Genomic DNA, 54,976 nt, shown 5'->3' with positions numbered 1-54,976 from the left:
GTCCGCGACGGCGCCGTGGTCGTCGCACCGGCCGCCCCCTCCCACGACTACCTCGACGCGTAGTCCTCCCGGGTTCTCCCGGGTTCTCGCGGGCGGGCGGCGCTCCCGCGCCCCGCTCGTCGCGGTGACTACGGAGCGCTCAGGTAGGTCCAGTGCTCGGCCGTGCTGAAACCGACGGACTCATAGACGCCCAGGCCCATCTCAGAGGCCCGCAGATAGGCGGTCCGCGCACCGGCGTGATGTCCCGCACGGACGACGTGTTCGGTCATCCGGGCCCCCAATCCGCGTTTCCGGTGGGCCGGTGCGGTGGAGACGTTGAATACCCCGACATGGCCGTCGGTGACGACTCCCATGGCGGTGCAGACCGCTTCGCCGTCCACTTCCCCGATGTACGCGGTCACGGCCGGCGCATTGATGACCGCCGGGGTGAAAAGCGCCGCGAAGACCTCCTTGGGGACCTGGAATCCCGTGCTCATCGCGGTGAGGTAGAGGTCGTGCTCCGCGCCGGACACCGCACGTATCCGCAATTCCGGCGAGCCGGGCGCGGCGTCGGCGTCGGTGCTGGGCGAACGGTCCAGGTCGCGCACCATGAACGGCTCCCACGACTCGTCGGTGAGCCCGTGCCGGGCCGCTTCCCGCCGGATCCGTTCGTCGGGCCGGCCGCGTACTTGTACGCACCACGGTGCGAACTCCGGGTACTGCGCGGCGGTTTCGGCGGCCCGGCCGGCCAGCAGCGCGATCTCGTCGGGATCGGGCGGAGCGGAAAAGGAGAAAACGCCGTTGGTGCTCGCCGCCTGGCTTCCGGTGAACACCACGTGCGTTTCCTGCCGGCCGGCGTAATGGCGCATCGTGGGCTCGGCGGACGTGATGATCCGGAAAGCGGCGCCCCAGGCGCGTACGGCGGAATCAATGCGGGACGGAGAGAAGGGCTGGTCGTGCATGCCCCGCATTCTAGGGCGGGGCGTTTTCGGCGACCGGGCGGTCACCCTGCGTCACTGCTCCCGGCGCAGACCCGAGACGAGGACGGCGACCAGGCGGCGGGCGTCGTAGGACGGGTCGTTCTCCGCGCCGATGCAGAGGTTGCCCACGCCCCGCATCAGCTCCAGGCCCGCGAGGTCGGCGCGGATCTCGCCGGAGCCGGCCGCGGCGTCGAGCAGCTGGTCGCACACGGGGACGAGCCGGTCGAGGAAGTAGGCGTGCAGCGTGTCGAAACCGGCGTTGTCGGGGTGCAGCACGGCGGCGAGTCCGTGCTTGGTGACCAGGAAGTCCACGAAGAGGTCGATCCACTCCTTCAGCGCGTCGTAAGGGGTCGCGCGGCTCGCCAGCAGCGCGGGACCGGCCTCGGCGCAGGCTTCGACCTGGTGCCGGTAGACGGCCACGATGAGGTCCGCGCGGGTCGGGAAGTGGCGGTAGATGGTGCCCATCCCGACGCCGGCCCGGGCCGCGATGTCGCGTACCGGCGCCTCGACGCCCGAGCTGACGAAGACCGCGGCGGCCGCGTCCAGCAAGGTCTGCTGATTGCGCCGGGCGTCCTTGCGCTTGGGTGCGGCGGCGCTTCCCGTGCCCTGGCCGCTGTCGTTCACCGTGGCGATCCCTCCGTGAGACTTGCGAAGCGGAACAACGCTCCGTATCGTTTGCGGAGCGAGGTTCCGTTTCATGCATTGTGGCAGAGCCCCGGCGGGGCGGCCAAGCCGTCCGCCGGGCAGGGACCGGCGGACCGAGCATGCGGAGCAACCGAACAAAAGGCACGTCCATGTCCGACCCGAACACCCTGACCGCCCGGCCGAGCGCGGCCACACCCTCCACGGTCATATCCGCGCGGCCGGTGGTGCTGCCCGCCCCGGGCCGCGGTACGGACCTCCAGGTCCGCGTGACCGCCCCCGCCACCGGTGGCGACCTGCCCGTCATCGTCTTCTCGCACGGCTTCGGCGGGTCGATGAACGACTACGCCCCGCTGGCCGACCACTGGGCCGCCGAGGGCTTCGTGGTCCTGCAGCCCACCCACCTCGACTCCAGGACGCTCGCGCTGCCGCCCGAGGACCCCCGTACGCCGCGGATCTGGCGATGGCGTATCGAGGACCTGGTGCGGGTGCTGGACGGGCTCGACGTGCTGGCAGCCGCCGTGCCGGGCCTCGGCGGACGTCTCGACCGCGGCCGGGTCGCGGTGGCCGGCCACTCCTGGGGAGCCCAGAGCGCGAGCGCGCTGCTGGGCGCGCGCGTCCTGGACGACGGCGGGGTGCCCGGCGAGGACCTGTCCGACCCCCGGGTCACGGCCGGCGTGCTGCTCGCCCTGACCGGCCTCGGCGACGACCTGACGCCGTTCGCCGCCGAGCACTTCCCCTTCATGCGGCCGTCCTTCGCCACCATGACCCGGCCCGCTCTCATCGTGGCCGGGGACCACGACCAGTCCCTGCTGTCCACCCGCGGACCGGACTGGTTCACCGACCCCTACACCTGCAGCCCGGGGAACAAGAGCCTGCTCACGCTCTTCGGGGCCGAGCACTCGCTCGGCGGCATCAACGGCTACGAGGCCGCCGCGACGCTGGACGAGAGCCCCGCACGCGTCGCCCTCATCCAGCACCTCACCACGGCCTACCTGCGCAGCGCCTTCGACCCCGGCGACACCACCTGGAAGTCGGCAGCCACCGCCCTCGCCCACACCCCCGCCCCCCTGGGCACCCTCCAGAACAAATAGCCGGGTCCTTCTGTGCTCACGGGGTGCCGACGGCGGTCTTCACCCGCTCAGCACGTTGGACGGGTCGTCCAGCCAGGGGACTTGACGGTCTGCCGTCACGGTGAGCCCGAACCGGTCGAAGTCAGGCCGTCCCTGCCCCAGCCACCAGCGGAATGCCGCCTCCACCTCGTCCCACAGTCGCCGGTTGCCGGACTGATGGACGGTCGCCTCCTTGCCGCTGTCGCGGAAGATGACGACTGCCCACGACATGTCCGTGAGGCTGTAGAACCACACCGGCCGCTTTCCGTCCCGCTTGCGGTCGGGTGTGTGCGTGCAGTCCGGCACCCGCAAACCGACCGCGAACGCTTCGACGTCGTAACTGCCCGTCAGGAATTCCGCCTCCGTGACCGTGGTGGTGGACCTGACCGCGTCGCCCATGCCCTGCGCAGGTACGTAGCTGCTGTGCTCCGGCCGGGCGAGACGTTGAGAGCGCATACGCATGAAGTTGACCGGGCGGGTGAAGTGCCCGGACGCACTCGTGCCGTCCGCGGCGACCACCAGTCGCGCCGTGGCCTCGGTGTAGCCGAAGTAGGTGCCCCATGGAACGACGACGATTCCGCCCGGGGCGGTCTGGCGCACCCAGTTGAACATGCCGGAGCGCAGGCCACACGTGGCGATCACACGGTCGTAGGGAGCGGCCGGCGGGTAGCCGAGCAGTCCGTCACCGGTGATGACACGCACGTCGCGGTAGCCGAAGTGCCGCAGAGCCTGTCGGGCCCCTTCGGACACGGCTGGATCCAATTCCACCGACACCACGTTCCCGGCTCCCACGCGGTGTGCCAGAAGGGCGGCGTTCCATCCCGTGCCCGTGCCGATCTCCAGCACGCTCTGACCGGGATGGACGTCCAGGTCCGCGAGCATCGAGAAGACCACGCTCGGCATGGAGGACGAAGAGGTGAAGACCCCTCCGGGTTCTGTTCCGGTGTGCCGCCCGTCGTCCCACTGTGTGACGATCGGCACATTGGAGTCGGCGTAGCCCCACCAGGCGGCCGGGTCATCGGTCCTGTTCACCGTGACCGCCCGGCCGGTGGTGGGGTCGTGCGGCCACATCAGACCGGGCAGGAAGGCCGCACGGGGCACGGCCTCGAACGCGGGTGCCCAGTCCGAGGTCATGAATCCGTTGTCCAGGAGGGAGCGGCCCAGTTCGGTACGACCAGGCCGCTCGTCCCGCTCAGTGGAACCGTTCATCACTTGCGGTGTTTCCCATCGCCTTCCGGGCTCCCGCCGTCGGGGCTGGGCTCCGGCGGTGTCCAGGGGGTGCCGGGAAGGTCGTCGTCATCTCCGTCGCCGGCCTGAGCGAAGCACGTTCCGAGCCTTTTCATGGATCGTCTCCTCCGATAATGACGGAATCGGTGGTGCCCTGCACCAAGGACGTTAGGGAGGTGTGGAGTTGTCCGTCCACGAGCTTGCACGGGATTGCACGGCAGTTATCCGAGGGAGTCCATCGCTGCTGTGATCAGGGCGCGGGCTCCCGCCCCGTACACGGCCAGATCCGCCAACTCGGCGAATGTGTCGGCGTACATGGCCACTTCGCCGGGCTGTGTGATCGTGAGGTAGCCGGAGACCAACTCGACATTGACCTGTGCCGTGTCGTAGATCCAGAACCCTTCGACCGGCCACCGTTCCCGGTCCGGCCTCATGGGCACAACTCCCAAACTCACGTTGGGAAGAGAAGCAATCGAGATCAAGTGGCCAAGTTGACCGGACATGACCTCCGCGTCGCCTGCGCCCGACCGGATCGCGGACTCCTCAATGAGGAAAGCAAACGTGCGGTCACCTTCGTACAGAACGCGCTGACGATCCATCCGGGCGGCCACCGCTTTTGCTACGTCATCGACCAAACCGCGCCGTCGCTGGACAGCTTGCAGGACGGCTGTCGTGTAAGGCCGCGTCTGGATCATGCCGGGCACGAGCCAGGAGGAGTAAGAGCGGAAGCGGCGGGTGCGCTGGTACAGCGGTAGACGAGCCTCCTGGGCCTGCTTGAGTCCGGAGCGCTCCATGCGCCGCCAGCCGACCCACATTCCTTCAGCCGTCCGGAGCATCGCAATCAGATCATCGGCCTGGTCATCGGCCCCGCATGCCCGACACCAAGCGCGAATGTCCTCGGTGGACGGAGGCGTACGGCCGTTCATTGTCCGAGAGGATTTGGAAGGGCTCCATCCGCAGCGTTCGGCGATGTCGCGCCCGGACAACCCGGCATCCCGGCAAAGCTCCGTGAGTCGATCAGCGAGAGCCTGCCGCGCCTGCTGGGCGCTGGAAGAAGCGGAGACAGCCATGGCGCGTGTTCGTCAGTCCGGCCGGTACTCCGCGTGTGGAATCGCACGTTCCCACGCGGCTTCGTAAGCCGTGGCGTACTGCTTGGCCAAGGCCGGATCCTGGCAGACCTCCATGCGGGGGCCGGTCCACTGACCCTCGCCGTCGAAGTGATGGAGGATCAAGGTCCGTTCGTCCACGACCCAGCCGTCCAACGCGGGAAGCAGCAGCTCCCGGGCGCGTGAGCGAGGGAGCCAGCGGACATCTTCTCCTGCTGCGATGTTCGTAAACGTCCCGTCGTACTCGTACCGCACGTAATCGCTCAGCGGCTCTGAAACGACACGAAGCCGCCGCATCATCACGCCACGGCTGGTCGTCTCGGACACGACATCGAGCCATGGCCGCCACCACGAGTCCCGGTCGTTCGCGTCGTACCGGTGCCCCTGCTGCCAGCGGATGAACTCAGGGTCGTCCCTCATGTAGCTGTCGCGCATCTCCAGGTGCATCGCTGAGTGCTGCGCCGTCGCGAGGGCCTCACGTACCGCTGTTGCCACCGTTGTCCTCACTGTCGGGACGGGGGATGAACCGGAGCATGTTAGCGGGCAGTCGGATCACGGTCTCGTGTTCCGGGACATCGGTCGAATGGCCCGGCACCGAGCCGACTTCCTGTGCCTCGCGAATGGTCGCCGCGTCTGCTTTCCACGACTGGATGATGAGGTCTCCTGTCCTGTCGTCCAGCCACATCGTGGGAGAGCCGTCGTCGGGTGTGTTGGGCCAAATCCCGATGAACTTCAGGGCCATTGGGCACTCCTGCGGCAAGTGGGTTGCACCGTCGTCCATGACCCTCGCCCTCGTGGCTGAGGGGAGTCAAGAGGGCACCCGGAGTGGACGACGTTCGCAGACGCGATCACCTCGCCGGGCTGCCTGCGTGCACGGCCGCTCTGCCATGGGCTGTCTCTGGCCTGCGGCTCAAGGGCGCCAGGGGATGCGGTGTTCGGCGAGGTGGGCCAGCACCGCGTGGTTGGCCTCCCAGCCGTCGGGGAATTTGACGGTGACGCCGAGCTGGACCGGCTCGGAGGAGGGGTGTTCGTCGAGGAGGCCGGCGACCCCGGCGCGGCAGATGACGATGCAGGCGTGGCGGTGGCGGGAGGCCAGCACGCACAGGCGGCCGGTCTCCAGGTGGAACGCGGTCGCGTCGGGCCGGCCGGAGAGCGGGTGGAGGACGACGGTGACGTCGAACTCGCGGCCCTGGAGCCGGTTCGCGGTGTCGACGGTGACCCCGGCCACCCCCAGCGCGGCCAACGCACCCCGGACCGCCGCCGCCTGGTCGCGGTGGGCGGTGCCGACGGCGATCCGGTCGGCGCTCAGCGGGGCCGGATCGGGATCGGGCGCGCTGTAGGTGAGGCCGCCGCGGTCCAGCAGCCGCCGCACCACCAGGGCGACCGCCCGTACCGCCTCCGGGTCGGTACGCGGGGTGTGCCGGGCCGGCAGCTCCAGCAGTCCCCACCCGGAGTCCGCCGCCTCGTCCAGTACGCGGTCGGCGGCGCCGCCGTCGGCGGGCACGCCGAAGACCAGCCGCCGGTCGCCGTGACGGGTGCCGCTGCGGAACGGCGTGTACGGGTAGAAGGCACGGGAGACCAGCGGCGCCGCGGAGGCGGGCAGTCGCCAGGAGACCGGCAGGCGGTGCTGCGGCAGCCCGGGGTTGTGGGCGAGCAGCGTGACCACCGCGCTCGCCGAGGGGTCGTAACTCAGCCCCGCCCACTGGTCGGCGGCCACCACACTGAACGGGTCCAACTGCCCGGGGTCGCCCACGAACAGCGCGCGTTCGAAGAGCCCGGCGACCTGCAGCAGCGCGTCCGAGCGCATCTGGTACGCCTCGTCCACGATCGCGTGCCGCCACGGCTCGGTGTCCTTGACGTACGCCCACTTCGCGGCGGTCGCGATCACCACCGCGCGGTCGCGCAGGTCGGCGACGGACGCGGACTTGGTGAGCGCGGGGTGCCGGTCGAGCGCCGGGTCGGGCGGCGAGTCGGCGCCGTGCAGCCGGCCCACCGGCAGGTCCGGTTCGGCGGTGGCGAGGCGGTCGGCGAGGTCGTCCACCTGGGCGTTGGTCTGCGCGACGATCATCAACGACTCGCCGGCGGCGGCGAGTTCACGGGCGGCGCGGACCACCAGGGTGGACTTGCCGGCGCCGGGCGGTGAGTCGACGACGACACCGCGGGCCGCGGAGTGCAGCGTGCTGTCGAGGATCGCGGCGGTGGCGGCCGCTGCCTCCGCGCCGGGGTCGAAGAGTCCAGCGGGGGCTGGTGGGCCGTCCGTTACGGGGGTCACAGGTAGTCCTCGTCGGTGACGGGATCGGGGGGATCGGCGGGCGCGGGCGCAGTGGGCGCGGTGGGCGCAGGGGGCGCGGTGGACGCGGTGGACGCGGTGGACGCAGGGGGCGCGGTGGACGCGGGAGGGGTGCCGGTGCCCCCGGGCGCCCGCGAGGCGGGGTGCGCGGGTGCGGTGCCGTCGGAGAGCGGTGCCTGGTCCGGGGCGGCTTCGGCGGAGGCCGCGGGAGCCTCCTCGGGGGCCGCCGGGGTCGCGGCGGTGCCCGGGGGGCCGCCGTGCGTCCAGGGGGTCGCCTCCGGGTCCGGCAGGGACGGGCCGCTGCGGGGCTCGTGCTCGAAGAAGGTGAAGGTGACCCGGTCGCCCGCCTCCGGGACAGACCCCTCCTTCGGGGTGCGCCCGGTGCCCATACCGCCGGTGAGCCGCACGGTGACCCGCACCTCCCCGAAGTCCCCCTCGGCGGCGACGAGTTCGGCGCTCTGCGCGGACTTCGCCCCGGGCACCGCCCGGTACGCCTTCGCACCCGGCTCCGCCTGCGGCACATCACCCGTGGCGACGGTCACCAGAGGCCGCGGCATCGGCCGCTTGCCGTCGGAGTACGTCATCTCCACGCCCACCACCTCACCGGTGAACGCCTCACCGGCCAGCCGCCGGGCCGCCATCGCCAGCGGATCGTCCAGCGCCTCCTGGGCGAAGAGCCGGGCCTGCGCGGTCTCCCGCCCGGCCAGCTTCTGCGCCGCGGTGATCGCGTCGTCCCGCTTGGGCTGCGGCGGCTCCCCGGCCGCGATCCGGTCCCGGTGCCCGGTGAAGGACCACCGGTCCCGCTTCCACCGCTCGCCCACGTGCGCCCCCTCGGGCAGCGCCCGCAGCAGGTCCAGCCCGCGCCACACGTCGTCCCAGGTCGGCAGGAGCTGGGACCTGACCAGCTCCCGCACCTCGGCCTCCGCGGCTTCCTCCTGCGTACCGTCCCCGGCGGCCCGCGCCGCGTCGTAACGGGCCATGGCCGGTGCCAGCACCCGGTTGTCGAAGACCGGGTCGGTGGCCGGGCCGGCCGGCGGGCTGAAGAGCAGCCCGTCGGGGCCGCGCCCGGTCTGCGCCCGGGTCGCCGCGGTCAGCCCGTCCACACCGGGCGGCGGGTCGATCCAGCCGAGCAGCGCGCCCAGGTGCTGGTCCTCCATCGCGCTCTGCCCGGTCGCCCAGTGGCGGGTGAGCAGATCGGTCATCGCCACCAGCAGGGCGCTGCCCGGGGTGCGGGAGCGCTCGGCGTAGTGGGTGAGCCAGCGGCCGAAGAGCGGGACCGGGACCGGCACCGGGTGCGGCGCCTCCGGGTCCGCGACCGTCCGCAGGAAGCGCGTGGAGCGGCCCACCAGCCGGACGAACTCCAGCGCCGCGCCATTGGGCACCACGATCTGCAGGGCGTCCGCGCAGACCTCGGTCTCCTCGCGGTTACGGGTGGCCGGCTCGATGTCCACCGCGTCGCCATAAGCCTCCAGCAGCGGCAGCAGCACCCCGGCGAGCCCGGCGAAGAAGCCGAACCGCAGCTCCCGGTCGAGCGGTTGCGGTACGACGAAGAGCGCCGGGGCGTCCCGGTCGGTGCCGATCAGCGCGCCCAGCGGCGCCCCGGACTCACCGGCGGTGGTCAGCGGTACGAAGACCAGCGGGCGTTCGGCGAGATGCCGGTGCCGCACGGTCGCCGCGGGCACCGCCCGGCCGCCGGCCACCGCCTCGGCCCGGGCCAGCGTCCCCATCACGGACATCCGGGCCCCTCCTTCGCCGCCTCGGCCAGGGCCTCCGCCCGCAGCGCCGCGGCCCGGCGCAGCGCGGTGACCGCCGGGTCGTCCGGCTCTCCGGCCAGCCCGCTCGCCGCGGCCAGCACCGCGTCCACCGTGGTCAGCTCGCCCAGCTCACCGCGCAGCCCGCGGCCCAGCGCGTCCACCCGGCCCTCGGCGCGCGACCGGTCCCGGCAGTGGAAGGCCAGCTCACAGGTGGACAGGCACTCCGGGGCGTACGCCATCGGCACCGTGTCCACCGCGGCGGACAGCTCGTCGACGGGGCGGGTCACCGTACGGCCGTCCGGGTCGTACCCCAGGTCGAAGGTGGTGCCCCCGGGCAGCGCGGCGGCGATCTCCTCGATCCGGGTCAGCCGCCCCAACTGCCGCCGGGTGACGGCGAGTTGCTTGCGCACGTCGACCCATTCCGCGGTCGGCAGGTTGGAGAAGTCCTTCGGGCACACCAGCAGGACGTCGGTACGGCTGCGGCCGGCCTCGACGGCGTCCAGCGCGAGCACGTACACCGCCGACTGCCGGGCCGCCGCGCCCACCTTCATCGCGTCGGCGCCGCCGTCCAGGATCGGGAAGGACTTGATCTCCACCACGGTCCAGCGGCCGTCGGGCGCCACCGCCACGGCGTCCGGCTCCAGATACGCGGTGGACCCTGCCACGTCGAGCGCGAGCAGCGGGTGGTCGAGCAGCGTCCAGACGCCGCTCCTGGCCTCGGCGAGAGCCAGCTTGGTGCGGGCCACCCGGCCCTCGGGACCAGGGGCGCCGAGGTCGGGCAGATCGGCGGCCGTGTCCTCCACGCCGAGCAGCCGCAGCAGTTCGACGCAGCCGTCCCGTTTGACCCGGGCCTCGAAGGCGTGGCCGCGGGAGAAGGCGAACCGGGACTGGCCGAACCGGGCGGGCGCGCCCAGCCGTTCGGCGACCGCGCCCTTGTCGACTCCGGCGGCGTCCAGCAGGGCGCGGCGGCGGCAGCCCGGGTTGGCGGCGAGGGCCGCCAGCGCCCGGGCGTCCATCGGGCGGGGTGCGGTGCCGGGACCGCGCAGCGCGGCCAACCGCTCGCGCAGGGAGTGGTGGTGCGTAGTACTCACCCGCGAAAGTGTGGCACCTGGCTACGACAGCCGGGTCCGGCCCGCGTGTTCCGCGCCGGAAACCCGGACCGTGTCGGGGGTGTGCTCGCGGGGGGAGGGGGCGTGGACGGGGCGGGGCGAGGCCGGTTTCTTCTCGCCGGAGCCGCCGGAGCCGCCCGGTTTCGTGCCGTCCAGGTCTTCGTCCGACGGGGCCGCGGCCCCGGCTTCGAGCTCCGCGGCCGGCTGCGCCTGGGCGGGGACGGTTCCGGCCGGGACCGCGACCACCGTGGTCCCCGTGGGTGCCGCCTCCGTGCCGTCGGGGCCGTCGAGCCCCCGCAGTCTCGGGGTCCCGCCGAAGGCCGCGCGGACCCGTGCCTGCACCCGGTCGGTGACCCGCAGCGCCGGCTTGGAGATCAGGAAGCCGACGCCCATGGTGGCCACACCGGCCGCCGCGTCCATCAGGTAGTGGTTGGCGGTGCCCATCACGACCAGCGCGGTGACCATCGGGTAGAGCAGCCCGAGGCCGCGGACCACGCGGTGCCGCCCGTACCGCCACAGGATGATCCCGCACCACAGCGACCAGCCGACGTGCAGGCTCGGCATCGCCGCGTACTGGTTGGTGAGGTGTCCCAGGCCCCGTGGCGCGCTCGCGTCGGTGCCCCACCAGCCGTAACTGCCGTACTGCGCCATGGTGTCGATGAACCCGTGCGCGCCCGGCAGCAGCCGGGGCGGCGCGGTGGGCACCAGGGTGAAGCCGACCAGGCCGATCAGCGTCGAGGCCAGCAGCCAGGTGCGCGCCCGCCGGTAGGCGGTGGGGCGGCGCAGCCAGAGCCAGACCAGTATCGACGGCGTGATCACGTAATGCAGCGAGGCGTAGGCGAAGTCCGCCGGCACCCCGAGGAAGGCGTGGTGGGTGAAGAGCCGGTTGAAGAACCGCTCCGGATCCAGGTGCGTGAACTGTTCGAAGTGGAGGATGTCCGCGCCGTGCTCCACCGCGTCGTCCACGTCCCCGCGGACCAGCAGCCGGGCCCCGGAGTACAGCGCGTATATGACGGCGATGAGCGGAAGCTCGGTCCACCAGCGCAGCTTGCCCCGGTACGCGGCGGCCCGCGGTGCGGTGGCGGTGATCGTCATGCGGACGTCTCTCCAGCTTCTCCGAACGAAGGCCGCAGGCGGCGGTCATGGACTTTTGGCGTACCCTCTACCGTACGACGTACGTTAGACGACACCGACAGCGCCCCGGAAATTCCGGAGCCGCCCGCGATTTGTACGGTGTTCAACATTCCGTGGCAGGGTATGCACGCAGAGGGACGCCCGGACCGCCACCGCGGGTTGCCTGCCACGCGTTCGGGGACTCCCGAGAGTTCCACTGGTTCCGCTCCGTGAGTTCCGAAGGATCGTTCGCAGGACGAGAAAACAAGAGACCTGGATGTCCGCCAGCCAGCCGGCCTGTCCCCAGCGGCGCCGCGCACCCCGTAATTCGCTCAACCCGGATCGTATCCTCGACGCCGCCATCACCCTGCTCGACCGTGACGGCCCCGAGGCGTTCACCATGCGCGCGCTCGCCCAGCAGCTCGATGTGGGCACCATGGCCGTCTACTCCTACTTCAAGGGGAAGGACGAGATCAACGACGCGGTGGCGCAGCGCCTGCTCGACACGATAGAGCTCCCGCCGGGCGGTTCGCGGGACCCTGGCAGGGAACTGCGCGAAGTGTGCCGCGGGGTCTACCGGCTGTTCACCGACCACCCCTCCGCGCTTCAGCTGCTCACGCTGCGGCCGACCCGCGGCGACGACGCGACAGCCGTCATCGACCGCATGCTCGGGCTGCTGCGGCAGGCCGGCCTCCCGCCCCGGGCCGCCGCCCAGGCCCATCTCGCGCTCATGCAGTACACCGTGGGGTCCGCGCTGTGGAACATCCGCAGGGCCCGGGCGCTGTGCGAGGAAGGGGCAGGGGACCGGGTGCGGGCCAAGCTGGACGCGTTGTGCGAGGAACGGTTCCCGGCGCTGGCGGCGCTGGCCCCTGAGCTGCTGGCCGCGCAGGGGGAGGGGACGGAGCAGTACGAGGTGGGGCTCGACGCGATGCTGCGGGGGCTGCTGGGGACGGGCGGGCACGAGGCGTCATGATGGACCCTTCCCCTGGTGCCGGCGGTTCCGGCACTTCCGGCGGTTCCGGTGGGTCCGCCTGCTCCGTCCGTTCCGCCGGTTCCGCCGCCCGCCTCTCGTACGAAGGACCTCCCGCATGGCTCCGCGTATCCTCCTGGTCCGCCACGGGCAGACGGAGTGGTCGCTCTCCGGACGGCACACCGGCCGCACCGACATCCCGCTGACCGCCGAAGGGCGCAGGACCGCGCTGCTGCTCGGCGAGCGGCTGGCGGCGGGCCCCTGGCAGGGACTGCCCGGTGTCGAGGTCCGCACCAGCCCGCTGCTGCGGGCCGCCGCCACCGCCGAGCTGGCCGGCTTCGGCAGCCGCGTCAAGGAGTGGGACGCGCTGCTGGAGTGGGACTACGGCGACTACGAGGGGCTGACCCCGGCCCAGCTCCAGGAGCTGCGCCCCGGCTTCCACATCTGGCGGGACGGGGTGCCGGGCGGCGAGTCCCTGGCGTCGGTGGCCGCCCGGGCGGACGAGGTCATCTCCTGGGCCCGGGGGTCCTCCCACGACGTCCTCCTCTTCGCCCACGGCCACTTCCTGCGCGTGCTCGGCGCCCGCTGGCTCGGCTTCGACCCCGCGTTCGCCGCCGCACTCCGCCTCGACCCCGCCTCCCTGTCCATCCTCGGCTGGGCGTACGGGGCCCCGGCACTGGAACGCTGGAACGACACCGGCCACTTGGGCTGAACGGGGGGTCGCGCGAGCGCCCCGAGCACCCGTGCGGCCGGCGAACTGCCCCCGCGCCACGTCCGGTTGGCCGTCCCCCGCGACGCGCCCGGAGGGATTCGCCAGCAAACGCCACCCCTTGAGGCGTGAAAGTGGCGTAGCCGTTGACGTCCTGCGGCGTTGTATGGGGTGAGGCGTCCGGCCGGAGTGCGGGCGCCATGGGTGATGGTGAGGAGGGTTCGCCGTGATGGACGCAGAGAATGTGCCGCACCGCTCGGAACCAGGCAGGCCGGACAGTGAGGTCTCCCCGCACTGCGATCTGGTGCGGGTCCCGTCCCGGCAGGGTCTTGAGGCCGTGGATCTGCTCCGGCTCACGCACGGGGGAGTGGGCCCGGTGCTGCACGACCGCACCGGTGACAGTTTGTCGTTCCTTGTGCCGCCCGGCACCGCCGACGCCTGGGACGTCCCCGGCAGCTCGTGTGCGTGCGGTCCGGAGGGCGAGGCCGGGCCGTCGTCCGGTGACGGCTGGCTGGTGCCGCCGCACACGGACACCGCGGTCACCGACCCGGCCGTCCTGCGGGCGGCGCTCGGCGAGGCGGCCCGGACGATCCGGCTGGTCGACGGGTACGACCCGGAGGGCGGGTACGGCGGGGTGGGCCCGATGGGCCGATAATCGGAGGATGGCCAGATCACGTCGTGCCCCGGAGAGCCGTACCGCCGCTGTGGCCGGCGGCCTGGCCGAGCTGCGGGCCGACCCGGACCGTACCGACGCGTGGAAGCTGCTGCTGGACGGCGCACCGCAGTCGTACGTCGACCTCGCCGACCCCGGCCACCTCGGCTTCACCTATCAGCGCCGGCTCGGGCACATCGTGGACCTGGTCGCGCCGCCCGGCCGGCCGATCGAGGCGGTCCACCTCGGTGGCGGCGGGCTGACGATGGCCCGCTACACCGCCCACACCCGGCCCCGCTCCACCCAGGTCGTGGTCGAAGCCGACACCGCGCTGACCGAGCTGGTCCGGCGCGAGCTGCCGCTGGACCGCGGCTGGCGGATCAAGGTCCGCGGCGCGGACGCCCGGGAGGGCCTCGGCCGGCTGCCGGACGCGTCCGCCGACCTGGTCATCGCCGACGTCTTCGCGGGTGCGCGCACCCCGCCCCACCTCACCACGCTGGAATTCCTGCGCGACGTCCGTCGGGTGCTGCGGCCCGGCGGCCACTACGCGGTGAACCTCACCGACGGCGGTGCGCTCAGTTTCACCCGCGGTCAACTCGCCACCGTCCGCGCGGCCTTCCCCGGCCTCGCGCTCGTACTGGCCGCCGAACCGGCGGTGCTGCGCGGCAAGCGCTTCGGCAACGTCATCCTCTGGGCCGGCCCCGACCCGCTCCCGCTGCCCGCCTTCGGCCGCCTGCTGGCCACCGACCCGGCCCAGTCCCGTACCGAACACGGCCGCGCCCTCACCGACTTCACCGGCGGCGCTGCGGTGGTCACCGACGCGACCGCCACGGGGTCCCCACCGCCCCCGGACCACACCTTCGGCTGACCGGGGGCCCCGGAATCTCGGACGACGGATGCCGGATTGCGCGGGGCAATGGGGGCCGGGTCGGGCGGCGCAGGTCAGGTCGGGGTCAGGGCTGCCAGGAGAAGGGTGCGGTCGTCCGCGGTGCTGCCCGGGGCCGCGGCGCCCAGCAGCCGGTCGCAGAGCGACTGCAGGCCCGCGTCGGCGCCGGACCCGCCCAGGTCCGCGGCCCCGGCGTCCAGTTCCCGGGCGAGTCGCTGGATGCCCGCGTCGATGTCCCAGTGGCGGCTCTCCACGAGGCCGTCGCTGTAGAGCAGCAGAAGCGTCGGCCGGTCGATCCGCACCGTCGTGGGTTCGAAGCTCCGCGCACCGAGCCCCAGCGGCAGCCCCGCTTCGAGCGCGACCGGCCTGGCCGGCGTCCTCGCGTCACGGATCAGCGCCGGCGGATGCCCCGCACCGACCAGCGTGCAGGTGTTCCGCCCGGCGTCCCATTCGGCGTACACGCAGGTGGCGAAGGACGCCCCCGGCGTGTCCGCGGCGAGCGCGTCGAGCCGGCGGAGCAGATCCTGCGGCTCGGTGTCCATCCCCGCCAGGGTCCGCGCGGCCATCCGCAGCTGGATCATGGCGACGGCGGCCTCCGGGCCGTGCCCCATCGCGTCACCGACGATCAGGCCGACCCGGCGGCCGGGCCTGGGGAAGACGTCGAACCAGTCCCCGCCGATGATGTTGCGCTGCCCCGCGGGCCGGTAGGCGTGCGCCACCCGGCACCCCTCGAACGACAGGTCGGTGGCGGGCAGCAGGCTCCGGCGGATCGCCAGCGCGGTGCGCCGCTCGTGCTCGTACCGCCTGGCGTTGTCCAGCGCCACCGCCGCCCGCGCGGCCAGCGACTCGACGGCCGCGGTGTCCTCCAGCGCGAACGGCGGGTGGTGCGGGCCGCGGGTGCCGGCGATGAAGCCGATCGTGGTGCCCTGCAGGCGGAGCGGGACCACCAGGAAGGAGGAGGTGCGCAGCAGGTCGTGGATCCGGGCGTCGCCCCGGCCGGACGCGGCGAGCCGGTCGAAGGTGTGCGTGTCGAAGGTGTCGAGCAACTGGGCGTGCCCGGTGGCCAGGGCACGGGCGTAGGGCGTGTCGCGGGGGAAGACGAGCACTTCGTCGAGCGGCAGGACCGCCTCCGTCCCGTGGTCCGTCCCGTCGCCCATCCGCAGCGCCAGCCGGCGGGCCTCGACGTGCGGCGGATCGTCCGACGTCCCCGTGGTCTCGTCGACCAGCCAGCGTTCCAGCAGGTAGACCGAGGCCGCGTCGGCGAAGCCGGGTGCCATGGCGTGGACGACATGGCTGCCGGTCATGTGCAGGTCCAGGACCGAGCCGATGGCGTCGGCCGCCGGGCCCGCCGTCAGTCGCCGCCGCCCGGACACCGGAGTGCCGTCACGCGCGGGGGCGGCGACCACCGTGTCGGTCAGCGTGTTGTCCTTCGGCTCCTCATGCGCCTCGTTCAGCAGGGTCGTGCCCTTTCACCAGGCCGGTGCGACGGAGGGGAAGTGCCCTCCGCGCTGACGTTCGCACCCCCACTGCGGCTCGTCGCGAACTTCTATGATGGACCATCAAGATGCTTTCTGGGGAGGGGAGTTGTGGTGACTGGGCGCAAGGATGTCCCTACCGGGGTGGACCCGGCCAAGGCGAGTGTGGCGCGGATGTACGACGCCATGCTGGGCGGGGAGAACAACTTCGCCATCGACCGGGAAGCGGTGGCCGCCTTCACCGGCATCGACCCGCAGGTGCGGGCGCTGGCGCGGGCCAACCGCGCCTTCCTGGGCCGGGCGGTGCGGTTCCTGGTGGACGCCGGCGTACGGCAGTTCATCGACCTGGGGTCGGGCATCCCCACCCAGGGCAACGTCCACGAGGTGGCGCAGGCGATCGCCCCCGGCACGCGGGTGATCTACGTGGACAACGACCCGGTGGCCGTGGCGCACAGCGTGTCGCTGCTCGCCGACAACCCCGACGCGGACATCGTCAGCGCCGACATCCGCCGCCCCGCCGATGTCCTCGACTCCCCGCAGGTGCGCGGGCTCATCGACTTCGACCAGCCGGTCGCCCTTCTGATGATCACCATCCTGCACTTCATCACCGCGGACGAGGACCCGGCGGGGCTGGTGGCTGCCTACCGCGACGGCCTGCCCACCGGGAGCTGGCTGGCGCTCAGCCACGCCACCGACCAGGACCGGCCCGGGACCGCTGCCGCGGTGGGCCAGTTGTACCGTTCGAAGGCGACCTCGCCGGTCACCGCCCGCTCCTACGAGCAGATCTCCGGCCTCTTCACCGGTTACGAACTCGTCGACCCCGGACTGGTCTACGTGCCGCTCTGGCGCCCCGACAGCGAGGACGAAGTCCCGGACAAGCCGGAGGAGTTCTGGGTCTACGCCGGTGTCGGCCGCACGGACCGCGGGCTTCCGCCGGGCGTCTAGTTCTCGTACGACTCGACGGTCGGCGGGTGGCCGTTCCAGGTGCAGAAGAGGGAACTGGACGCGGTGCCGTCGGCCGAGGTGAAGGTGACGCGCAGCCAGCCGTCCTGCGTCCAGACCTGCATCTTCCAGTCGCCGGCGGGGGTGGCGGTGACCAGGGAGGCGGACGCCGGGCCGAGGTCCAGGACGACCCGGCCGCCGTTCAGGGTGTAGCTGTGCACGTTTCCGGTCGGGCCGGTCGCGGAGGGCGTGGGGTGCGGGGTGCCCGGCGGGGTCTTGGGCGGTACGGGGGGTGGGGGCGGGGTGGTGCTGCTCGTCCTCGGTGACGGCGGGGGTGTGGTGGCCGGGCGGTGGGCGTGCGTGGGGGACGGCGGGGGCGGCTGCGAGGTGGCGTCCGAGATCTCCGGCGGCGCGGTGGTCGCGATCGGCATCGCCCGCGGCAGGTCGTACGCCGTGCTCCGCAGCACGGAATGCACCCCGAACCACGCCAAGGTGACCGCGGCGGCGGTCGTCACCGCCCAGGCGACGGCGTGAAGCAGCCCTCTGTACACGCGGCACATCCTGCCACCGCCCCACCCACCCCGCCGACCACGAGCCCCCTCCGGGCGGACCGGAAGCCCCGGGAACCGCCCCCGCCCGGGCGGCGCCCGGCACAAGTGCCCGCGCCCGCCCGCGGGGTCGGTGCCGGCGGTCCTCCGGCGGCGCCCGGGGGCGGCGCCCGGGTGGGGCCGGGGTGGGAGGCCGCGGTCACTGGCGGAGCCGATATCACCGGTTCTTCGGCGGAGCCGTGGGCGGGCCCGGGTGGTGCCAGCGGGGCACCGGCGGAGCCGACACGCTAGGTTGCCGCGCATGGCAAGTGTGCTCGTCGTGGAGGATGACCAGTTCGTGCGGTCGGCGCTCATCCGGCATCTGACGGAGGCCTCGCACACGGTTCGCAGCGTCGGAACGGCGCTCGAGGCGCTGCGGGAAGTCGCGCAAGTGGGGTTCGACGTGGTGATCCTGGATCTGGGGCTGCCGGACCTGGACGGTTCCGAGGCGCTGAAGATGCTGCGCGGGCTGAGCGACGTGCCGGTGATCGTGGCGACCGCCCGGGACGACGAGACCGAGGTCGTACGGCTGCTGAACGCCGGCGCCGACGACTATCTCGTCAAACCGTTCTCCGTGGAGCACCTGTCCGCCCGGCTGGCCGCGGTGCTGCGCCGGGCGCAGGGGCGCGGCGGCACCGCGGGAACCGACGCGCTGATCCGGGTCGGCGGTCTGGAGATCGACGTACGACGCCGGCTCGCCGCCCTCGACGGTGCGCAACTCGACCTCACCCGGAGGGAGTTCGACCTGTTGGCGTTTCTCGCCGCACGGCCGGGCGAGGTGGTCGCACGGCGCGAACTGCTCGCCGAGGTGTGGCAGCAGTCCTACGGCGACGACCAGACGATCGACGTCCATCTCTCCTGGCTGCGAAGGAAGTTGGGTGAGACCGCGGCCCGCCCCCGCTACCTGCACACCCTGCGCGGGGTGGGCGTGAAACTGGAGCCGCCGGCATGAGATGGGCGCTGGTACGGGTCTGCCTCGCGGTCACCGCGATGGTCGTGATCGCTTTCGCGGTCCCGCTGGGCCTGGTCGTCAAGGAACTGGCCCGGGACCGGGCGCTGACCAACGCGGAGCGGCAGGCCGCGGCGATCGCCCCCGCGCTCGCCATCACCACCGACCGCGCCGAACTGGACCGGGCGATGGCCACCACGCAGGCGGGCGCCGAGGGCCGGATCGCGCTGCTCATCCCGGCGACCGCCGGATCACCCGCGGTCGACCTCGGCCGGCACCGGGTCACCGCGGACACCCTCGGCGGCGCCTCGGCGCACGGCGAGGCGGTCACCGTACGGGTCCCCGGCGGGCTCGACCTGATCCGCCCCACCGCGGTCAGTTCCGGCACGGTCGCGGTGGTCGAGGTCTACGTCCCCGACGGGGACCTCACCCGCGGGGTGGCCACCGCCTGGCTGATGCTCGCCGCGGTGGCGCTCGGCCTGATCATCACGTCGGTGGCCATCGCGGACCGCCTCGGATCCCGGATGATCCGGCCGGCCGTACGGCTCGCGGGTGCGGCGCACCGGCTGGGAGAGGGAGACCTCGCGGTGCGGGTGCCGGAGGAGGGCCCCGCCGAACTGCGGGCCGCCGCCGCGGCGTTCAACGCGATGGCCGACCAGGTCGTACAACTGATGGAGGCCGAGCGTGAGTTGGCGGCAGACCTGAGCCACCGGCTGCGGACGCCGCTGACGGTGCTGCGGCTGAACACCGCCTCGCTGGGCGACGGGCCCGCCGCCGACCAGACGCGGGCGGCGGTCTCCCAGCTGGAGGGTGAGGTCGACCAGATCATCCGTACCGCGCGCGAGCACCGTACGGCGGGGTCGGTCGGCTCGGTGGGGTGCGACGCGGCCGAGGTGATACGGGACCGGATGGCCTTCTGGTCGGCGCTCGCGGAGGACGAGGCGCGGGAGGTACGGACGGCCGGGGCGGACCGGCCGGTGCGGGTGCCGGTGGGGCGGGCGGAGCTGGCGGCGGCGCTCGACGCGATGCTGGGGAACGTGTTCCGGCACACGCCGGAGGGGACGGCTTTCGCGGTGGACGTGCACAGTTCGGAGGAGGCGGTGATCGTGCTGGTCTCCGACGCAGGGCCGGGGGTCGCCGACCCGGCGGCCGCGGTGCGGCGCGGGCACGGGGACGGGGGGCAGGGGTCGACCGGGCTCGGCCTCGACATCGTCCGCCGGGTGGCGGAGTCCACGGGGGGTGACGTCGCGATCGGGCGGAGCGTGCTGGGGGGTGCGGAAATCCGGGTGTGGCTGGCCCGTGATCCCCGGACGACGGTGCCGGGCCCTTCGGGGCATCGCCGGCCGCTCCGTCGCCGGCCGCGCTGACCGGCTTCCGGGCGTCCGCCCGCGACCTTCCGGACGTCGCCCTCAACCTCCCGGGTGTGCGGGCCCACCCGGGAGGAGGTACAGCGGTGGCGGGGTGCCGAGGGGGGCCATAGCTTCGGGGTGGGTGGCGGATAGGCCGTGACCTGCGACGTTCCGCCTCCGAAGGAAGACGAGTCCCGTCCATGAAGACAAGCCGTTGGGCCGCGGCGACCGGCGCCGCCCTGCTGACCGTACTCACCGCCGGCCCCGTACACGCGGCCACCGCCACCGCCACCGCCACCGCCACCGCGGCCCCGTACACCGTCACCGAAGGCCAGAGCATCCAGCAGGCCATCGACGCCGCCCAGCCGGGCGACACGATCCTGGTGGCGGCCGGCACCTACAAGGAGAACCTGCGGATCCGCACCGCGGGCCTGACGCTGCGCGGTGCGAACGCCCGGGACGTGATCATCGAACCCGCCACCACCAGCGCGACGGCCACTCCCGGCGCGGCCACCCCGAGCGGGACCACCCCGAGCGGGACCGCCGCGACCCCCGCCGCCGCGGCGACCACCCCGGCCACCGCCCCCGCCGCCGCCGACGGCATCTGCGCCGGCGCCGGCATCTGCGTGACCGGAACCACCGCAGCGCCCCTCACCGGCGTCACGGTGGCCGGCCTCACCGTCACCGGCTACCCCACCTACGGCATCGCCGCCAGCGACACCGACGGCCTGACCGTGCGCGGGGTGCACGCCGACCACAACGGGCAGTACGGCATCGGCCAGCAGAAGTCGGTCCGCGCCCGCTTCACCGCCAACGTCGCCACCGACAACGGCGAGGCCGGCCTCTTCGTGGCGAACACCGTCGACGAGGAGGGCGGCGCCCTCGACACCCAGGGCACCGCGCTCACCGCCAATGTGACCTCGGGCAACAAGGACGGCATCGTGCTGCGCCGGGTCCGCAACACCACCGTCCAGGCCAACACGGTCACCGGCAACTGCGCCGGAATGTTCCTGGTGGGCGACGAAGGCGTCCCCCAGGCGGGCGACCTCACCGTGCGGGGCAACGCCGTGATGTCCAACACCCGTTACTGCGCCGCCACCAGCCGGCTGCCCTTCGTGCAGGGCGCCGGCATCGTGCTGACCGGCATCGAGGACACGCTCCTGGAGCGGAACGTCGTCACCGGCAACACCGGTGACTCCACGATGTCCGGCGGCGTGGTCTTCTTCCACAGCTTCGTGAACGTCCCCAACACCGCGAACACCGTCCGGGACAACGTCCTGCTCGCCAACGGCCCGGCGGACGTCTCCGGCTGGGACGCGGGCACCGGCAACAGCGTCACCGGCAACACCTGCCGGGTCTCGCTGCCGGCCGGCCGCTGCTGAACCGGCCAGTGCTGAACCGGCCGGCCGCTGCTGAGCCGGGCGACCGTCCGGCACCGCGGCAGCACCAGTCCGACACCCCCCACCCACACCCCAGGAGAAAGGCGGCCCGATGACGACCGCGCCTCCCGCCAAACCGCAAGCCGACCCCCAAGCCGCAATGCGCCTGCGGGAGATCGTCTTCGGCGCAGCCCCCGCAGCCGCGGCCCGCGCCGCCGCCACCCTCGGCCTCGCCGACGCGCTGGACGACGATTCCCCCGCCACCGCTGAGCAGTTGGCCGAGCGGATCGGTGTCCAGGCCCGGCCACTGCGCCGGCTGCTGCTCACCCTGACCAGCCACGGCCTCTTCCAGGAGACCGCCGACGGCCGCTTCGCCCACACCGAGATGTCGAAGCTGCTGCGCGAGGACGCGCCCGGCAGCCTGCACCACATCACCTTGTGGTGCACCGAGCCGTGGACCTGGCAGGTCTGGCCGAAGCTGGCCGACGCGGTACGCACCGGCGACGGCGTCTTCCCGGAGGTCTTCGGCAAGACCTTCTTCGACTACCTGCACACCGAAGGCGGCGAGTCGGCCCGGGTCTTCGACCGGGCGATGACCTCCTCCAGCCGGCAGGCCGCCCAGGACCTCGCCGAGTACGTCGACCTCACCGGTGTGGCGAGCGTCGCGGACATCGGCGGCGGCCAGGGCTTCGTGCTGGCCGGGCTGCTGGAGCGTGACCCGGCGCTGCGCGGCGCGCTGCTCGACCTGCCCGCGGTCGTCGCCAACGCCGACCCCCGGCTGCGCGAGGGCGGCTCACTGGCCGGCCGGGTCCAGCTGCTGCCCGGCGACTGCCGCGAGGACATCCCGGTCCGGGCCGACCTCTACATCATCAAGAACATCCTGGAGTGGGACGACGCCAGCACCCGCGCGACGCTGCGCAACGTGGTGGCCGCGGCGGACCCCGGCGCCCGGGTGCTGGTGATCGAGAACCTGGTGGACGACAGCCCGTCGATGCGCTTCACCACCGCCATGGACCTGCTGCTGCTCCTCAACGTCGGCGGCGCCAAGCACTCCAAGGCGAGCATGACCGCCCTGATGACCGAGGCCGGTCTGGTCCTCGGCGACGTCCGCCCGGTCAACGGCTACCTGCACGCCTTCGAGGCCGTGGTCAAGAAGTAGCCCCGGAACAGCACGTCGCCCGTATCCCCGGCCGGCGGGGATACGGGCGACGTGCGTTGTCCGGCGGCGCGGTCGCGCGCGGGACGGGGGGACTAGCCGACCGGCGTCTGCTGCCAGCGGTAGAACTCCCGGGCCATCGCGTCCTTCGGACCACGCCATGTCTTCGGGTCGTACGCCTCGATGTACTCGGTCAGCGAGTCACTGATGGCGCGGAACTCGGGGTGGTCCTTCATCCGGGTGACCTCGGCGCCGGGCGGGCGCTCGGCCTCGATCAGATGCATGTAGAGGTCGCCGAACTGGAACAGGCTGCGGCCCGTCACGCCGATCAGACCGGGCAGTTCACCCTGGTCCGAGGCGGCGAAGGTGTCCGCGATGTGCTGCGCGGAACCGGGCTTCATCCGGGCGACGATGAGGGTGCGGTGCATGTGATCACACCCTGCCGGACGGGGAGCCGGCGGCGGCCGTGGCCGCGTGCGCCTCCACCTGGTCGCGGATCCGCTCCATCTGGATCACCGAGTTGCGGTTGATGTGCGCGGTCATGCCCTCGTCGTCGACCGGGGCGCTGGGCTTCATGGCGAAGTCCTGGAGCCACCGCATGGACGTACCGCCGGGCACCTCCTCGTACTCCCAGCGGATGTTCATGTACTCGAAGGGGCCGGTCTCGACCCGGCGGGCCTCGACGGTGAAGGTGTCGTGGTCCATGTCCCGCTCTGAGACCCAGCTCCAGACGGTGCCGTTCTCGTCGGGGTGCATGGTCAGGCGGAAGGTCACCGTGTCGCCGTCGCGCTGCAGGATCTCGACGGCGGCGTACTCGCTGAAGAGCTGCGGCCAGCGCTCCAGGTCGTTGGTGAGCTGCCAGGTGAGCTCGCGAGGGGCGGCGATCACGATGCGATTGTCGGTGCGTCCTGTCATGGTTTTCAGACTCCCGCGGTGAGTTGGGCGTTGACGTTCTCCAGGAAGGCGCGCGGCGTCTTGCAGGTCTCCGCGTCCTCGCCGATGGGCCGCTCGTAGCGCTTCTCCAGCTCGGCGACGATGCCGAGCAGGCCGAGGGAGTCCAGCTCGAACTCCTCGAAGGTCGCGTCCGGCCGTTCGGCCATCACCTGCGGGTCGACCGAGACGCCGGCGCGGCCCTTCATCAGGGCGGCGAGCTCCTCGTACGTGACGGGTGCGTTCAGCGTTGTCATCGTTGCCTCACTTTCAGCGGAGTGCTTCGGGGGAGCTGACGGGCTGGCGGCCCAGGGACTTCGTCGGCCCTGGGCCGCGGGGACGGGAAGGCTTCGGGGGCCGGTCCTGCGGGGAGGCCGGCCCGGCCCCGGTGGGGCTCAGCGCTGGTCACCGGTCACCCGGCGCAGCACCAGCGCCGAGTTCCCGCCCATCAGCCCGCGGCTGAGCACCAGCGCGGTGCGCAGCGGCGCGGTACGCGCCTCACCGGTGACGATGTCGAGGTCGTGGCGGACCTCGGCGACGTTCGGGGTCGGCGGCACCACCCCGTGTTCGAGGGCGAGCACCGCGGCGGCGGTGTCGAGTGCCCCGGAGGCGCAGTAGGCCCGGCCGAAGCCGGTCTTCGGCGCGGTGACCGGGACGGTCGCGGCCCGCGGGCCGAGCGCGTCGGCGATGGCCAGCGCCTCGGCCCGGTCGGCGGCCGGCACCCCGAGCGCGTCGGCGAAGACCACGTCGACCTCGTCGGGGGAGCAGTCCGCCTCCAGCAGCGCGCCCTCGATCGCCTTGGCCAGGCCCTCGCGGGAACGGTCCCAGCCGCCGGATCCGGTGAAGGTCGCCGCGTGCCCGGCCACCACCGCACGAGGCCGGGCCCCGCGCTGCCGGGCCGCCTCCTCGTCCTCCAGCACGAACATCGCGCCGCCCTCGGCCGGGGAGAAGCCGCAGGCGTCGGCGGTGAAGGGCAGGTACGCCTGCCGCGGCTGGTCCGACAGGCTCAGCTCGGGGTAACCGAGCTGGCAGACCACCGAGTACGGGGCAAGCGGTGCCTCGGTGGCGCCCACCACCATCGCGGCCGTACCGCGCCGGATGGAACGGCAGGCGTGCGCGAAGGCGTCAAGTCCGCCGGGTTCGTCGTCGGCGAGCACCCCGCAGGGGCCGCGGAAGCCGCCCCGGATGGAGATCTGGCCGGTGCTGGCCGCGTAGAACCAGGCGATCGACTGGTACGGGCCGACGAACGACGGCCCCTGGCCCCACAGTTGCTGGAGCTCACGCTGGCCGAAGGCGCCGCCGCCCGAGCCGGCCGCGGTCACCACGCCCACCGCGTACGGGTTCTCCGGGTCGGCGGCCAGCCGGGCGTCGCCCAGGGCGAGTTCGGCGGCGGCCATCGCGAAGTGGGTGAAGCGGTCGGTCTGGATGAGGAAGCGGTCCTCGACCAGGGCGGCCGGGTCGAAGCCGGCCACCTCGCCCGCCACCCGCAGCGGCAGGTCGGCGCAGCCCTCGCGGGTGACCCGGCCGAGCACCGGGGTGCCCTGCTGGACGGCTTTCCAGAAGGCATCGGTGCCGATGCCGTTGGGTGCCACCACGCCGAGTCCTGTCACCACGACGCGGCCGGAACTCCCTTGTCGGACTGGCCCGTTCATGCCGTGCTCCTCTCCGGGTGCGCGAGCACCACCGCGGACTGGAAACCGCCGAAGCCGCTGCCGACCGAGAGCACCGACCGCAGCCGGGCCTCCCGGGCGGTGCGCGGCACGTAGTCCAGGTCGCACTCCGGGTCCGGGGTGGTGTAGTTCGCGGTGGGCGGGATCACGTCGTTCGCCAGCGCCAGTGCGCAGGCGGCGAGTTCGATCGCCCCGATGGCGCCGAGCGAGTGCCCGACCATCGACTTGATCGAGCTCATCGGGACCGCGCGGGCGTGCTCGCCCAGCGACCGCTTGACGGCGGCGGTCTCGTGCCGGTCGTTCTGCTTGGTGCCCGAGCCGTGCGCGTTGACGTAGTCGATGCCGGTCGGATCGATCCGGGCGTCGGCCAGCGCGTGGTCGATGGCCCGGGACATCTCCAGGCCCTCGGTGGTCAGCCCGGTCATGTGGTACGCGTTGCCGAAGGTGGCGAAGCCGCGCAGCTCGCAGTGGATCCGGGCACCCCGGCGGCGGGCGTGCTCCCACTCCTCCAGCAGCAGGACGGCGCCGCCCTCTCCGAGGACGAAGCCGTCGCGTTCCGCGTCGAAGGGCCGGGAGGCGTGCTCCGGGTCGTCGTTACGGGTCGAGGTGGCCTTGATCGCGTCGAAGCAGGCCACCGTGATCGGGGAGATCGGCGAGTCCGCGGCGCCGGCCACGATGATGTCGGCCTTGCCCTCCTGGACCAGGTGGAAGGCGTGCCCGACCGCATCGAGACCGGAGGTGCAGCCGGTGGAGACGGTCTGCACCGGCCCCAGCGCGCCGAGATCCTCGGCCACTTCGGCGGCCAGCGCACTGGGCTGGAAGGCCCGGTGCAGATGCGCGCCCGCGGCCGTGGGGTCCACGTCCCACCGGCTGCCGCCGGCGCTGACCGCCACGTAGTCGCGCTCCAGCCGGGTGGTGCCGCCGACCGCCGAGCCGAGCGAGGTGCCGATCCGCCACGGGTCGACGCCGGTCAGGTCCAGGCCGCTGTCGGCGACCGCCTCGCGGGCCGCGGCCAGTGCGAACTGGATGTAGCGGTCGGCGTGTTCTGCCCGCTCCGGGCCCAGGCCCGCGGCCTGGGCGTCGAAGTCGCACTCGGCGGCGATCCGGGACCGGAAGCCCGCCGGGTCGAAGAGGGTGATGCCCCGGGTCGCGGTCCGGCCCGCGGTGAGCAGGTCCCAGAAGGCCCGCACGCCGGTGCCACCGGGCGCGACCACGCCCAGACCGGTGACCGCCACCCGCCGGTTCATGCGCGGGCCCCGGCCGGGTCGGGAGGCGCACCCGCGCCCGCCCCGACGGTGCCCGCGGTGGCCTTGCCGGCCGCCGTGCCCTCGGTGCCCTGTGCGCCCTGCTTGCCCTGGGTGCCCGCACCGGACTGCGGACCCTGCGTGGTCTCCGTGGTCTCCGTGTCCACGTGGCCGAGTTCGGGGCGCGGCGCCAGCGGGCCCAGGTGGAAGACCATCCGGGCCTCGGTGTCGCCGACGTTGCGGAACCGGTGCCGTACGTCCACCGGGATCAGCAGCCCCTGGTCGGGCCGCAGTTCGTGGCTGACCCCGTCGAGGTCGACCTCCAGACGGCCGCTGACGACGAACACGAACTCCTCGGAGTACGGGTGGTAGTGCTCGCCGATCCGGTCACCGGGCGCGATCAGCGCCAGCCCCATGAAACCGCTGGTCGACCCGACCGTCGCCGGGGTGAGCATGGCCCGCAGATCACCGCCCCTGCGGCGGTTGGGACTGGTGTCGTCGAGGTGGACGATGAGCGGTGTGCGATCGGTCATGACTGCTCCGTGGGGTGGGGGCGCACGGTGGCGCTGTACAAGGGGGCGGGGGAGCGGGCGGCGCCGGCCGCCGGGCTCAGCGCCGCGGGGACCTGGCCTTGCCGCCGTGGTCACCGGCGCCGTCCGAAGTGCGGTCGGTCACCGGGGTCATCGCCCGGCCGCCGCGGGCCACCGCGCCGGCGTCGGCGCCGGCCCGCACGTCCACCACCCGGACCAGCACGTCGCCGCGCTGGAAGACGGTGCTGGACACCAGCGGCTGCCCGGCCTCGGCCGCGGCCTCCGCGTCGAGGGCGGCGAGGCGGCGCGCCTCGGCCGGACCCTCGGCCGGGACCACCGTGTGGACGAAGGCGTGCCGGTCCAGGTCGCCGGCGGGCCCGGCCGCCGCGACGTGCTCGACGGCGGGCAGCGCGGCCCGGGCGAAGAAGGCCCGCGCCGAAGCGCCGTCGGTCAGGTCCCGGTGCTCTTCCAGGTACGGGTTGATCGCCTCTTCCACCGCCCTGACCTCGGGCTGGGCGGCGACGTGCCGCAGGGCGTTGCCGAGGTCGCCAGCCACCTCGACCGCGCGCACCACCCGGTTGCCGTGCAGGAAAAGGGAGGTCCGCAGCAGCCGGGTGGAGTCGTCCACCTGGGCCTGCGGCGACTGGTAGCCGGCCAGGATCTTCGCCACCTCGGGCTCGCTGCCGGGCTTCACCGTGAAGGTGATCGCGTGCCGGACCACGCCGCCGCTGCACAGCGGCGGGGCGGGCAGCGGGTCGAGCCCGGCGCCTGGATTGCGCGGCGCGGTACGGGCCTTGACCTCGCCGGCCGCCGGCGTCTCGGCGGCGATCACGAAGCGCAGCGAGGTGGTGTCCCGTACACAGCCGTGCAGCGGCTCGACCATCTTGATGTGCGCGGCGCTCTCCACCCACTCCAGGAAGGACTCGCTGTCCTCCCACTCGCTGGTGATCAGCCACTGCGAGGAGTTGCCGAGCGACTGGCAGAGCTGGTCGCTGATGTGCCCGGGAACGGCCGCGACCTGGTGCCGGATCTGCTCGTACGCCGCCAGGAAGGCATCCTGTCTGCCGTCGAGGACGTCCAGCAGCAGTACGACGCGCAGCCGGGTGATGGTGGGGTCGGCGGGGGCCGGCGAGGTCTGCCGGTCGTCCAGAGTCGTCACGGGGGGTCCTCTCGGGTACGGGGTCGGCCCTGCACCGGCGCTTGCCTCACGCATATGCGGAAGGGTTCGCTCGGCTAACGTAATGGTCACGTAAGGGCACGTATCGCGCACTGCGCGTGACGCGGGCGAGTGAAGACCCCGCCATCCGGCTCCCGGGGGCGGGCCGGCAGGGAAGAGAGAAACCATGACCCCCACTACCGACGAGCGTGTGCCCGTCCTGATCGCCGGCGGCTCCCTGGTGGGCCTGTCCGCTTCGCTGTTCCTGGGGCGCCTCGGCGTCGAGCACCTGCTCGTGGAGCGCCATTCCAGGACCTCCCACCACCCCCGCGGGCGCGGCAACAACGTCCGCACCATGGAACTTTTCCGCGGCGCCGGCGTGGAGCCGCAGATCCGCGGCGCCGCCTCCGTCCTGGCCGAGAACCACGGCATCCTGCAGGCCGACACCCTGACGGGCGCCGACCAGGAGTGGCTTTTCAAGCAGATCGACCCGGGCGGAAAGCTGGAGCGGATCAGCCCGTCGGGCTGGTGCCTGTGCAGCCAGAACGACCTCGAACCGGTGCTGCTGCGCAACGCCCGCTCGCTCACCGGCGACATCCGCTTCGGCACCGAGCTGATTTCCTGCGAGCAGGACGCCGACGGAGTGACAGCCGTCGTCCGCTCCCGGGAGACCGGCGAGGAGCGCACGGTCAGGGCCGGCTACCTGATCGCCGCCGACGGTCCGCGCAGCCCGGTCCGCGAGCGTCTCGGCATCGCCATGACCGGCCCGGGCGACCTCTTCCACAACGTGAGCATCACCTTCCGCGCCAAGCGGCTCGCCGACGCGGTCGGCGACCGGCGGTTCATCGTCTGCTACCTGACCAACCCGCGGAGCCCCGGCGCTCTGCTGCCGGTGGACAACGAGCAGGACTGGGTCTTCCACGCCCCGTGGCGCCCGGACGACGGCGAGACCCTGGAGGACTTCACCGACGACCGCTGCACCGAACTGATCCGTACCGCCACCGGAGTGCCGGACCTGGAGGTCGACATCACCGGAAAGGCACCGTGGCACGCCGCCGAGCGGGTGGCCGAGCGGTACGGCAGGGGCCGCATCCTGCTGGCCGGCGACGCGGCCCACGAGATGTCGCCGACCGGCGCCTTCGGCTCCAACACCGGTATCCAGGACGCCCACAACCTCGCCTGGAAGCTCGCCGCGGTGCTGGCCGGCTGGGCCGGGTCCGGGCTGCTGGAAAGCTACGACGCCGAGCGGCGCCCGGTCGCGCTGGCCACCGCCGCCCGCGCCTCGGACCGCTCGGCCGAACACCGCCACCCGGGGTACGACGTCGGCCCGGCCGGCGGCCCGAAGCCCGGGATGATGGCGATGGTGCTCGGCTACCGCTATCCGGCCGGCGCGGTCGAAGGGGCCCAGGACGAGGTCATCCCGGAGGAGTTCACCCCGGTGGCCGCACCTGGCGGGCGGGCTCCTCACCTGTGGGTGCAGCGCGGCGGCGAACGGCTCTCCACCCTCGACCTCTACGAGCGCCACCCCGTCCTGCTCAGCGGCCCGGCGGGTGACGCCTGGCGGACCGCGGGCCGGCTGCTCGCCGAACGCACCGGCATCCCGCTGGAGTGCTACGGCATCGGGCAGGAACTGCGTCCCGAGGACGAAGCGGCCTTCGGCCGGCTGCACGCGGTGGGCGACGACGGAGCGGTGCTGGTCCGGCCGGACGGATTCGTGGCGTGGCGCTCGACGGGCGCCGACCCCGACCCCGAGGGCACGCTCGGCGGGGTGCTGGAGCGGGTGCTGAGCCGCGGCTGAGCCGCGAGGGGTTCAACTCGGGCGCCCCGAGAGCGAGTTGCCGGGCCGTACGTGATCCGCGTACGGCCCGGTGCCGTGCCGGGACCCGGTTCAGCGGGTGACCCGGTAGCGGCCGGCCATCCCGCGCATCATGTGGCCCGGCACATGGCAGTGGTAGATCCAGTCACCCGGGTTGTCCTCCAGATACTCCACGGTCAGCGTCGTGGCAGGACCGATCACCTGGGAGTCCACCCACCCGTCGGCGGTGCGCCAGCGGTGCCCGTGGAGGTGGAAGACGTGGAAGGAGTTGCCGAGCGTGCCGACCCGCCAGCGCACCCGGTCGCCGGGCCGGGCGGTGAAGGTCGCCGCGTTGTCGACGAAGGCGCCGCCGTTGCACAGCGAGACATCCTGGGCGAGCGAGGGCGCGTCGGCGGCGGACACATCGTGGAAGAAGAGCACGAACTCCCGGTCGACCGGCGGGGTTTGCTCACCGGTGACGGCGATCATCCCGAACAGGCCGAGCTCCGCGCCGATTTCCATCACCGGGCCGCCACCGCCCCCGTGCCCGCCCGCACTTGCACTCATGCCCGCTGCCGCCCCCGTGCCCGCCTGCGCGACGCTCTGCGGCGCCGCGTGGTCGTGGTACGGCCAACTGCCCACCGAGCCGGGCGTGCAGGTCCAGGTGTAGGTGTACGTACCGCCGAACGGCACTGCGGTGCCCGGGCGTTGGGGGTCGTCGGCCATCCAGCCGCCGTCGCTGTCCTGGTCGTAGCGGACACCGTGCGGGTGCATGCTGTGCGGCCACTTGTAGTGGGTGTCGTTGTTCTTGAAGTGCACCTTGATGACGTCGCCGACCTTGCCGCGCAGCACCGGACCGGGGATACCGCTGTTCGCCCCGACGCCGTCCGGTCCCTCATCCGCGGCCAACGGGCGGCCCCAGTCACGGGTGTAGGCGCGGAAGCCGATCGCCTGATACGTCGTCTGGTCGGCGGTGAAGTGCATGCCGGTCATGCCGTCGTAGCCGTTCGGGGCCACGTTGTGGGCGAAGGAGTCGGCCTGCACCCAGTACTCGCGGGTCCGCCCGGTGGGCCGGAAGCGGTCCTGGACGAACGGGTCGGCGTCCCCGGCCCCGCTGGTCGTGGTGGCCGCGGCGGCGGGCCCGGCGCCCGGCAGGGTCAGCGCGGCCAGCGCGCCGCCGCCGGTCATCGCGCGCAGCAGGGTCCGGCGGCCGGTGGGGGTGGCATCAGGGAATTCCGAAGACATGACGTCCTCTCAGTCGTGGCGGCGCACTGCGTGTGATCACCACTGTGGGCGCATTCGTGAAGGCTGTGCCGCCGGTCCGGTCCGAGCGGGTGACGGACAGTCGGGCCGCTTGCCGGGGCGGCGAGTTGGCCTGTCCGGGGGTCTCCGGCCACCCGAAGGGCGCAACCCGTGCCCCTGGCGGCCCTCTCCGGTGGCACGAGTGCCAGGAGTCACGCACGGTGAGCACGTCGCCACTGCGCTTCTCAGGGCCGGCCTCCTGCCGACCGGTGCACGTAGCGACGGAAGGAATCGTCCCCATGCGTACTGCTCGCTCCCTCCTGGCCGGCGCCGCCCTCACCGCCTGCCTCGCCTTCGCCGCCCCGGCCGCGCACGCCACCGGCGCTGTGAACGCCTACGACCCGAGCGGGTCCTCGTCCTCCTCGTCCTCCTCGCAGTCCTCCGGCTCCGGCAGCACCTCGCACGAGGGCGGCGACTGGCAGAAGGGCGACAAGCCGAGCACCTCGGGTTCCTCGAGCTCCTCGGAGGCGGGCGAGAGCGGCGAGTGGAAGAAGCCGCACGGCGGCATGCACACCGGCGGCGGCGGCCTCGCCGTCGGCGGCGGCAGCGGCCTGGCGGCCGGCTCGGTGCTCCTGCTCGGCGGCCTCGGCGCCGGCGCGTGGGTGCTGCGCCGCCGCGGCAACTCCACGGGCGCGACCGCCGCGGTCTGACCGATCTGACGCGGGTCGCCCGCGGTGCCCCTGACACACCGCGTGCGACCCGAGGGCCCGACGGGCCCGCCCTGCGGAACCCGCCTCCGGCGTCCGGCCCCCACCCCGGGCTCTGCCGGGAGCGGGCCGCCGCAGGTCACGGCGTGGCCACCGTTCTCCGGCGGTGGCCACGCCGCTCCGGCTCCGGCCGGCCCGCACCACCGCGGCACCCCTCCGGACCTGCTGCGAACCCGCTACTGAACCCGGTACTGAACCCGCTCCTGAATCCGCTTCTGCACCGTCCCCACCCCGCTTCTGCAGTGTCCCGACCCCGCACCACCACGAACCCGGCCGGCCGTGCCGGGCAGACGAAAGGCAGCGCCACCCATGCCCGAGCAGTCCGCACCGCGTCCACCCGTACGTGATCCCCGGACGCGGGTGCTGCGGTGGGCCGCCGCCTCGGTCCTGGTCGGCGGCTTCCTGATGTACAACTCGGTGACGCACGCGGACGGCCAGGCACCGGTGAGCGCCGGGGTGTCCGCCGCCGCTCCGGCGCCCGGGTCCAGCGGACCGCTGCCCAGTACCGCCCCGCCCGTCGTCTCCCCGGCGATGGACCGGTCGGAGCCCACCAGGCTGTCCATCCCGTCCATCGGCGTCAACGCCCCCTTCACCAAGCTGGCCCTCGGCTCGGACGGCCGGCTGGAGGCACCGCCGGTGAACAACGTCAACCTCGTCGGCTGGTACGCCGACGGCCCGACCCCCGGTGAACGCGGGAACTCCATCGTCGCGGGGCACGTGGACACCAAGACCGGCCCCGCCGTCTTCCTCCTGCTCTCGCTGCTCAAGCCCGGTGGCGGCGTGGACGTCAGCCGCGCGGACGGCAGCGTCGCGCACTTCACCATCGACTCGGTGGAGACCTTCGCCAAGAACGACTTCCCGGACCAGCGGGTCTACGGCGACACCCCCGACGCCCAGCTGCGGATCATCACCTGCGGCGGCACCTTCGACCACCAGAAGCAGGACTACAAGGACAACGTGGTGGTCTTCGCCCATCTGGACAACGCGAAGAAGAGCTGACCCGGGCCGGCGCCCAGCACCCCGCGGAGGCCGGGAAACCCCCGCGGGGCCCGGCTCCATTAAGCCCTTCCTTTCGCTCCCTTAAGCCCGCCATAAGAAGCTGCCCCACTGCCCCCGACCGGGCATTTGTCCGTTCGGCGGGGGCTAGCGTCGTGCCGCGGATCAACCCCGCAGACCCCGAGTACGAGGCAGGCACACCCCTATGGCAACAACCCATCGGCGCCGTCCCAGCCGCAAGGTGCAACTCATCGGCGGTGTCACCGTCGTCGCCGCGACCATCGCCGGCGGCTTCGTCCTCGCCGGGTCCGCGAGTGCCGCGACGGTCGGTGCCGCGTACTCCAAGACCAGTGACTGGTCGACCGGCTACACCGGGCAGTACGACATCAGCAACTCCAACTCCACCGCGCTGAACGGCTGGACGCTGACGTTCGACCTGCCGTCCGGCACCACCATCAGCTCGCTGTGGAACGGCGACTTCACCGTCTCCGGGCAGACCGTGACCGTCACCCCGGCCGGCTGGGACCGCACCATCGCCCCCGGCGGCACCGCGCAGATCGGCTTTGTCACCCACGCCTCCTCGAAGGCCGCGGACCCGGTGAACTGCCTGATCAACAACGTGAAGTGCTCGGTCTCCGACGGGCCGACGCCCACCCCCACCGGCCACCCGACGGCGACCGCGACGCCCACGCCCACCCGGACGCCGACGCAGCAGCCCACCCAGCCCCCGACTCAGCCGCCGACCCAGCAGCCGACGCGACCGCCGACCCAGCCCCCCACCCAGACGCCCACCCCGACCCCCACCGGGGGCAGCGGCGCCACGGCCTCCGGCGGCTTCGCGCCGTACGTCGACACCTCGCTCTACCCCGCCTACAACCTCACCGGTGCGATGAGCGCCAACGGGGTGAAGCAGTTCAACCTCGCCTTCGTCATCTCCGGCGGGGGCTGCACCCCCAAGTGGGGCGGCGTCTCCGACCTCAACAGCGACGCGGTGGCCGCGCAGATCGGCGCGGTCCGGGCGGCCGGCGGCGATGTGCGGGTCTCCTTCGGCGGTGCCAACGGTACGGAACTGGCCGCGGCCTGCTCCTCGTCCGCCGACCTGGCGAGCGCGTACGGCAAGGTGATCGACCAGTACAAACTGACCAAGGTGGACTTCGACGTCGAGGGCGGCGCCCTGCCGGACGCCGCCGCCAATACCCGCCGCGCCCAGGCCATCGCCCAGCTCCAGCGCAGCCACAGCGGACTCCAGGTCTCGTACACCCTGCCGGCGATGCCCACTGGCCTCACCCAGGACGGCATCAATCTGCTCTCCAACGCCAAGAGCAACGGCGTGGACGTGACCGCGGTCAACATCATGGCGATGGACTACGGGTCCTCGTTCAGCGGTGACATGGGCCAGTACGCGATCGACGGCGCCACCGCGACCCAGGCCCAGGTCAAGGGCGTGCTCGGGCTCTCCGACGCGGCGGCCTGGAGCAAGATCGCGGTCACCCCGATGATCGGCCTCAATGACGTCAGCACCGAGACGTTCACCGTCGCCGACGCCACCCAGCTGGTGGACTTCGCCAGGACCAAGCACCTGGCCTGGCTGTCGATGTGGTCCGCGACCCGGGACAAGAGCTGCGCGGGCGGCGCGCAGAGCTGGGCCGACGCCTCGTGCAGTTCGATCGTCCAGAGCGCCGGCGCGTTCTCCCAGGCGTTCGCCGCCTACACCAGCTGACACCCGGCTGACACCCGGCTGACACCCGGCCGGCACCGGGCGGCACCAGTCGGCACCCGGCCGGCACCCGGCCGGCACCTCCCAACAGACCACTGCGGAAGGACCGTTCCTCTCTCCCCCCCACGGGAGAGGAGCGCGGAGCGGTACGGCAGCACCCTCGGACTGCCGTACCGCTCCTTTTTCCGTCCCTTCAGGACTTCCCGTCCTCCTGCGGGAGATCCGGAAGGACGTTCTCGCGGGCCACCGACGCGTACCAGTGGGCGCTGCGCTTCGGAATCCGCCGCTGCGTGGAGAAGTCCACGTAGACCGCGCCGAAGCGCTTGCTGTAGCCGTAGGACCACTCGAAGTTGTCCATCAGCGACCACAGGAAGTAGCCCCGGACGTCGGCGCCTTCGGTCAGCGCGCGGTGCACCGCCGACAGGTGCCCCTGCAGATAGGCGATGCGCTGCGGGTCGTTGACCGCGCCCTCGGGCGAGACGTAGTCGTCGTAGGCGGCGCCGTTCTCGGTGACCATCATCGGCAGGTCCGGGTGTTCCCGCTTGACCCGCATCAGCAGGTCGTACAGACCGGTGGCGTCCACCGCCCAGCGCATCGCGGTGGTCTCACCGGGCGACAGGTGGAAGGCCACGTGCTCGGAGCCCGGCCACGGGGAGTAGTCGCTGGCGCCGTGGCCGTCGTTACGGGTCAGCTCGGCGCCGTCGCCCTGCTCACGGCCGTCGGAAACCAGCGTCGGCGTGTAGTAGTTGATGCCCAGCAGGTCGATGGGCCGGGAGATCTCCGCCAGGTCCCCGTCCCGGACCAGCCCCTCCCAGTCCACCAGGTGCCCGGTGTCCGCGAGCAGGTCGGCCGGGTACTCACCGGACAGGATCGGTCCGAGGAAGACCCGGTTGCCGACCGCGTCGATCCGGCGGGCCGCGTCCAGGTCGGCCGGCGAGGTGGAAACCGCCCTGACCTGGTGCAGGTTGAGGGTGATCGAGGTCTGCGCGGTGGCGGGCAGCACCGAACGCAGCACGCCGATCGCCTTGCCGTGCGCCAGGTTGAGGTGGTGCGCGGCCTTGAGCGCCGACTCCGGCTCGGTCCGGCCGGGCGCGTGCACCCCCGAGCCGTAGCCGAGGAACGCCGAGCACCAGGGCTCGTTGAGGGTGGTGAAGTACGGCACCCGGTCGCCCAGCGCGCCGGCCACGATGCCCGCGTACTCGGCGAACCGCTCGGTGGTGTCCCGTACCGTCCAGCCGCCGACGTCCTCCAATTCCTGCGGCAGGTCCCAGTGGTAGAGGGTGGCCACCGGGGTGATGCCGCGCGCCAGCAGCTCGTCGACGAGCTGCCGGTAGAAGTCCAGGCCGCGCTGGACGGCGGGACCGCGCCCGGTCGGCTGCACCCGGGACCAGGAGACCGAGAAGCGGTACGCGCCCAGGTTCAGGTCGGACATCAGCGCGACGTCGTCGCGGAAGAGGTGATAGTGGTCGGCCGCGATGTCACCGGTGTCGCCGTTGAGCACCCGGCCGGGGGTGTGGCTGAAGGTGTCCCAGATCGAGGGGGTGCGGCCGTCCTCGGCCGCGGCGCCCTCGATCTGGTAAGCGGCGGTGGCCGCCCCCCAGACGAAGCCAGGGGGAAAACGGAGCGAGCCCGGGCTCGTGGAGAGTTCCGTGCTCTCGGAACGGACAGCTGTCATGACGGGGGACTCCAGGGGAATCAGGGGGTCGTCGGGGGAAGAGGGCGCGGGCACCGGTGGCTCAGCTCTTGACGGCGCCCGCGGTGATGCCGCCGACGATCTGCTTGCCGAGCACGGCGAAGACCAGCAGCAGCGGCAGCGTCGCCACCAGGGCGCCGGTGACGACCACCGCGTGGTCGATGGTGTGGTCGCCGGAGCCGAGCCCGGCCAGCGCCACCTGCACCGTCGGGTTCTGCTGGTTGAGGGCGATGAAGGGCCAGAAGAAGTCGTTCCAGGACTGCACGAAGACCAGCATCCCGAGCACCGCCATGGCCGGCCGGGCGATCGGGAACACCACGTGCCAGATGATCCGCAGCGAGTGCGCCCCGTCCACCCGGGCCGCCTCGACCAGCTCCACCGGCAGCGCCTCGGCGAGGAACTGCCGCATGAAGAAGACGCCGAAGGCCGCCACCAGCGACGGCAGGATCACCGACTGGATGTGGCCGACCCAGCCCACGTTGGTGATGATCTGGTAGAGCGGGATCACGGTGAGCTGCGGCGGGATGGTCATGGTCGCCACCACGATCGTCAGCAGCGCATTGCGGCCGCGGAACTCCAGCTTGGCGAAGGCGAATCCGGCCAGCGTGGCGAACAGGACCGTACTGAAGGCCACACAGCCCGCCACGATCGTGGAGTTGATCAGGGCCGTGGTCATGTCGACCTGGTCCCAGACGATCTTCAGGTTGTCGATCAGATGGCTGCCGGGCAGCAGCGGCGTCGGCGGGGTGACGATGTCGGTGTCGGTGTGCGAGGCCGCCACCACCGTCCAGTACAGCGGGAAGAGCGAGACCAGCGCGGCGAGGATCAAGAACCCGTACGCGACCGGGCCGCCGTTCTGCTGCTTGCCCGCGCCCCCGGCCCGCAGCCGGAAACGGCGCGGCTTCTCGGCGGTGGCGGCGGACCGGCTCTGACCGGACGGCCGTACCGGCTGGGTGAGTTGTGCCATCGGTCAGCCTCCCAGCTTCCGGCGGTTGTTCGTCCGCAGCACGAAGAGCTGGACCGCGCCGATGAGCAGCAGGATCAGCAGCATCACCCAGGCCACCGCGGACGCCTGGCCGAGCTCGCCGACCTGCCAGCCCTTGTCGTACATGTAGAGGCTCAGCGTCTGGTACTGGTGGGCCGAGCCGCCCGAACTGCTGTTGCCGCCGTAGATCAGCGGCTCACCGAAGAGCTGGGTGGCGCCGATGGTCGAGACGATGATGGTGAAGAAGATCGTCGGCCGGATCGACGGGATCGTCACGCTGATGAACTGCCGCCAGCGCGAGGCACCGTCGAGCGCCGCCGCCTCGTACAGATCGGCCGGCACCGCCTGCATGGCGGCCAGGTAGATCAGTGCGTTGTAGCCGGTCCAGCGCCAGGTCACGATCGACGAAATGGCGATCTGCGCGGGCCACTTGGAGGACGACCACTCCACCGGGTCGATACCGACGTGCCCGAGGAACTGGTTGATCATCCCGTAGTCGGGGTTGAAGAGCTGGACGAACACCAGCGAGGCCGCCGCGATCGAGGTGGCGTACGGCGCGAGGACCGCCACCCGGAAGAAACCGCGGGCCCGCAGCTTGTAGTTGAGCAGGTGGGCCAGGCCCAGCGCCATCATCAGCTGCGGCACGGTGGAGATCAGGCCCAGCGTGAAGGTGTTGCGCAGCGCGGTCCAGAAGAACTGGTTGTCCCACAGGTCGGTGTAGTTCTGGAAGCCGACCCAGTGGGCGCTGGTACCGAGCTGCACCCGGTTGAGGGAGAGCCAGCCGGTGTAGATCAGCGGGAAGAGCCCGAAGGCGGCGAAGCAGAGGAAGAAAGGGGCGATGTACGCGTACGGCGACGCTTTGGTGTCCAGCCGGAACAGCTTGGTGCGCCAGCCGGCTGGGGCGCGGCCGTCGGACGCCGCCCTGACGGAGGTGGCCACGGGGGCGTCCTTCCGGTAGGGGAGCGGGCGAGGGTGGTGGTGCCGTGCTCGTCACGGGCCGCCCGGCAGGTGGCCAAGGCTCTGCCGGGCGGCCCGTACCGCTGGTCGGTATTACTCGCCGACCTTGTCCTTGACCTGGGCCTGGACGTTCGACCAGGCCTTGTCCTTCGAGGTCCCGCGCTGTTCCATGTCGAGCAGCCCGTTCTGGGTGATGGTGTCCTTCACCAGGCTGTCGTTCGGGCCGATCGGGGCCGGCTTGATGTCATTGGCGGTGGCGGTGAAGATCTTGCCGACCGGGGTGCCGGGGAAGTAGTCGTTGGTGGTGTTCAGCACCGCCGGGTCGCTCAGCGCGGCCTTGTTCGACGGGATGTTGCCGAACTTCTGGAAGACCTTGACCTCCTGGGGAGCGGCGGTCAGCCACTGGGCCAGCGCGGTGGCCTCGGCCACGTGCTTGCCGGACTTGGGCACCGCCAGGAAGGAACCGCCCCAGTTGCCGGCCTGCGGCGGCTGGGCGATGTCCCACTTGCCCTTGTTCGCCGGACCGGAGTTGTCCGCGACCTGACCGATCATCCAGCTCGGGCAGGCGAGGGTGGCGAACTTGTTGGTCTTGAAGGCGGCGCTCCAGGTGTTGTTCGCGTCGAACTGCTGGAGCTTCGCGGTCAGCCCCTCCTGCACCGCCTGGGCGGACAGGTTCCAGGCCGTCTGCACACCGGTGCTGGTGTCGTAGATGAGCTTGCCGCTGTCATCGGTGTACTGCTGGGTCTGGCTGGCCAGTACCGCGTTGAACAGGCCGCTCGCCGAGTCGGTGAAGGCCACTCCGGCGGGCGCCTTCGCCTTGAACTGCTTGCCGACGTCGACGAACTTGCTCCAGTCGCCCGCCCACAGCGCCGCGACCTTGTCCCGGTCGGTGGGCAGTCCGGCCTGCTGGAAGAGGTCCTTGCGGTAGCAGATCGCGGTCGGGCCGACGTCGGTGCCGACGCCGATGATCTTGCCGTCGGTGGTGGTGGCTTCCTTCTCCTTGTAGTCCAGCCAGTCACCGGCGTTGAAGCCCTTGACGGTCTTGAAGTCCACGAACTTCGAGGCGTACTGCGGCTGGGTGGCGTTGGCGACGAAGCCGATCTCGATCGCCTGGATGTCGTCGAGACCGCTGTTCTGGGTGAGGTGCAGCTTGAGGGAGTTCCAGTACGCCCCGCTGTCCGAGACGTTGTCCTCGACGATGGTGATGTTCGGGTGCAGCGCGTGGTATTCGGAGAAGAGCTTGGCGCCGGTCTTGTCGTCGTAGCCGAACGAGCCGAAGTCGCCGATGTGCAGCGTGATCTTCTCGTTCGCGGAGGACTTGCCGCCGTCTCCGCTGCCGGAGTCCTTGCTGTCGCTGCTGCAGCCGGTGATCAGGGTCGCGCAGGCTGCGAGACCCGCGACCGCGATGACGGCGGCCTTGCGGGTTCTGCCGGAAGTGCGCATTCCACTCTCCTTGTCAGGGTGGGTCTGGCGTGCGGGTGGTACGGAAGTCCCCCGCGAGTCCCCGGAAGGGGGGCTCGGACGGGCGAAGCGAGAGGGTTTGGGTGGGAACCGTGTGGGAGCGCTCCCATTAGGCTTTCCGGAACATTCACGCCTGAGAGGCCCCAGTGTCAAGACGTGAAGTCGAATTCGTTGCCGGAACGTGTCCGCGGCGGAGTGGATGTTACTTCTTGAACGGATGCGGCCGGTCACCGCGGGGCCGCGGGTCCGCCGCCGAGCGGCGCGGCGACCAGGGGCTTGTATCGTGGGAGCGCTCTCAAGCGCCCGCGGACGGGCCAGGACCGAGCGCTATGGTGGCGCGACAGGAAGCCAGCAGGAGGCGGAAGTGGCCATGAACGGGCGGCACAGCGGACGGCCCACCCTGGAAGAGGTGGCCGTCCGTGCCGGAGTGGGACGCGGTACGGTCTCCCGGGTGATCAACGGCTCGCCGCGGGTCAGCGACCGGGCGAAGGCCGCGGTCGAGGCCGCCGTCGCGGAGCTGGGATACGTGCCCAACCGGGCGGCCCGCGCGCTGGCCGGCAACCGGACCGACGCCATCGCCCTGGTCATCCCCGAGCCGGAGACCCGGCTCTTCGCCGAGCCCTACTTCTCCGACATCATCCGCGGTATCGGCGCCGAACTCGCCGACACCGACATGCAGTTGCTGCTCACCTTGATCCGTACGCCCAAGGAGCGCTCCCGCTTCGCCCAGTACCTCACCGCCCACCGGGTGGACGGCGTGCTGCTGGTCTCGGTGCACGAGGACGACCCGCTGCCCGACCTGCTGGAGGAGCTGGAGATGCCGGCGGTCCTCAACGGCCGCCGCAGCGACCTGGAATCGGTCTCCTACGTCGACGCGGACAACGTCGGCGGCGCGCGGGCGGCGGTCGCCCACCTGATCGCCCGCGGGCGCCGCCGGGTCGCCACCATCACCGGGCCGCACGACATGTATGTCGCCCGCTCGCGCCTGGACGGCTACCACCAGGCGGTGGCGGAGGCCGGGATCGCGCCCACCGAGGCGCTGGTGGCCGGCGGCGACTTCACCGAGGAGGGCGGGCGCCGGGCGATGCGCGAACTCCTGGCCCGTACCCCGGACATCGACGGTGTCTTCGCCGCTTCCGACCTCATGGCGGCGGGCGCCCGGGCGGTGCTGCGGGAACTCGGCCGCCGGGTGCCGGACGACGTCGCGCTGGTCGGCTTCGAGGACTCCGCCATCGCCCGCCACATGGACCCGGCCCTGACCTCGGTGCGCCAGCCGACCGAGGAGATGGGCCGCACGATGGCCCGGGTCCTGCTGGAGGAGATCGCCGAACGGGCGTCGGTACGGCGTCATGTGGTGCTGGCCACCGAGCTGGTCCAGCGGGACTCGGTGTAGCTTCACCCGGCGGTCGGGCTTCACCCGGCGGCCCCGCTTCTCCCGGCGGCCCGGCCCGGCTGTCCGGCGGCCCGGCTTCACCCGGCGGCCGGTTCTCCCGGCCGCCGGGTGCCGGTTCGCGCCGGCCTTACGCCAACTGCGTGTAGAAGAGCGCCGGGTCGGCGGACAGGGACGCCTTCACATGGGCGCTCCATTCGTCGGCGACCACTTCCAGCTGCCCCTTCTCGACGCCGTCGAGCGCCGCTCGCACGACATCCGCGGGGTCCTCCTTCGCGCCCTCGTAGCCCGCCGCCATGTCGGTGTCCGCGGCCCCCAGGTGCAGCCCCGTCACCAGGGTTTTCTGGCCCGCGAGTTCGAGACGGACGCCGTTGGTCAGACTCCACTCGGCCGCCTTGGCCGCCCCGTAGGCGTTGGTCCCGTCGAAGGAGAACCAGGAGAGCGCCGAGAGGACGTTGAGGATCGCCCCGCCGCCGGCCAGCACGGGCGCGAAGGCGCGGACCATGTGCAGGGTGCCGTAGAAATGCGTCTCCATTTCGCGGCGGATGCTCTCCAGGTCACCGGTGAGCAGATTCGTGTCGGTGGAGATGCCGGCGTTGTTCACCAGCAAGGTCACGTCCGGCGCGGCTTCGGCAGCCGCGGCCACCGAAGCCGGGTCGGTGATGTCGAGGCGCAGCACCTCCACGCCCGGCAGATCGACGAGCTCCGGGCGGCGGGCCGTCGCGTACACCTTCGCCGCGCCCCTCTCCCGCAGCTGCTGCGCGAAGTGACGTCCGAGGCCGCGGTTGGCGCCGGTGACCAGAGCGGTGGAACCGGAAATTCTCATGGTGAGCTCCTGGGCAAAAGGGGAGGAAGTGCTCGTCCGCCGTACAGGGACTACGCTAAAACCTGACGTTGACGTCAAAGGCAAGTGCGGTGTTCCGTGCCCTACGCTCCGCGGCGAGGATCTGTGCCCCGCGTTCCGTGCCCCACGAGGAGGACCCGATGCGCATCGGCGAACTCGCCACCAAGACCGGCGTGAGCACCCGCGCCCTGCGCTACTACGAGGAGCAGCGGCTGCTGACGTCCGAGCGCAGCCCCAGCGGGCAGCGCACGTACCCGGAGGCCGCGGTCGTCCGGGTCGGGCTGATCCAGCAGCTCTACTCCGCGGGGCTGGCCAGCAAGTCGATCCTCCAGCTCATGCCGTGCGTCGTGACCGGCGAGGCGTCACCGGAACTGCTCGTGCGGCTGGCCGCCGAGCGGGAACGCATCGAGGGCCAGATCCGCGACCTGATCGCCACCCGGGACCGGCTCGACGAGGTCATCACCAGCGCCACCGCGAGCGTGGCGAAGCCCTGCGACCCGATGTAGCACCATCCCGGCAGACCCGCCCCCGCCGACCCGGCCGGGGAGACCTCGGGCGCCGGACGCCCACTGCGGTCCGGCGCCCGGGTTAAGGTGCGGGCATGGCGCAGACCCGGGAAGTGCTGCTCGCGGACCCCGAACTCGGCGCCTGGGTGCGCGGTCTGGAGACCGCTGACGCCGCCGCCGTGGAGGTGCGGCTGCCGCGGGGGGCCGAACTCGCGGATGTGCTGCTCGATCTGGGCCTGGCCCCGGACGACATCAACCCCGTGCTCGCCGCGCGCGGCGAACTGGACGCGGACGGGGTCCTGCCGGAGCTGCTGGCCCGCTGTGTGGCGCTGGCGGTACGGGACATGGGCCGCCCGCACGGTGGCCCCGGCGGCGGGCCCGCGCTGGGCCCCGACCTCCCCGTGCTGCCGGCCCAACTCGGCGCCGGCGCACACTGGTTCACCCTCTTCACGCTGATCGGCACGCTGCCGTACACCCAGGACTACCACCGGGCGCACGGCATCCCCGCGGCGACCGCCCGCCGCACCCTCGCCGACGTCGGCCGCCATGTCGCCCTGCACCGGCGCCGGTACGGCGTCCCCGGCGTGCTGCACCCCCGCTGGCTGCTGCGTGCCTTCCGCGGCACCCTGCACCAGCTGGGCCGCCTCCAGTTCGAACGCGCCCGGCTCGGCGGCACGATGGCCCGTACCCTCGCGGCCCGCCCCGGCGACCCCGTACTGCTGATCCACATCCCCGACTTCCGCGGCCCGCTCACCGCCGAGGGCTGCGCGGCCTCCCTCGCCGCCGCCCGGGCCTTCTTCCCCCGCCACTTCCCCGACGAGCCGTACACGGTGGCCGCCTGCTACTCCTGGCTGCTCGACCCCCAGCTCGCCGAGTACCTGGCACCCACCTCCAACATCCTCGCCTTCCAGCGGCTGTTCCACCTCGGCGCCCCCGACCCCGCCCCCGACGACGACGCCCCCCTCACCTTCGTCTTCGGCGACCCCGCACTCCCGCTCGCCGGACTCCCGGCCCGCACCACCCTGGAGCGCGCCATCACCGCCCACCTGCGCGCCGGCCGCCACTGGCACACCGGGTCCGGCTGGCTGGAACTCTGACCGGAAAGCCGAGAGGAACCCCGACGGGAACCCGAGCCCGGAACCCCGACGCCCACCCGAGCCCGGACATGCCGCCGGGGGCGGGACGCCGGCACGTGGAGTGTGCCTGCGGCCCGCCCCCGGCGGTTCTTTGTGGGGGGATCGGGGGGAGACGGATCAGGGGTTACCAGCCGACGGCGATCTCCATCCACTGCGGGTTCTGCACCGAGGCGTACGCGGCCTGGCCGGCCACGTCGTCGTAGGGGAACCCGTAGGCGAGGTGGTTGATCGCGTGGTCGTGCCAGAACTTCGCGTACCAGTTGGCGGGGTCGCCCGAGTAGAACTTCGTCGGGTCCTGCTGCTGGGCCGCCGGGAGGTTGGCGGTATGCCGGTTGAGCGCCGCGCACATGTTCGGGTCGGCGCCGAGCGAACCGGCGCAGCCGAAGATGTTCGAGGTGGGCTCGTTGACGCCGACCGAATTGGCGTACGCCGTGAAGTAGTTGGCGTTGGCGCCGCCCTCCCGGAAGCTCGGGTCGCTGCCCGGGGCGATGATCCGGTACGGGGCCTGCGTCTGGGCCAGCACCTTGAACTGCTGCGGCACGGCCGCCTGGAACTGCGCGAAGGTGGCTTCCCGGCTCTGGTTGAACAGGTCCTGGCTGTCACCGAGCTGTACGTCCTGGCCGTCGTGGGTGTGCAGCCGGATCGCCAGCGGCAGACCCCAGGCGTCGACCCGGGTGGTGTTCCCGTTGAAGACGTTCGGGCCGATGGTGAACTCGATGAAGTCGTAGTACTGGCTGTTCGGCGAGCCCAGGTAGAAGTACATCCGGCCCGACGAGTTCGCCGGCATGTCGAAGTACGGCTGCTCCGCGATGGAGTGCACCTCACCGTTGAAGCTCCAGTACACCTGGCTGTCCGGGTACTGGCCGTTGGTCCGGTTGAGGATCTTCAGCTCCATCACGTTGTGCGCCGCCGGGATGTCACCGGTGCTGCCCCAGAAGTCGTCCGGGGGCGGGGTGGTGGTGCCGCCGGTCGTCCCGCCTGAGCCGCCGCCGACCACGTGCACCTGGAACTCCCACAGGGAGTAGCCGTACGCGGTGGCGCGGGCGGTGCCGTAGAACCGCACGTACCGGCCGGTGCCGGTGACGGTCAGGTTCTGGGTGCCGCCGGTCGCGGTGGTGGTGGAGTAGATGTCGGTCCAGCTGGTCCCGTTGTCCGAGGTCTGGATCTTGAAGGCGGTGGCGTACGCCGCCTCCCAGTTCAGTCCGACGCCGCAGACCTGCTGCGAGGAACCGAGGTCCACCTGCAGCCACTGCGGGTCACTGAAGGCGCTCGACCAGCGGGTGCCGGTGTTGCCGTCGACCGCCGCGGAGGCGGGCGAGGCCGCGTTCTCGGTGGACGAGGCGGCGGCGGTGCGGTTCAGCGCCGCGTTGTCGGTCGGGCAGGCGGCCGGCTGGGTGGGGCCGCTGCCGCCGTACACCTGGAACTCCCACAGCGAGTAGCCGTACTGCGTGCCGCGGGTGGTCCCGTAGACCCGGACATAGCGACCGGAACCGTTTACGGTCAGGTTCTGGGTGCCGCCGGTGCCGGTGGTGGTGGAGTAGATGTCGGTCCAGGCGGTGCCGTTGGCGGACGTCTGGATCTTGAACGCCTTGCCGTACGCCGTCTCCCAGTTCAGCGTCACCTGGGAGATCGTCTGGGTCGATCCGAGGTCGACCTGGAGCCACTGGGGGTCCGCGGCGGCGCTGGACCAGCGGGTGCCGGTGTTGCCGTCGACCGCCGCGGAGGCGGGCGTGCCCGCGTTCTCGGTGGACGAGGCGGTGGCGGGCTTGCCCTGCGACAGCAGCGTGCCGGCCGCGCGGGCCGGGGACTGCGAGGTCACGACGAGCGCGATGCCCGCCACCAGGGCGATCAGCACTGCGAGGATCAGAAACGGCCGGGATCTGTCGGTCCCGTGCCGTCGGCGCACCAGAGAGGCCGTGCTGCCTGACATGTGTTCTCCTCAACCGGGTGGGGGTCCGTGATGGAGGCTGGAGCGTTCACCTGAGAGCGCTCTCTAGCAGGCTGATGTTTACAAGCGCCGTACATCCCCGTCAATAAGTTGTTCCACACTGGCCAGTTGGCGCCTCGCCGATTTCGAGACTCGAACGGACAACTGCCTGTTCAGCGCCGGTCGGTGACGGCATGCCAGGAAAAACCGGTGTGGACGTGTGACGGACGGGAAGACGGGGACACCCTAGAGACCCAGCCCGGACAGGACAAGTGCCGGCCCGCCGCGCACCCGCCGGGTACGGGGGCGCGGATGTTGAAGTTGTGGACGCAAGGACCGCGCCCGCGCCGGCCGCCCCGGCTCGGAACTGCGGGGACCAGAGGCGGTCATCACCGGTCAGGAACGGCACTGTCAAATCACCGGACCGGAACAAGACAATCACCGCCGGCCACGCGGTCACGCCGTGTGCCGGCCCGGGGCGCCACGGCGACTTCACCGCCGGTGTCGTTTTCGCCGGGAACGGCATGGTTCGCGGGGGCGTCCACCGGCCGCGGTCCACCGGCTGCCGCCTGCCGCCCCGCTGCTCCGGGGTGTGCGACGATCCCCGCGCATGAAGAAGGCCGCCTCCCTGCTTTCGCAGGTCGGCGGCCTTCTTCCGAGAGGGTGAGTGACGGGACTCGAACCCGCGGCATCCTGGACCACAACCAGGTGCTCTACCAGCTGAGCTACACCCACCGTGAGCGGCGCTTTTCCCTGCTGGGGTGGCGCCGCCTGAAAAAGTGTACAGGGTCGGGAGGGGTGGTCGCGCCCGATTACCGGGCGGCCGGGTCCTGCGGGTCAGTGGGCGTGCTTGTCGCCCTGCTTCCCGGCGGGCAGGACGTACTTCGCGGCGATGGCGCGGGCGGTGTCGGTGTCCGGGCCGGGGGCCGGCACGAAGACCGCCTCACGGTAGTAGCGCAGCTCCGCGATGGACTCCCGGATGTCCGCCAGCGCCCGGTGGTTGCCGTTCTTCTCGGGGCTGTTGAAGTACGCCCTGGGGTACCAGCGCCGGGAGAGCTCCTTGATCGAGGAGACGTCCACGATCCGGTAGTGCAGGTGCTGCTCCAGGTCCGGCATGTCACGGGCGAGGAAGCCGCGGTCGGTGGAGACCGAGTTCCCGCACAGCGGGGCCTTCCGCGGCTCGCGCACATGCTTGCGCACGTACTCCATGACCACCTTCTCCGCCTCGGCGAGCGTCACCCCGGCGTCCAGCTCGGTCAGCAGCCCGGAGGCGGTGTGCATCTGCCGGACGATGTCCGGCATCGACTCCAGCGCCTCGGCGGGAGGGCGGATCACCACGTCCACCCCCTCACCGAGCACATTGAGTTCCGAGTCGGTGACCAGCGCCGCCACCTCGACCAGCGCGTCATGCGCCAGTGACAGGCCGGTCATCTCACAGTCGATCCACACCATCCGGTCGTTCATACGGGTCACCCTACGGGGCGATCACGGGGTCCCGGCAGTGCGGCGCCCAGCCCGCGTCCGGCCCGCAACCTGCTCCGCCCCCCGCTGCCGGAGGTCTCCGCGATCTCGGGCCGGGCCGGCTGCTCCGGAACGCGGGCCGTATACGTCTCCGGATCGCCCTTGCCCGGCGCGGCCAGGATCTGCGACACCGGCCCGCGGCGCAGCGCCGGCAGCTCCGGCGCGGGCACCGGACGGTCGGGCTCGTCCTGCGGCCGGCGGGCCCGGTAGGCGGCCCGGTACGACGCGGGGGAGGAGCCCAGCTGCCGCCGGAAGTGGCCGCGCAGCGCCACCGGGGAGCGGAAGCCGCAGCGCCCGGCGACCTCGTCGACGGAGTAGTCGGAGGTCTCCAGCAGCCGCTGCGCCTGGAGCACCCGCTGGGTGATCAGCCACTGCAGCGGGGCGCTGCCGGTCAGCGACCGGAACCGCCGGTCGAAGGTGCGCCGGCTCATGTAGGCGCGCGCGGCCAGCGCCTCTACGTCGAACTGCTCGTGCAGGTGCTCCAGCGCCCAGGCGACGACCTCGGCCAGCGGGTCGGCGCCGATCTCCTCCGGTAAAGACCTGTCCAGGTGGCGCTGGCCTGTCTGCCAGTCCGACCGCCGGGGCGGCACCACCAGCCGCCTGGCCAGCGCCGCCGCCGCCTCGGTGCCGTGGTCGGTGCGCACCACGTGCAGGCAGAGGTCGATTCCGGCGGCGGTGCCCGCCGAGGTGAGGACGTCCCCGTCGTCGACGAAGAGCTCACGCGGGTCCACATGGACCGAGGGATAGCGTTTGGCGAGCGTGGGCGCGTACATCCAGTGCGTGGTGGCGGGGCGGCCGTCGAGCAGGCCGGCCGCCGCCAGGACGAAGGCGCCGGTGCACAGGCCGATGATCCGGGCGCCCTCCTCGTGGGCGCGGCGGATCGCGTCCAGTGCTTCGGGCGGCGGCGCCTGGGATATCGAGCGCCAGGTCGGCACCACCACGGTGCCGGCCCGGGAGAGCGCCTCCAGGCCGTAGGGCGCGGTGAGTTCGAGGCCGCCGGTGGTGCGCAGCGGGCCTTCCTCGCCGGCGCACACCAGCAGCCGGTAGCGCGGCACCCCGGCGTCCTGCCGGTCGATGCCGAACACCGACAGGGGTATGGAGCTCTCGAAGATCGGGCCACCGCTGAAGAGCAGCACGGCGACGACTTCCGGTCGTCGTCGCGCGGAAAGTTTACGAATGGCGCGAGGTGCCGATGGTGCTTGCGACGGAGTGTCCGTCGCCGTACCGGAACTGGACTCCTGGCTCATGGAGCTCAAGCCCCCCTCGAATCGACGCGTCGTCCCCTCGGTCCTGCATGTGCACCCCCGCCGGGCCCCCGCTGCCCCCCGGGCGGTCGCCTCAAGATCAAATCTACTGTGTCAGGTGGGGCGTTAGTGACAAGTTCACCATCTGACGCTAAGTCGACAAGATAACGTGGCGTAAAGCGTTCGATCACGAAGCGTTTCACTCCGCGAGCCCGCTTGGGAAGTACGCCTCGTGTCACTCGCGTCCCGCAGACCGCCTTCCGGGTCATCGGGCATCGTAGAACCGCAGGTGGCGGAGGTGTTAGCCGGGTGAGGCCCCAACGCCCGCCCCACGCCGAGAAGTTGGCTGAAAACCGCCGTTCGGTGCGGGCGTATGCGTAAAAGGAGCCGAGCGGCCGGCCGGCCGGCCCCCCGACCCCGGCCTGACCTAGGCGGTAACGGGTGCGCGGCGGTGCGCCCCCGCGGTGCGCCGGTGCGCCGAACCGTGCCGCGAGTTGGCGTGATGGCGTTGCGTTCGGGGCCCGGCTCCGGCATCCTCCTGGAAACTCCGGGTACGGAGACCTGTGAGGACGCTGCCAAGTCTGGGCAGGCGGACTTCACGGCCGTACTCTGGAGAGAGTGGGACGGGAAGTGGCGAACTGGCCTAAACCGGCTGCTGCGGCGGCCCGCCCCCCTCTTATCGTCCTGTCCGCTGCTCGGCGCGTCAGCGCCGCCCTCGCCGACGAGAATCCGCATCATGGCCGGTCCTGACTTTCCCGAACCCGCCGACGGCAGGCCGCTCGCCGATGCCGCCGCCCTGCCGGAGCCGGCGACCGCGGCGCGACACGCCTGCGATCCGGCCTTCCGGCACGGCGTCGTGGTGGGTTTCGACGGTTCCCTGTCCAGCGAGCGCGCGCTCTCCTACGCGGTCGGCATGGCCCGCAGGACCGGATCCGCGCTGATCATCGTGCATGTGGCCAACCGGCTGCCGGCCACCGTATGGGCCGGCTGCGAGCCACCGGTCTTCGTGGACGTGCCCGACCACCGCACCGAGCTGCTCGGCCTGGAGCTGGCCTGTGCGGACCACCTCGCCGAGATCTCCTGGGTGCTGGTGGAGCGCGGCGGCGACATCTGCCACGAGCTGGAGGAGGTCGGCCGGGAGTACGAGGCCGACGCGATCGTGGTCGGCGGTACGACCGGGCTGGTCGGCCGGATCTTCGGCTCGGTGGCCGGGCGGCTGGCCCGGCGGGCGCAGCGGCCGGTGGTGGTGATCCCCTGAGCACCCCCCGGGGAGTGCTCCGGGAGGCCAGAAGTACGCAGGGCCCCGTCGGCAACAGGCGGGGCCCTTCTCGTACCGCCGTACCGGGCGCGACTACTCCACCGTGACCGACTTGGCCAGGTTGCGCGGCTTGTCGATGTCCCGGCCCAGCGCCAGCGCGGTGTGGTAGGCGAAGAGCTGGAGCGGGATGCCCATCAGGATCGGGTCCAGCTCGTCCTCGTTCTTCGGCACCACGATCGTGTCGTCGGCCTTCTCCTGCTCCTGGTGCGCGACCGCAAGGATCCGGCCGCTGCGCGCCTTGATCTCCTCCAGCGCCGCCCGGTTCTTCTCCAGCAGTTCGTCGTCCGGCACGATCGCCACCGTGGGCATCGACGGGTCGATCAGCGCCAGCGGCCCGTGCTTCAGCTCGGAGGCCGGGTACGCCTCGGCGTGGATGTAGCTGACCTCCTTCAGCTTCAACGACGCCTCGCGGGCCACCGGGTAGCCGCGGACCCGCCCGATGAAGAGCATCGACTTGGCGTCCGCGTACTGCTTGGCGAGCACCTTGATCTCCGGCTCGGCCTTGAGGATCTCGTCGATCTGCCCTGGCAGCCGGCGCAGGCCGTCGATGATCCGCCGGCCGTCGGCGACCGACAGGTCCCTGATCCGCCCCAAGTGCAGCGCGAGCAGCGCGAAGGCCACCACCGTGTTGGTGAAGCACTTGGTGGACACCACGCACACCTCAGGACCGGCGTGCACATACGTACCGCCGTCCGCCTCGCGGGCGATGGCCGACCCCACCACGTTGACGATGCCGAGCACCCGGGCGCCCTTGCGCTTCAGCTCCTGCACGGCGGCCAGTACGTCATAGGTCTCACCTGACTGCGACACCGCCACGTAGAGGGTGTCCGGGTCGACCACCGGGTTGCGGTAGCGGAACTCCGAGGCGGGCTCGGCGTCCGACGGGATACGGGCCAGCTCCTCGATCAGCTGGGCGCCGATCTGACCCGCGTGGTAGCTCGTACCGCAGCCGAGGATCTTGATCCGCCGCACCCGGCGGGCCTCGCCCGGCTCCAGGTTCAGACCCCCCAGGTGCACGGTGGCGAACCGGTCGTCGATCCGGCCGCGCAGCACCCGGTCCACCGCCTCGGCCTGCTCGGCGATCTCCTTGTGCATGTAGGTGTCGTGGCCGCCCATGTCGTACGACTCGGCCTCCCACTCCACGGTGGTCGGCGTCGCGGTGGTCCGGGACCCCTCGGTGGTGTAGGTGCGGAAGTCGTCGGCCTTCAAGGTGGCCATCTCGCCGTCCCCGAGGGTGACGACCTGCCGGGTGTGCGCGACCAGGGCGGCGACGTCCGAGGCGACGAACATCTCCTTCTCGCCGATGCCCAGCACCACCGGGGAACCGTTGCGGGCCGCGACGATCCGGTCGGGGAAGTCCTTGTGCAGCACCGCGATGCCGAAGGTGCCCTCGATGGCCCGCAGCGCCTCGCTGACCTTCTGCTCCAGCGTCTCGGCGGGGGAGCGGGCGATCAGGTGCGCCAGCACCTCGGTGTCGGTCTCGGAGCTGAAGACGGTGCCCTCGGCGATCAGCCGGGCGCGGAGTTCGGAGGCGTTGTCGATGATCCCGTTGTGGACGACCGCGACCTTCTGGTCGGCGTCCAGGTGCGGGTGGGCGTTCTCGTCGCTGGGCGCCCCATGGGTGGCCCACCGGGTGTGCGCGATGCCCGTGGTGCCGGCGAACCGCTTGGGGATGCGGGACTCCAGCTCCCGGACCCGGCCCTTGGCCTTCACGGTCCGCAGGTCCCCCGACTTGCCGGTGATGACGATGCCGGCCGAGTCGTAACCCCGGTACTCCAGCCGCTGCAGGCCCTCGAGCAGCAGTGGCGCCACGTCACGCCTGCCGATGTAACCGACGATTCCGCACATGTGTCGTCCCTCTCCGTCGTCCTTCGCCGTACGTCGTCCCTGCGGCCCGGGGGTGGCGGTCCCGGGCGGGGTGCCCGGAAAGCGGGCTGGGTGGAGCGGTGGCCGGTGGTGGGCTCAGCCGTAGACGATCCGGCGGAGCTGGCGCTGGGAGAGCTCGGCCGGTGCGACCGCCCGGTGCGGCAGCTCCTCGGCGACCCGCTCGAAGATCTCCGTGTTCACCAGGCCCTTCGCCTGGAGCTCACGGTGTCTTCTGCGGACGAACTCCTCGGTCGTCTCATCGAAGTACGCCAGTACGTCCAGCACCACCCGGACGGCCTCGCCGCGGTGCAGCGGCGTGGTGCGCACCAGGTGGTCGATGAGGTCGTCGTAGGAGGTCCGGCGTTCGAGCACCTGTCGATAGTGGTGGCGAGATCTGTTCTTTGCAAGAATCCTGCCCGCTTTCGGGCACCCATGCGTCTTAAGGGCGACCAAAAGGGTGACCTGCTGGGAGCAGGCGGGTGGCGTCGCCCGCTCCGGGGGAGGGGCGCCTTGACCCGGCAGGGGGCCACCGGTAGGCATCGGGGCGTGAACCGACTCGAAGGACGGACACGCGCCCGGGCGCTGCGCGGACCCCTGCTGCGGGTGCTCTGCGCGGTGATGCTGGCCGCGGGCGCCACGGCGGCCGGGGCACGCGCCGCCTCGCCGGGCGCCACGGGGGCCCCGCCCGCCGCCGCACCGGACCCGGCGGTCGCCGCGGTCACCTCCCGGGTGGTGCCGGTGCCGTCCTCGGTGCGGCCGGGAGGCGGCGCCTTCCGGATCGCCGCCGGCACCCCGATCACCCTGGACGCCGGATCCTCCGCCCCGGCCAGGGACGTCGCGGACTACGCGGCCGGGCTGCTCCGCCCCGCCACCGGCTACGCCCTGCCGGTCGTCACCGGCCGCGCCGCCCACGGGGTGGCCGAGGGCGGCGCCGCCGACGGCGACCCGGCCGGCATCGTGCTGGCGCTCGGCGACCCCGACCAGGGCCTCGGCGACGAGGGGTACCGGCTCCGTACCACCGGCGCCTCCGTGCTGATCAGCGCCCGGACCGCAGCCGGGCTCTACCACGGGGTGCAGACCCTGCGGCAACTGCTGCCGGCCGCGGTGGAGAGCCGGTCCGCGCTCCCGGACACCGACTGGACCGTCCCCAGCACGGACATCACCGATGTGCCGCGCTACGCCTACCGCGGGGCGATGCTCGACGTGGCCCGGCACTTCTTCACCGTCGCCCAGGTCGAGCGGTTCATCGACCAGCTGGCGCTCTACAAGATCAACACGCTGCATCTGCATCTCACCGACGACCAGGGCTGGCGGATCGCGGTCGACTCCTGGCCCCGGCTGACCGGCTACGGCGGCAGCACCCAGGTCGGCGGCGGCCCCGGCGGCTTCTACACCCAGGCCGACTACCGGGAGATCGTCGCCTACGCGGGAGCCCACTTCCTCGACGTCGTACCGGAGATCGACGGTCCCGGGCACTCCAACGCGGCCCTGGCCTCCTACCCCCGGCTGAACTGCGACGGCACGTCCCCCGCGCTCTACACCGGCACCAGCGTCGGCTTCAGCACGCTCTGCGCTGCCCGCGAGGACACCTACGACTTCCTGGGCGATGTGATCGGCGAGGTCGCCGCGCTGACCCCCGGCCCCTATCTGCACATCGGCGGCGACGAGGCCCAGTCCACCAGCGCGGCGGACTACGTCAGCTATGTGGACCGGGTGCAGCGGATCGTCGCGGACCACGGCAAGACGGCGATCGGCTGGCACCAGATCGACGCCGCCCATCCGGCGGCGGGCACGATCGCCCAGTACTGGGGCACCGCGGGCAACGAGCAGGAGGTCGCGGCGGCCGCCCAGGCCGGCACCCGGGTGATCATGTCCCCGGCGAACCGGAGCTACCTCGACATGAAGTACACCTCGTCCACCACGCTGGGAAAGTCGTGGGCGGGCTACGTGGACGTGCGGGCCTCCTACGACTGGGACCCGGCGACCTACGTCAAGGGCGTCCCGGCGTCCGCGGTGTACGGCGTGGAGGCCCCGCTGTGGACCGAGACCCTGAAGACCACCGCCGACCTGGACTACATGGCCTTCCCGCGGCTGCCGGGGATCGCCGAACTCGGCTGGTCCCCGGCGGCCACGCACGACTGGGACACCTACCGGGTGCGGCTCTCGGCCCAGGCGCCCCGCTGGGACGCGATGGGGATCTCCTACTACCGCTCGGCCCAGGTCGCCTGGCCGGCCGGCTGATCCTGCCGGGCGGCTGACAGCGGATTGGCCAGGGTGCCGGCGAACTGGAGGGCGGCCGACGGGTCGGCCAGGTCCACCATCTGCTGGTTGTCGCGCAGTTGCAGCCGGTTGAGGCAGGACAGCGGGAACCGCGGCGCGAAGAGGTCGTACCGTGCGAACGTCCCGGCGAGTTCGGGGTGCGCCCGCTGGTAGTCCGTCACACAGTCGGCGACCGTCCGCCAGAAGGCCGTCTGGTCCAGCACCTGCCCGGTGTGCAGGATCGCGGCCAGGAAGCGGAAGAAGCAGTCGAAGACGTCGGTGAAGACGGCGAGCACCTGCTCGCCCTCCGGTACGGCGGCCCGGATCCGCTCGGCCGCCGGCGGCAGCGGGGTGTCCGGGGACATCACCACGATCTCCTCGGCGATGTCCTTGAAGATCGCCCGCTCGACCGTGCCGCCGTCCTCGCCCAGCACCAGGATGACGTTCTCACCGTGCGGCATGTAGGCGAGGCCGTAGGCGAAGAGGCTGTGCAGGACGGGGACGAGGTAGGCGTCCAGGTAGCGGCGCAGCCACTGCTCCGGGGGGAGGCCGGAGCGGGTGATCAGGGCGGCGGCGAAGGAGGGGGGCTGGGGCGGGTGGGTCACTCCTGTCGGGTCGGCCACGTCCGTCGGGTCGGTCGCTTCCGGCGGGTCGGCCGCATCCGTCGGGTCGGCCGCATCCGTCGGTGCGGTCGCGTCTGTCCGGGCGGCCGGTTCGGCCGGTGCCGGGTCGTCGACGTGCAGCAGGGCAGCCATGGTGGTGAGGGAGCGGCCGGGTGCCAGGCCGTTGACCGGGCTCTCCCGCCAGAGCGCGGCCAGCATCTTCCGGTAGGGCGAGCCCTTCTCCGTCGCGGCCTCGTACCCGAGGTGGTGGTAGCCGATGGCGGCCCGCTCGCGGATGATCGAGAAGCCGGCGGCGGTGAGGGTCGGGTCGGCCGCGATCAGTCCGGCCAGCCAGTCGTTGATCGCCGGGGTCGCCTCCATGTACGCGGCGGACAGCCCGCGCATGAAGCCCATGTTGAGCACCGAGAGCGCCGTTTTCACGTAATGCCGGGTGGGGCGGCTCGCGTTGAAGAAGGTGCGGACGGACTGCTGGGCCAGGTGCTCGTCGTCACCCGGACCGAGGTGCACCAGGCGCCGTTGCGCGACCTCACCCGCGAAGGTGACGGCGATCTTGTGCTCCCATTGCCACGGGTGGACCGGCAGCAGCAGGTAACCGGCCGGGTCGAGCCCGCGGCCGGTGAGTTCGGCCGCGAAGCGCTCGCGGGTGGCCGGGTCCAGCTCGGCGGCGATCAGGGTGTCGTAGTCCAGGCCGGCGCCCGCCGTGAAGACGGCGAGGTCACGGTGGGCGGCCAGCCAGCTGAGGCGGACAGGTGCGGCGGCCTCGGGGGCGTAGCGGAGCAGGTCGTGCGCCCCGAAGCCGAGCCGGCCGCTGTTCGCCACGAAGCAGGGGTGCC

General features: G+C 72.1%; 51 protein-coding genes and 1 tRNA gene (2 of these 52 cut by a window edge). 20 read left to right on the top strand and 32 right to left on the bottom strand.

Annotation, left to right across the window (positions count from 1 at the left end):
- On the top strand, positions 1–63 hold the 3' portion of the coding sequence (locus tag OG552_RS12590; protein WP_329132284.1) for a hypothetical protein. 303 nt of this gene lie to the left of the window's left edge; only the last 63 of its 366 coding nucleotides appear in the window; its start codon lies beyond the left edge, outside the window; it ends in the stop codon at positions 61–63.
- A 65-nt stretch (positions 64–128) separates the two neighbouring features.
- On the opposite strand, the gene OG552_RS12585 is transcribed toward OG552_RS12590, so the two are convergent.
- Together OG552_RS12585 and OG552_RS12580 are read right to left on the bottom strand one after the other, a co-directional pair.
- Positions 129–941 (bottom strand): GNAT family N-acetyltransferase, encoded by an 813-nt coding sequence (locus OG552_RS12585; protein ID WP_329132282.1) that lies wholly within the window; start codon positions 939–941, stop codon positions 129–131.
- A 51-nt stretch (positions 942–992) separates the two neighbouring features.
- On the bottom strand, positions 993–1,583 hold the full coding sequence (locus OG552_RS12580) for a TetR/AcrR family transcriptional regulator (protein WP_329132280.1): 591 nt from the start codon (positions 1,581–1,583) through the stop codon (positions 993–995).
- Positions 1,584–1,753: 170 nt separating this feature from the next.
- On the opposite strand from OG552_RS12580, the gene OG552_RS12575 reads away from it, so the two are divergent.
- Complete coding sequence (locus tag OG552_RS12575) at positions 1,754–2,695, top strand: alpha/beta hydrolase family protein (RefSeq protein WP_329132278.1); 942 nt, start codon at positions 1,754–1,756, stop codon at positions 2,693–2,695.
- Between the two features lie 39 nt (positions 2,696–2,734).
- On the opposite strand, the gene OG552_RS12570 is transcribed toward OG552_RS12575, so the two are convergent.
- The 8 genes from OG552_RS12570 to OG552_RS12535 form a co-directional block, all read right to left on the bottom strand.
- Positions 2,735–3,922 (bottom strand): methyltransferase domain-containing protein, encoded by a 1,188-nt coding sequence (locus tag OG552_RS12570; RefSeq protein WP_329132277.1) that lies wholly within the window; start codon positions 3,920–3,922, stop codon positions 2,735–2,737.
- A gap of 239 nt (positions 3,923–4,161) precedes the next feature.
- On the bottom strand, positions 4,162–5,010 hold the full coding sequence (locus OG552_RS12565) for a helix-turn-helix domain-containing protein (RefSeq protein ID WP_329132275.1): 849 nt from the start codon (positions 5,008–5,010) through the stop codon (positions 4,162–4,164).
- Positions 5,011–5,022: 12 nt separating this feature from the next.
- Complete coding sequence (locus OG552_RS12560; protein WP_443070919.1) at positions 5,023–5,541, bottom strand: DUF6879 family protein; 519 nt, start codon at positions 5,539–5,541, stop codon at positions 5,023–5,025.
- Complete coding sequence (locus OG552_RS12555) at positions 5,522–5,788, bottom strand: hypothetical protein (protein WP_329132272.1); 267 nt, start codon at positions 5,786–5,788, stop codon at positions 5,522–5,524. Before OG552_RS12555 ends, OG552_RS12560 begins: the two co-directional genes overlap by 20 nt.
- 168 nt (positions 5,789–5,956) lie before the next feature.
- Complete coding sequence (locus OG552_RS12550; RefSeq protein ID WP_329132270.1) at positions 5,957–7,318, bottom strand: AAA family ATPase; 1,362 nt, start codon at positions 7,316–7,318, stop codon at positions 5,957–5,959.
- Entirely contained in the window at positions 7,315–9,072 is a 1,758-nt protein-coding gene (locus OG552_RS12545; RefSeq protein WP_329132268.1) for a hypothetical protein, read from the bottom strand. Before OG552_RS12545 ends, OG552_RS12550 begins: the two co-directional genes overlap by 4 nt.
- Entirely contained in the window at positions 9,063–10,181 is a 1,119-nt protein-coding gene (locus OG552_RS12540; protein WP_443070918.1) for a hypothetical protein, read from the bottom strand. The genes OG552_RS12545 and OG552_RS12540 overlap by 10 nt, the downstream gene beginning before the upstream one ends.
- Positions 10,182–10,202: 21 nt before the next feature.
- On the bottom strand, positions 10,203–11,294 hold the full coding sequence (locus OG552_RS12535) for a phosphatase PAP2 family protein (protein WP_329132266.1): 1,092 nt from the start codon (positions 11,292–11,294) through the stop codon (positions 10,203–10,205).
- 295 nt (positions 11,295–11,589) lie between these two features.
- On the opposite strand from OG552_RS12535, the gene OG552_RS12530 reads away from it, so the two are divergent.
- From OG552_RS12530 to OG552_RS12515, 4 genes are all read left to right on the top strand, one after another.
- Positions 11,590–12,285 carry a TetR/AcrR family transcriptional regulator gene (locus OG552_RS12530; protein WP_329132263.1) on the top strand — a complete coding sequence of 232 codons (696 nt, stop codon included), beginning with the start codon at positions 11,590–11,592 and terminating at the stop codon, positions 12,283–12,285.
- 115 nt (positions 12,286–12,400) lie between these two features.
- Positions 12,401–12,994 (top strand): histidine phosphatase family protein, encoded by a 594-nt coding sequence (locus OG552_RS12525; RefSeq protein WP_329132261.1) that lies wholly within the window; start codon positions 12,401–12,403, stop codon positions 12,992–12,994.
- A gap of 226 nt (positions 12,995–13,220) precedes the next feature.
- Positions 13,221–13,646, top strand: a complete 426-nt coding sequence (locus OG552_RS12520; protein ID WP_329132260.1) for a hypothetical protein — start codon at positions 13,221–13,223, stop codon at positions 13,644–13,646.
- A 7-nt stretch (positions 13,647–13,653) separates the two neighbouring features.
- A complete protein-coding gene (locus OG552_RS12515) occupies positions 13,654–14,511 on the top strand; it encodes a spermidine synthase (RefSeq protein ID WP_329132258.1) in 858 nt (285 codons plus the stop codon).
- A 74-nt stretch (positions 14,512–14,585) separates the two neighbouring features.
- Here the strand turns inward: OG552_RS12515 and OG552_RS12510 are convergent, their stop codons facing one another.
- Positions 14,586–15,935 (bottom strand): PP2C family protein-serine/threonine phosphatase, encoded by a 1,350-nt coding sequence (locus tag OG552_RS12510; protein WP_443070917.1) that lies wholly within the window; start codon positions 15,933–15,935, stop codon positions 14,586–14,588.
- Between the two features lie 183 nt (positions 15,936–16,118).
- Between OG552_RS12510 and OG552_RS12505 the strand changes: the two genes are divergently transcribed.
- Positions 16,119–16,949 carry an SAM-dependent methyltransferase gene (locus OG552_RS12505; RefSeq protein ID WP_329132256.1) on the top strand — a complete coding sequence of 277 codons (831 nt, stop codon included), beginning with the start codon at positions 16,119–16,121 and terminating at the stop codon, positions 16,947–16,949.
- Here the strand turns inward: OG552_RS12505 and OG552_RS12500 are convergent.
- Positions 16,946–17,506 carry a hypothetical protein gene (locus tag OG552_RS12500; RefSeq protein ID WP_329132254.1) on the bottom strand — a complete coding sequence of 187 codons (561 nt, stop codon included), beginning with the start codon at positions 17,504–17,506 and terminating at the stop codon, positions 16,946–16,948. The genes OG552_RS12505 and OG552_RS12500 overlap by 4 nt on opposite strands.
- Before the next feature lie 289 nt (positions 17,507–17,795).
- Here OG552_RS12500 and OG552_RS12495 point away from each other — a divergent pair, with 289 nt between their 5' ends.
- The 4 genes from OG552_RS12495 to OG552_RS12480 all read left to right on the top strand — a co-directional run bounded on the left by OG552_RS12495 (position 17,796) and on the right by OG552_RS12480 (position 22,369).
- A complete protein-coding gene (locus OG552_RS12495; RefSeq protein ID WP_329132252.1) occupies positions 17,796–18,485 on the top strand; it encodes a response regulator transcription factor in 690 nt (229 codons plus the stop codon).
- The gene (locus tag OG552_RS12490; RefSeq protein ID WP_329132250.1) at positions 18,482–19,849 is read left to right on the top strand and encodes a sensor histidine kinase; all 1,368 of its coding nucleotides are present in this window, start codon (positions 18,482–18,484) and stop codon (positions 19,847–19,849) included. Before OG552_RS12495 ends, OG552_RS12490 begins: the two co-directional genes overlap by 4 nt.
- A 182-nt stretch (positions 19,850–20,031) precedes the next feature.
- Positions 20,032–21,213: a right-handed parallel beta-helix repeat-containing protein gene (locus OG552_RS12485; RefSeq protein ID WP_329132248.1), complete on the top strand. Its 1,182-nt coding sequence runs from the start codon at positions 20,032–20,034 to the stop codon at positions 21,211–21,213.
- Between the two features lie 109 nt (positions 21,214–21,322).
- Complete coding sequence (locus tag OG552_RS12480; protein ID WP_329132246.1) at positions 21,323–22,369, top strand: methyltransferase; 1,047 nt, start codon at positions 21,323–21,325, stop codon at positions 22,367–22,369.
- A gap of 92 nt (positions 22,370–22,461) precedes the next feature.
- Here OG552_RS12480 and OG552_RS12475 read toward each other — a convergent pair whose 3' ends face one another.
- The 7 genes from OG552_RS12475 to OG552_RS12445 all read right to left on the bottom strand — a co-directional run bounded on the left by OG552_RS12475 (position 22,462) and on the right by OG552_RS12445 (position 27,899).
- Complete coding sequence (locus OG552_RS12475) at positions 22,462–22,794, bottom strand: TcmI family type II polyketide cyclase (RefSeq protein WP_329132244.1); 333 nt, start codon at positions 22,792–22,794, stop codon at positions 22,462–22,464.
- 4 nt (positions 22,795–22,798) lie between these two features.
- Positions 22,799–23,281, bottom strand: a complete 483-nt coding sequence (locus tag OG552_RS12470) for an SRPBCC family protein (RefSeq protein WP_329132242.1) — start codon at positions 23,279–23,281, stop codon at positions 22,799–22,801.
- Positions 23,282–23,286: 5 nt separating this feature from the next.
- The gene (locus OG552_RS12465; RefSeq protein WP_443070916.1) at positions 23,287–23,553 is read right to left on the bottom strand and encodes an acyl carrier protein; all 267 of its coding nucleotides are present in this window, start codon (positions 23,551–23,553) and stop codon (positions 23,287–23,289) included.
- A 138-nt stretch (positions 23,554–23,691) separates the two neighbouring features.
- Positions 23,692–24,948 (bottom strand): beta-ketoacyl synthase N-terminal-like domain-containing protein, encoded by a 1,257-nt coding sequence (locus OG552_RS12460; protein ID WP_329132240.1) that lies wholly within the window; start codon positions 24,946–24,948, stop codon positions 23,692–23,694.
- Complete coding sequence (locus OG552_RS12455) at positions 24,945–26,213, bottom strand: beta-ketoacyl-[acyl-carrier-protein] synthase family protein (protein ID WP_329132238.1); 1,269 nt, start codon at positions 26,211–26,213, stop codon at positions 24,945–24,947. The genes OG552_RS12460 and OG552_RS12455 overlap by 4 nt, the downstream gene beginning before the upstream one ends.
- A complete protein-coding gene (locus OG552_RS12450; RefSeq protein ID WP_329132237.1) occupies positions 26,210–26,743 on the bottom strand; it encodes a cupin domain-containing protein in 534 nt (177 codons plus the stop codon). Before OG552_RS12450 ends, OG552_RS12455 begins: the two co-directional genes overlap by 4 nt.
- Before the next feature lie 76 nt (positions 26,744–26,819).
- Positions 26,820–27,899 (bottom strand): SchA/CurD-like domain-containing protein, encoded by a 1,080-nt coding sequence (locus tag OG552_RS12445; RefSeq protein ID WP_329132235.1) that lies wholly within the window; start codon positions 27,897–27,899, stop codon positions 26,820–26,822.
- Between the two features lie 184 nt (positions 27,900–28,083).
- Here OG552_RS12445 and OG552_RS12440 point away from each other — a divergent pair, with 184 nt between their 5' ends.
- Positions 28,084–29,694, top strand: coding sequence for an FAD-dependent oxidoreductase (locus OG552_RS12440; protein WP_329132234.1), 1,611 nt, complete (start codon positions 28,084–28,086; stop codon positions 29,692–29,694).
- A 90-nt stretch (positions 29,695–29,784) separates the two neighbouring features.
- Here OG552_RS12440 and OG552_RS12435 read toward each other — a convergent pair whose 3' ends face one another.
- Positions 29,785–30,936, bottom strand: coding sequence for a multicopper oxidase domain-containing protein (locus tag OG552_RS12435; protein ID WP_329132232.1), 1,152 nt, complete (start codon positions 30,934–30,936; stop codon positions 29,785–29,787).
- A gap of 296 nt (positions 30,937–31,232) precedes the next feature.
- On the opposite strand from OG552_RS12435, the gene OG552_RS12430 reads away from it, so the two are divergent.
- The 3 genes from OG552_RS12430 (at position 31,233) to OG552_RS12420 (ending at position 34,416) form a co-directional block, all read left to right on the top strand.
- Positions 31,233–31,643: a hypothetical protein gene (locus tag OG552_RS12430; RefSeq protein WP_329132230.1), complete on the top strand. Its 411-nt coding sequence runs from the start codon at positions 31,233–31,235 to the stop codon at positions 31,641–31,643.
- Between the two features lie 366 nt (positions 31,644–32,009).
- Positions 32,010–32,699, top strand: coding sequence for a class F sortase (locus OG552_RS12425; protein ID WP_329132228.1), 690 nt, complete (start codon positions 32,010–32,012; stop codon positions 32,697–32,699).
- A gap of 202 nt (positions 32,700–32,901) precedes the next feature.
- The gene (locus tag OG552_RS12420; protein ID WP_329132226.1) at positions 32,902–34,416 is read left to right on the top strand and encodes a cellulose binding domain-containing protein; all 1,515 of its coding nucleotides are present in this window, start codon (positions 32,902–32,904) and stop codon (positions 34,414–34,416) included.
- Between the two features lie 190 nt (positions 34,417–34,606).
- On the opposite strand, the gene OG552_RS12415 is transcribed toward OG552_RS12420, so the two are convergent.
- The 4 genes from OG552_RS12415 to OG552_RS12400 all read right to left on the bottom strand — a co-directional run bounded on the left by OG552_RS12415 (position 34,607) and on the right by OG552_RS12400 (position 39,491).
- Complete coding sequence (locus OG552_RS12415; protein WP_329132224.1) at positions 34,607–36,088, bottom strand: glycoside hydrolase family 1 protein; 1,482 nt, start codon at positions 36,086–36,088, stop codon at positions 34,607–34,609.
- Positions 36,089–36,149: 61 nt separating this feature from the next.
- A complete protein-coding gene (locus tag OG552_RS12410) occupies positions 36,150–37,073 on the bottom strand; it encodes a carbohydrate ABC transporter permease (RefSeq protein ID WP_329132222.1) in 924 nt (307 codons plus the stop codon).
- A 3-nt stretch (positions 37,074–37,076) separates the two neighbouring features.
- Positions 37,077–38,030 (bottom strand): carbohydrate ABC transporter permease, encoded by a 954-nt coding sequence (locus OG552_RS12405; RefSeq protein ID WP_329132220.1) that lies wholly within the window; start codon positions 38,028–38,030, stop codon positions 37,077–37,079.
- A gap of 111 nt (positions 38,031–38,141) precedes the next feature.
- Positions 38,142–39,491, bottom strand: a complete 1,350-nt coding sequence (locus OG552_RS12400; RefSeq protein ID WP_329132218.1) for an ABC transporter substrate-binding protein — start codon at positions 39,489–39,491, stop codon at positions 38,142–38,144.
- 388 nt (positions 39,492–39,879) lie between these two features.
- Here OG552_RS12400 and OG552_RS12395 point away from each other — a divergent pair, with 388 nt between their 5' ends.
- Positions 39,880–40,902, top strand: coding sequence for a LacI family DNA-binding transcriptional regulator (locus OG552_RS12395; protein ID WP_329140761.1), 1,023 nt, complete (start codon positions 39,880–39,882; stop codon positions 40,900–40,902).
- A gap of 127 nt (positions 40,903–41,029) precedes the next feature.
- On the opposite strand, the gene OG552_RS12390 is transcribed toward OG552_RS12395, so the two are convergent.
- Entirely contained in the window at positions 41,030–41,725 is a 696-nt protein-coding gene (locus tag OG552_RS12390) for an SDR family oxidoreductase (RefSeq protein WP_329132217.1), read from the bottom strand.
- A 158-nt stretch (positions 41,726–41,883) separates the two neighbouring features.
- On the opposite strand from OG552_RS12390, the gene OG552_RS12385 reads away from it, so the two are divergent.
- Positions 41,884–42,249: a MerR family transcriptional regulator gene (locus OG552_RS12385; RefSeq protein ID WP_329132215.1), complete on the top strand. Its 366-nt coding sequence runs from the start codon at positions 41,884–41,886 to the stop codon at positions 42,247–42,249.
- A 95-nt stretch (positions 42,250–42,344) separates the two neighbouring features.
- Positions 42,345–43,346 (top strand): acyltransferase domain-containing protein, encoded by a 1,002-nt coding sequence (locus OG552_RS12380; protein WP_329132214.1) that lies wholly within the window; start codon positions 42,345–42,347, stop codon positions 43,344–43,346.
- A gap of 163 nt (positions 43,347–43,509) precedes the next feature.
- On the opposite strand, the gene OG552_RS12375 is transcribed toward OG552_RS12380, so the two are convergent.
- From OG552_RS12375 to OG552_RS12360, 4 genes are all read right to left on the bottom strand, one after another.
- Positions 43,510–45,315 carry a discoidin domain-containing protein gene (locus OG552_RS12375; protein ID WP_329132212.1) on the bottom strand — a complete coding sequence of 602 codons (1,806 nt, stop codon included), beginning with the start codon at positions 45,313–45,315 and terminating at the stop codon, positions 43,510–43,512.
- Between the two features lie 659 nt (positions 45,316–45,974).
- Positions 45,975–46,047 (bottom strand) — tRNA-His (locus OG552_RS12370).
- Positions 46,048–46,149: 102 nt separating this feature from the next.
- Positions 46,150–46,776 carry an oligoribonuclease gene (gene orn, locus OG552_RS12365; RefSeq protein ID WP_329132210.1) on the bottom strand — a complete coding sequence of 209 codons (627 nt, stop codon included), beginning with the start codon at positions 46,774–46,776 and terminating at the stop codon, positions 46,150–46,152.
- Positions 46,777–46,781: 5 nt separating this feature from the next.
- Positions 46,782–48,080 carry a GlxA family transcriptional regulator gene (locus OG552_RS12360; protein WP_329132208.1) on the bottom strand — a complete coding sequence of 433 codons (1,299 nt, stop codon included), beginning with the start codon at positions 48,078–48,080 and terminating at the stop codon, positions 46,782–46,784.
- A gap of 733 nt (positions 48,081–48,813) precedes the next feature.
- Between OG552_RS12360 and OG552_RS12355 the strand changes: the two genes are divergently transcribed.
- Positions 48,814–49,335 carry a universal stress protein gene (locus OG552_RS12355; protein ID WP_329132206.1) on the top strand — a complete coding sequence of 174 codons (522 nt, stop codon included), beginning with the start codon at positions 48,814–48,816 and terminating at the stop codon, positions 49,333–49,335.
- 93 nt (positions 49,336–49,428) lie between these two features.
- Here the strand turns inward: OG552_RS12355 and glmS are convergent, their stop codons facing one another.
- Positions 49,429–51,243, bottom strand: a complete 1,815-nt coding sequence (gene glmS / locus OG552_RS12350; protein ID WP_329132204.1) for a glutamine--fructose-6-phosphate transaminase (isomerizing) — start codon at positions 51,241–51,243, stop codon at positions 49,429–49,431.
- A 114-nt stretch (positions 51,244–51,357) separates the two neighbouring features.
- Positions 51,358–51,633, bottom strand: coding sequence for a hypothetical protein (locus tag OG552_RS12345; protein WP_329132203.1), 276 nt, complete (start codon positions 51,631–51,633; stop codon positions 51,358–51,360).
- A gap of 246 nt (positions 51,634–51,879) precedes the next feature.
- Between OG552_RS12345 and OG552_RS12340 the strand changes: the two genes are divergently transcribed.
- Positions 51,880–53,502: a beta-N-acetylhexosaminidase gene (locus tag OG552_RS12340; protein WP_329140760.1), complete on the top strand. Its 1,623-nt coding sequence runs from the start codon at positions 51,880–51,882 to the stop codon at positions 53,500–53,502.
- Here OG552_RS12340 and OG552_RS12335 read toward each other — a convergent pair.
- Positions 53,466–54,976 carry the 3' portion of an IucA/IucC family protein gene (locus OG552_RS12335; RefSeq protein ID WP_329132201.1) on the bottom strand. 463 nt of this gene lie beyond the right edge of the window, so only the last 1,511 of its 1,974 coding nucleotides appear in the window; its start codon lies beyond the right edge, outside the window — the gene reads right to left on this strand; the stop codon is at positions 53,466–53,468. The genes OG552_RS12340 and OG552_RS12335 overlap by 37 nt on opposite strands.

It is taken from the genome of Streptomyces sp. NBC_01476 (assembly GCF_036227265.1).
Taxonomy (GTDB): domain Bacteria; phylum Actinomycetota; class Actinomycetes; order Streptomycetales; family Streptomycetaceae; genus Actinacidiphila.
Note: the sequence above shows the minus strand (reverse complement) of the source record. Positions and strands in the feature narration are given on the sequence as shown.

What these genes read in the sequence shown, in the direction of transcription:
- OG552_RS12380 (WP_329132214.1), top strand. Translation starts at nt 42,345, where the DNA reads ATGGCGCAGACCCGGGAAGTGCTGCTCGCGGACCCCGAACTCGGCGCC.
- OG552_RS12375 (WP_329132212.1), bottom strand. Translation starts at nt 45,315, where the DNA reads ATGTCAGGCAGCACGGCCTCTCTGGTGCGCCGACGGCACGGGACCGAC.
- OG552_RS12545 (WP_329132268.1), bottom strand. Translation starts at nt 9,072, where the DNA reads ATGTCCGTGATGGGGACGCTGGCCCGGGCCGAGGCGGTGGCCGGCGGC.
- OG552_RS12465 (WP_443070916.1), bottom strand. Translation starts at nt 23,553, where the DNA reads ATGACAACGCTGAACGCACCCGTCACGTACGAGGAGCTCGCCGCCCTG.
- OG552_RS12555 (WP_329132272.1), bottom strand. Translation starts at nt 5,788, where the DNA reads ATGGCCCTGAAGTTCATCGGGATTTGGCCCAACACACCCGACGACGGC.
- OG552_RS12565 (WP_329132275.1), bottom strand. Translation starts at nt 5,010, where the DNA reads ATGGCTGTCTCCGCTTCTTCCAGCGCCCAGCAGGCGCGGCAGGCTCTC.
- OG552_RS12440 (WP_329132234.1), top strand. Translation starts at nt 28,084, where the DNA reads ATGACCCCCACTACCGACGAGCGTGTGCCCGTCCTGATCGCCGGCGGC.
- OG552_RS12490 (WP_329132250.1), top strand. Translation starts at nt 18,482, where the DNA reads ATGAGATGGGCGCTGGTACGGGTCTGCCTCGCGGTCACCGCGATGGTC.
- OG552_RS12570 (WP_329132277.1), bottom strand. Translation starts at nt 3,922, where the DNA reads ATGAACGGTTCCACTGAGCGGGACGAGCGGCCTGGTCGTACCGAACTG.
- OG552_RS12385 (WP_329132215.1), top strand. Translation starts at nt 41,884, where the DNA reads ATGCGCATCGGCGAACTCGCCACCAAGACCGGCGTGAGCACCCGCGCC.
- OG552_RS12485 (WP_329132248.1), top strand. Translation starts at nt 20,032, where the DNA reads ATGAAGACAAGCCGTTGGGCCGCGGCGACCGGCGCCGCCCTGCTGACC.
- OG552_RS12390 (WP_329132217.1), bottom strand. Translation starts at nt 41,725, where the DNA reads ATGAGAATTTCCGGTTCCACCGCTCTGGTCACCGGCGCCAACCGCGGC.
- OG552_RS12430 (WP_329132230.1), top strand. Translation starts at nt 31,233, where the DNA reads ATGCGTACTGCTCGCTCCCTCCTGGCCGGCGCCGCCCTCACCGCCTGC.
- OG552_RS12535 (WP_329132266.1), bottom strand. Translation starts at nt 11,294, where the DNA reads ATGACGATCACCGCCACCGCACCGCGGGCCGCCGCGTACCGGGGCAAG.
- OG552_RS12520 (WP_329132260.1), top strand. Translation starts at nt 13,221, where the DNA reads ATGGACGCAGAGAATGTGCCGCACCGCTCGGAACCAGGCAGGCCGGAC.
- OG552_RS12480 (WP_329132246.1), top strand. Translation starts at nt 21,323, where the DNA reads ATGACGACCGCGCCTCCCGCCAAACCGCAAGCCGACCCCCAAGCCGCA.
- OG552_RS12495 (WP_329132252.1), top strand. Translation starts at nt 17,796, where the DNA reads ATGGCAAGTGTGCTCGTCGTGGAGGATGACCAGTTCGTGCGGTCGGCG.
- OG552_RS12410 (WP_329132222.1), bottom strand. Translation starts at nt 37,073, where the DNA reads ATGGCACAACTCACCCAGCCGGTACGGCCGTCCGGTCAGAGCCGGTCC.
- OG552_RS12420 (WP_329132226.1), top strand. Translation starts at nt 32,902, where the DNA reads ATGGCAACAACCCATCGGCGCCGTCCCAGCCGCAAGGTGCAACTCATC.
- OG552_RS12360 (WP_329132208.1), bottom strand. Translation starts at nt 48,080, where the DNA reads ATGAGCCAGGAGTCCAGTTCCGGTACGGCGACGGACACTCCGTCGCAA.
- OG552_RS12500 (WP_329132254.1), bottom strand. Translation starts at nt 17,506, where the DNA reads ATGTGCCGCGTGTACAGAGGGCTGCTTCACGCCGTCGCCTGGGCGGTG.
- OG552_RS12455 (WP_329132238.1), bottom strand. Translation starts at nt 26,213, where the DNA reads ATGAACCGGCGGGTGGCGGTCACCGGTCTGGGCGTGGTCGCGCCCGGT.
- OG552_RS12470 (WP_329132242.1), bottom strand. Translation starts at nt 23,281, where the DNA reads ATGACAGGACGCACCGACAATCGCATCGTGATCGCCGCCCCTCGCGAG.
- OG552_RS12400 (WP_329132218.1), bottom strand. Translation starts at nt 39,491, where the DNA reads ATGCGCACTTCCGGCAGAACCCGCAAGGCCGCCGTCATCGCGGTCGCG.
- OG552_RS12515 (WP_329132258.1), top strand. Translation starts at nt 13,654, where the DNA reads ATGGCCAGATCACGTCGTGCCCCGGAGAGCCGTACCGCCGCTGTGGCC.
- OG552_RS12415 (WP_329132224.1), bottom strand. Translation starts at nt 36,088, where the DNA reads ATGACAGCTGTCCGTTCCGAGAGCACGGAACTCTCCACGAGCCCGGGC.
- OG552_RS12460 (WP_329132240.1), bottom strand. Translation starts at nt 24,948, where the DNA reads ATGAACGGGCCAGTCCGACAAGGGAGTTCCGGCCGCGTCGTGGTGACA.
- OG552_RS12585 (WP_329132282.1), bottom strand. Translation starts at nt 941, where the DNA reads ATGCACGACCAGCCCTTCTCTCCGTCCCGCATTGATTCCGCCGTACGC.
- OG552_RS12340 (WP_329140760.1), top strand. Translation starts at nt 51,880, where the DNA reads ATGCTGGCCGCGGGCGCCACGGCGGCCGGGGCACGCGCCGCCTCGCCG.
- OG552_RS12425 (WP_329132228.1), top strand. Translation starts at nt 32,010, where the DNA reads ATGCCCGAGCAGTCCGCACCGCGTCCACCCGTACGTGATCCCCGGACG.
- glmS (WP_329132204.1), bottom strand. Translation starts at nt 51,243, where the DNA reads ATGTGCGGAATCGTCGGTTACATCGGCAGGCGTGACGTGGCGCCACTG.
- OG552_RS12395 (WP_329140761.1), top strand. Translation starts at nt 39,880, where the DNA reads ATGAACGGGCGGCACAGCGGACGGCCCACCCTGGAAGAGGTGGCCGTC.
- OG552_RS12475 (WP_329132244.1), bottom strand. Translation starts at nt 22,794, where the DNA reads ATGCACCGCACCCTCATCGTCGCCCGGATGAAGCCCGGTTCCGCGCAG.
- OG552_RS12435 (WP_329132232.1), bottom strand. Translation starts at nt 30,936, where the DNA reads ATGTCTTCGGAATTCCCTGATGCCACCCCCACCGGCCGCCGGACCCTG.
- OG552_RS12355 (WP_329132206.1), top strand. Translation starts at nt 48,814, where the DNA reads ATGGCCGGTCCTGACTTTCCCGAACCCGCCGACGGCAGGCCGCTCGCC.
- OG552_RS12530 (WP_329132263.1), top strand. Translation starts at nt 11,590, where the DNA reads ATGTCCGCCAGCCAGCCGGCCTGTCCCCAGCGGCGCCGCGCACCCCGT.
- OG552_RS12450 (WP_329132237.1), bottom strand. Translation starts at nt 26,743, where the DNA reads ATGACCGATCGCACACCGCTCATCGTCCACCTCGACGACACCAGTCCC.
- OG552_RS12575 (WP_329132278.1), top strand. Translation starts at nt 1,754, where the DNA reads ATGTCCGACCCGAACACCCTGACCGCCCGGCCGAGCGCGGCCACACCC.
- orn (WP_329132210.1), bottom strand. Translation starts at nt 46,776, where the DNA reads ATGAACGACCGGATGGTGTGGATCGACTGTGAGATGACCGGCCTGTCA.
- OG552_RS12525 (WP_329132261.1), top strand. Translation starts at nt 12,401, where the DNA reads ATGGCTCCGCGTATCCTCCTGGTCCGCCACGGGCAGACGGAGTGGTCG.